This is a genomic window from Vibrio sp. 1288 (assembly GCF_033344475.1).
Genome location: NZ_JAWPOX010000003.1, coordinates 1 through 57,671, shown reverse-complemented (window position 1 = coordinate 57,671; position 57,671 = coordinate 1). Strand labels below are relative to the sequence as shown.

Sequence of the window (57,671 nt, the reverse complement as noted above, 5' to 3'; positions counted from 1 at the left end):
ATTCTAGTGCGATTGAACAGCTTAAACATCAAGTCAGTGAAATAAGCGACAAGCTGGATTTGTTGGTCAACTGTGCGGGGATGACGAAATTCGTCGCGCACTCTGATTTGCAAAGTTTAGATGACCAGCTGTTTGACCAAATTTTCCAAGTGAACGTCCGTGCGCCTTTTGCCATGGTTCGAGCGTTTGAGCCTTGGCTCAAGCAAGCCAATGGTTGTGTGGTGAACATTACTTCTATCGCGGCACAGACTGCGATGGGCAGTAACATTGCTTATTGCGCGAGTAAATCTGCCGCAGAAAACATGACCCGTTCTTTAGCTCGCGCTCTGTCTCCCGAGGTTCGAGTTCTGGCTGTTGCTCCAGGGCTTGTCGACACTGAGTTTGTCAAAGGCTTGGATGACGCATGGCGTAATCAACAAGAACAATCCACACCGCTTAAGCGTTTAGCCAATGATGAAGAAGTCGCTCAAGCCGTGTACGCCGCGGCAGATCTTCTGACCTTCTCGACAGGCAATACCATCGCGGTTGATGGTGGGCGACCTTTAGGTCTGTAACACACTTTCGGTTTGTAACTAACAATTCAAAGGCTAGGTCCAAACAAGGACAACAAGGATTTACAATGACTCTACAATCTAAAATGAATAATAATCTGGTCCGCTACATGGAACTGATTCCGGGTACGAGTGCGTTTATTGATGCGCGCACGCCAGGCAGTGATCTGAAAGATAACTTCTGCATTATCGGTGCTGGGGTGGCAGAAAGCAGTCGTCAACATGTTCATATTCGCGATACGGCGGGCTTTAACATTGGTGCCGCAGGCCAACCGCCGGGCATCAAAAATTCGTTGCACTCTCATCGTACCGCCGAGCTTTTCTTGGTGTTCAAAGGTCAGTTCCGTTTTTATTGGGGGAACGATGGAGAGCATGAGGCGGTGTTGTCTCACGGTGACGTCATCTCGATTCCAACCAATCTCTTCCGTGGATTTGAAGTGGTTGGCCGCGATTACGGCTTTATGTTCTCGGTACTTGGCGGCGACGATTCAGGTGGCGGCGTTATTTGGCATCCAAACGTTATTAAAGACAGTCAAGGTTATGGTTTATACCTCAAAGCCGATGGCACACTCGTGGACACCATTAATGGCGACCCGGTGCCACAAGAATCAGAATTGATGCCGCTGCTTACCGAAGAAGAGCTCGCGACCTTCGATACCTACACCGCAGAAGAGATGATGCCATTTGTCGCTCTGCAAAAAGATTATCGTGAAATCAAAGGCGATTTCGGCGGAAGCAACGTGAAACAATACGCCTTAACGGGTCATCCTTTGGCGAGTTATGACTTCCAAGTAAAGAGTGAAGATGAAGTGAGCATCATGGCTTATGAGCTTTCTGAAGGTGGCTCGATTCCTCAACACTGCCGAGAAGAAAAACAAGTGCTTATCAACTTTGATGGCGATACTGAAGTGGTCCTCACGCATCAAGGCGAACAAGCGAGTGTTGTTTTAACGCGCGGTGATGTGCTGAATGTTCCAGAAGGTGCGTCTTATTCACTGACGAACTTGCGTGGTAATAGTTTGACGTATTGCATTCTTGGGTCTGATCAACCAAAGCCGCTTGCAGGAGAATAAAATGACACAACCCACCTCGTTAGTTTGGCTACCCGGACTACTTTGTGATGGCACATTGTTTGAGGAAGTCAACCGAGCGTTGCCAAGTTGGGTTGAGCCTACATGCCCGACGCTGGCTTCATTGCCGTCAATGGAACAGCTGGCGCAGAAAGTGTTGCAAGACGCACCGCAGGAGTTTGTCTTGGGTGGCTTATCAATGGGTGGGATTCTTGTCTTTGAGGTGTACCGTCAAGCGCCAAACAGAGTCAAAGGCTTGATCCTCATGGATACCAATGCAGCAGATGAAAAGCCAGAGGTGACACAAAAGCGTGATGCACTGGTTAATCAGGCATTAAATGGTGAGTTTGAACGCATTACGCCTGACACTCTGATGCCTGTGCTGATTCATCCAAGCCGTTTGCAAGACAAAGCGTTAACTGAGCGTATAGAAGGCATGGCGGTCAATGTAGGTTTGGAGGCATTTGAAGCACATGCTAAAGCGTTAGCAACTCGCCCGGATGCTCGACCTTTATTGGCGGACATTCAAGTTCCTACGTTGGTGATAACAGGTAAAGAAGATAAGCTTTGTCCGCTAGACAATCATCTGCTCATGGAGAGATGCATCCCAAACGTCACGCTTCATGTTATCCCTGAGTGTGGGCATCTATCTACGCTTGAGCAGCCTTTAATTGTTAGTGAAGTGATGACTACTTGGCTTCAAGATAACTTTGCTTAGTGTTGATAAGAACTTCATCACTCACCACCTTAAGGTTACTTGGGTATAGGTGGTGAGCGATGAGTATTATCAGAAGTAGTAGCGAATACCTGCCGCGAATTGATCATCACGGTTTTCGAATTTGCTGCCATCGTACTGATCTTTACCTAGGTCGAACTGGTATTCAGTCCAAACTAGGAATTTGTTCTTCTGGAAGTGGTATTCAAGACCAGGAATCAGCAAGTTACGCTCGTAGCCTTGTGTCTCGTCACCGCGATCTTCCATGTAGTTGTAGTTCAACGTTGGGCGTAGGCCGTTATCGAAGTGGTAGTAAGTGTAGATTTCGCCACCTAGGGTATCGAACATTACGTCCGTACCGCCTTGGCTCACTGCTTCCCAGTTTTCGCCAACGTGGAAAGTCGCACCTGCGTAGAAGCCACCGTTGCTGTAGTTTGCGCCCAATAGCATGATGCGCATGTTGTCGCCGTTTTCTACGCCAACCACGCTTGCGTCTAAATCAGCAACTTCATTTTGATGGTAAGCCGCACCAAGTGTTACGCCATCAACCGGTTTGTAAGTGATAGACGCACCCATGCCGTTTTTCAATGAGGCTGTCGCATTGCTTGCTAGAGCAACATCTTCACGCGTGGTTTGGTAAGTAAAGCCGTAGCTCACTTTTTCATTGATTGAATTACGGTACGTGATTGAGTTTTCTGCACGACCAGCACCGGATGCGATACCCCAGTCAGCTAGGTTGTAAACACCTGAGCCACGAGTACCGAATACACGACCTAAATCGGTGTACCATGCTACGTCGTAGAAGGTAGACCACTGCTTAGTACCCGCAGCAATCTTGCCATATTTTTCGTGATCAACACCTGCGTATAGCAAGCGGTCGTAAATGTTGTCGCCGTTCGCGCCAGAGTTGTAGCCCCATTCCGCGTGACCGAAACCAGTCCAGCCGTTATCCAGACCCATTTGGCCTTTCAAACCGAAACGTGAGCTGCCGCTGTTCCATTCGCCGTTGTCATCACCGCCACGGTCTTGGTAGCGAAGATCGAAACGGCCATCGATGGTTAGGCTGTCGCCAGCGTCATTAACAAAAGTGTGTGCAGCAAAGGCTGAGCTAGAAGTAAGCGCTGCTAAAATCACTGCAGAAAGGGTCGACTTTTTCATCATCAATCTCATTATTCAGGGCGCAGAAAGCCACCGTGCGTTCATGCCCGTTTTGAATAAGGGTTCTATCTTGAGGTTGTGCCCCATCCTTGAGGCACGAGTTGGGAGCATGTCGCCTGAACCGAGAGGGGACTCAGGCAGCATAAAGGCGGGTTGACAATCCGCCCCTAGGACTTCTTATAGAGAAGGGTTTAGGATCTGTTGAGTACGCTCGAACACGTCTAGACCTTGCTGTTTTAGCCAGTAAGGTAGGTCGATCAGTACCCAGTTCTCAGATAGCTTGTCGCCATCACGGTAGTAAACGTCAACCACTTGCATGTCTGCACGTACTTCACCACCTGTCATACCTAGGAAACCACCGATTGGCGTGTTAGATAGGTTTGGCCAGCCGAAGAAACAAGAGAAGTTACCTTCTGCGAAACGACATACGTGGCCGTTAAACTTCTTGTCTTTCAGGTTGTTACGGAATGGCAATTGGTGCTGCTGTTGGTAACGAGGGATTGTGTAAGACGCACCGATACCACATGGACCGTACCAGATCATGTCTTTAGACCAGCTCTTCTCAAGAACTTCTGGTGGGCAACCCATAGCGCCACTGTCGTTTAGTGCAGATAGGTCATCAACCATCTTGTTCACTAGTGCTAGTGTTGCTACGCCTTCTTCTGGTGCTGCGTCTTCGAACAGTAGACCATCGTGGTTACGAGGACCAGGGTATACGAAGTGCTTACCTGTTGATGGTGGTAGTGGGTAACAACCCGCTTGGTCCATTGCACCTAGAAGGTCTAGGAATAGGCCAGTCTTAGTGATCTTGCCGTTTTCAACACAGTTAAATTCTGCGTAGCGGATGTTCATGATTTTGCCAGTTGGGCGCATGCCTAGGTATTCAGCGTCGAATAGACCCATGAAGTGACCCATGCTCATTACCCAGATTTCACCTGATGTTACTTCGTTCTCACCACCGATGAAGATGTCTTGACGACGCTGCATGCGAGTCATTGATTTCATCAAAGGAGCCCAGAAAACGTCAGCCGCTGCTTGAGCGCCTTGTTGCTCACGGAATGGGTAAACACCACGCCATAGGTAATCTTCTGAAGTGTGTGCTTTTAGTACTTCTGCCACGTTCTCGTGAGTTGCGTTTTCCATTGCGCTGAAGTATTCACGTACAACGCGTTTCGCTTCTTGATATTTAGACATAATAAACTCTCTTATTTGCTGTCGAGTCGGCTTTGGGAACAGGACTCGAAATTAAGTTTTTTCATCCGGCCGGGGAGCCAGCCGGAGTTTTTGAAATTCAGTTACGCTTTTGCTGCTTCGGCTTTTTTGCTCTTATCGAACACGCCGCCTTTTAGTGTCTCTGGCAGTGATAGCCATAGAAGACCAGCAAGGATCCATACGATTGGTGAACCCCACATTGCGGTTTGTAGGTCGGTACGTTCTTGGATGAAGATAAGTACCATTGGTGCCCACATACCGAGGATACGACCGCCGTGGAATAGCGCCGCGCCGTAGCTACGTAGGTGTGCTGGGAACAGTTCTGAGAAGTAACCACCCCATACCGCAGAAGAAGACAGACCGAAGTTGTAAATCAGACCAAGTAGAGCCAGCATGTTTAGGCCGCCAATCACCATGTCGCCAGGTGCAACAAAGAAGATTGAAACCATGATGCCCGCTAGGATGAAGCCAAACGCGTTCACCTTACGACCGAATTTGTCAGCTACCCAACCCCAGAACCACGCACCAAACAGTGAACCAAATGCTGAGATAGAGAAGATGAGACCGATGGTTGCACCGTCGAACATACGTACATCACGTAGGTATGTGGTTACGAAGCCACCAAAGAATTGGAAACCGTAGAAGTTAAGGCCAGCCAGTAATAGACACGTTAGTGTGATCTTACGGTAAGGCTTGCTTAGCATTTCGCCCCAAGAGCCTTTTTTCGCTGGTGCATTTGATTCTTCTACTTTTGCTTGCTCTTCTTCACCGTAAGCGATCACTTTGCTGTCGCTAGGTAGTACAAAGATCATGACAACAGCCGCTGCCAATGGTGGGATACCACCGACAAGCATTAGGCTTTCCCATGGTGCATCAATACTTGCAATAAATGCTGCATACGCACCCATTACCATCAGTGCTACAGAGAACATAGAAGACGCGAATGCCGTCAACTTACCACGTACCGTTGGCGTAAATAGGCCGATCATCAAGCTTACTGCCACGGTGAAGTAACCACCCAGTGACAAACCAATGATGAAACGCATTGCTGCCCATGTTGTGTAGTCGGTGAACATCATATTGATGATCGTTGCGCCACCGTTTAGGGCTGTGATGGTAATAAGAGTGGATTTCTTACCAAATTTTGTTGCGAACCAAGCACAGCTCAATGCACCGATAAGTGCACCAACCGACTGCCATGTATAGAACTGGGCAGTGTCTGACAGGCTAATACCATCATACGCTTCAACGATGTATGGGCGTACGAAGTCAATAATTACAAAGTTATAACAATAGAAAAAGTAACCAACCAGTATCGCTAGATAGGCAGCTACCCTTTGAATCATAGGAACTTCGCTCATGTGTCTTTTGGCATTCATGACCGATAAACCTCTATTTCACTCAGGATTTGTTGCTATTCAAACTTAAAGAACACGATCTTATTGGGATCATCTTCGATTTCGTGTCGTGGTGAATCATAGTTTTTTTAAGGTCATTAGATCCGTGATCAATATCAATTTTAAAATGAATGCGTACCCAATTAGTGGTTTTTAGTGATGGGAGTCTCATTAAATCGGTCTTTTTGGCATTTTTGAATATATAACCGTCTATATTGGTGATTATAGTCACAGTTATGGCGGGATTATCGTTTAGATATGCTTTTTTAAAGTAATATCCAAGCACAAATAATTAGCACCCAGAATTATGGAAACCCTGAAATGGTTACGTACTCAAGTTTTGTGGTGATTGCGTTATACGTGTTAATCACCATATTAATCAGCTATTTAGTGAACAAGCGCTACAGCAATGGTGGCGACTTTTCTACGGGTGGAAAGCAATTTGGCTGGTTTACGGCGGGTGTTTCGATACTTGCGACTTACATTAGTGCGATGACGTTTGTAGGGATGCCTGGTTGGGTTTATAGCTCTGGCATGGAAGCGATGAGTATTCACCTTAACTATCCCATCGTTATCTTTTTCACCGTCATTTTCTTTGTGCCTGTCTTCTATAAGCTGGGTCTGACTTCGATTTATGAATACCTTGAGCACCGCTTTGGGGTGTATGCAAGAACCATCAACTCGATTGTGTTCATTGTGGTTCAATGTATCTCTGCGGGTGTGATTTTGTATGCCGTGGCGCTGATCTTAGTGCAAGTTCTGCCTATCAGTATTTCTGAAGCCATTATCTACATTAGTATTTTCACCGCTTGCTATACCTATGCGGGCGGAATTTCCACGGTTATCTGGACCGATATGTTGCAATCTGCAGTATTGGTAGCAGGCAGCATCGCTATCTTTGCCATTCTAATGACAGAGATTAATGCGGCAGATTACCTTTCTCGTAATCACCTGAATATCATCAACTTAGACTTTGATTTAGGCGTAGATACCACACTCTGGGCTGGCGTGGTTGCCGTGAGCTTTTTGCATTTGAGTGTGTACGGCACCAACCAATTGATCATCCAACGCACGTTAGCGACGAGATGTGAAAAGACGGCGCAGAAGTCGATGCTGTTGTGTGGTTACGGTGCATTTTTTGTGTACTTATTCTTCGCGGTACTCGGTGTTCTTTTGAGTGTTTTCTATCAAGATCAATCGTTTGAAAACAGCAACGAAGTGATTTTGGATTTCGTCTTCAACCACACTAACCCAATCGTCGTTGGTTTGATCATTTCCGCATTGGCAGCGGCCGCAATGTCGACCTTGGACTCGACCTACAACTCGATGGCGACCGTCGCGACGTTCGATATCTACAAGCGTTTCGTTCGCAAGAGTGCCGATGATGAGCACTATGAAAAAGTCGCAAGAAAGATGAGTTTGCTTGCTGCGGCCATGGTGGTAGTGCCAGCTCTTCTCGCGGTATCGAATGAATCGGTACTCAAAACCATCGCTAGCCTGACTTCCATCTTTGTTGGTATCCGTTTGGGTTCATTCGTGCTTGGTTTATTCTGGGCGAAAGCCAATGAGAAAGGCGTGATCGTTGGCAGTATCATGAGTGTGATTGCGGTGTTTACTGCCATGTATCTCGACGTGGCTTGGCCGTGGTTCGCGCCAATTGGTACGTTTGTCTTCCTTTTGTTTGGTGTGTTAGTAAGCCGTCGTTGGGGCGCTGTGACTGCCGAGCAACAAATTTTTATCAATAATCAAAAACATCTTTTTGCAAAGCCAACCGCAAGCCATTACGGGCTATTGGTGTTCGCTGTGGCGACCATCGCCGCTTGTATGGTTCTCCCTGATTGGCTTTATGCTGCATTGTCGTAATAGGTAAGTTTATGCTGTCCATCTTTGATATTTACAAGATTGGTGTGGGCCCTTCTAGCTCTCACACCAATGGTCCAATGATCGCGGGTTACCACTTCACTCGTTTGATTGAATCGAACTTGGCAAAAGTGGTTCGTATTCAAGTCGATTTATACGGCTCACTCTCGTTAACGGGGATTGGTCACCATACTGACCGCGCAACGATTTTGGGTCTGTTGGGTAACAAACCAGATACCATCAAAATCGCTTCTGCGAATAAAGCGATGCGCAAGGCGATTGAAGAGGGCATGATGTCTGTCGATGGCCGTCATGAAATCGAATTTAACTACAAAACGGACATGTTGTTCCACGAAGAGAACCTTCCTCTGCATGAGAATGGCATGACGATTACTGCGTTAGATGCGCACGGCAATCAGGTTGGGTTTGAAACTTACTACTCTATCGGTGGTGGTTTCATCGCAACGGCGGATGAATTGCAAAATGGCAGTGCGACTGCACCCGTAGAAGTTGAGTTCCCATTCTCCAGCGCGGACGAAATGTTGGCACAGGCTGAGAAGAACGGCATGAGCCTCGGCGGCATGATTCTGAAAAACGAACAAGCGTTTCAGGATATGGAAGCCATCAATCAACGTGCAGAACAGATCTGGCGTGTGATGACGCGTTGCATGGAACGCGGTTTCGAGACAGAAGGTATCTTGGATGGCGGCTTGAACGTGACCCGCCGTGCGCCAAACTTGCTGAAGAAGCTTGAAGCAAATGCAGCAATCGAAAACGATCCAATGGAAATCATGGATTGGATTAACCTGTTTGCTTTTGCGGTGAGTGAAGAAAACGCGGCTGGTGGACAAGTCGTAACGTCGCCAACTAATGGTGCGGCGGGTGTGATTCCGGCGGTATTGATGTACTACCATCGCTTCATCAAAGAGTTTGATACTAAACAGCTTAAAGACTTCCTTGCTGTATCCGGTGCGATTGGCATTTTGTACAAAACCAATGCGTCTATCTCGGGTGCCGAAGTGGGTTGTCAGGGCGAAGTTGGCGTGTCTTCTTCCATGGCGGCAGCTGGCTTGACGGCGCTACGTGGCGGTAGCAATGAACAAATTTGTATTGCGGCCGAGATTGCCATGGAGCACTCACTAGGCATGACTTGTGACCCAATTGGTGGCTTAGTGCAAGTACCGTGTATTGAGCGTAATGCAATGGGCGCAATGAAAGCGATCAATGCATCTCGCATGGCATTAAAACGTAACAGTAAATGTTTGATCTCGTTGGATAAGGTGATTGAAACCATGTATCAAACGGGCAAAGACATGAACAAGAAATACCGCGAGACGTCACTGGGTGGATTGGCTTTGATCCACCTAGCGCCGCCTTGCGAATAATGAGTTAGGCACATCTAACCAACAAAAAAGCCGAAGCACTGAGATGCATCGGCTTTCCTTTTTTGGAGCGTTTATAACTTAGCTATGCGTTTGCTCACCTTTTGGTGTGCTTTGGTTTGGTTGATAGTGCAAAATCACCATCGAGGTGGGTGACAGCAAGACTTCGCCTTCAGCATGTCCTGGGTTGAGATTACGTACGTTTGTATCACAGATCGTCACCCATTCTTGCTTTCGCTCATTGGGGAGCTTAAAGCGAGCTGTGGCGTTAGTTTGGTTGATGAGGTAGACCAGCTCTTGCCCTTCTTTACCGATACCAAGGTGAAGTGCGACAGAGCTTAAACGGTTCCAATCATCGTGCTCCATTAAGCGACCGTCTGTACGGCGCCAGAAAATACGGTTGTTATTGCGGTTTTCGCCACTGAAAGCTCGGATAAATGGCACCATGTATTGATTTCGGTTGGCGACCATTTGTGACATCCATGCTTTGAAATGTTGCTTGCGTTCTGTCTCTTCCCAGTTCAGCCAACTGGTTTCGTTATCTTGGCAATAGGCATTATTGTTACCGCCTTGGGTGTGAGACAGAACATCAGCAGTGAGAATGTGTGGGATACCGAAGGCAAACAGCAAGCTAGCAATAAGGTTGCGTTTTTGCTTCTCACGCGTGGCGATGATCATCAGATTTTCGGTCTCGCCTTCAACACCGTAGTTTTCTGAACGATTGTCACCGTGACCGTCGCGATTTTCTTCGCCATTGGCTTCGTTATGTTTGTGCTTGTAAGACACTAAATCTTGCAGTGTGAAGCCATCGTGATACGTGATGTAATTTACGGTGAGTTTGTATGGCCAGTTCGCTGCACTGTAAATGTCACGAGAGCCCATTAATCGAGTGGCAAACTCTTTTAAATAGCCTTGATCACCGCGCCAAAAACTGCGGGAAATATCACGCAGTTTGTCATTACATTCGTTCCAACCAAATGGAAAGTTACCCACTTGGTAGCCATTTGGACCAATATCCCAAGGTTCGGCAATCAATTTGGTTTCACGCAAAATTGGGTCTTGCGCAACGGCTTTAAAGAAAGCTGCTTCTGGGTTGTAATCATCGCCCTGTCGACCTAACGTTGCAGCCAAGTCAAAACGGAAGCCATCGACTTTAAATTCGCTAACCCAGTAGCGCAATGTATCCATCACAAGGTTTAAGGCTGGTTGGTAGGTGAGATCCACTGTATTTCCGCAGCCAGTGTAATTGGCGAAGTGGTTGCCATGTTTGATGTAAAAACAGGAGTCGAGGGCTTTCAGGTTGAAAATTGTAGGCCCTTCACCACCTTCAGCAGTGTGGTTGTAAACCACGTCGAGAATCACTTCGATGCCGTTTTTATGCAATTCGCGAATTGTTGTTTTTAATTCCGTAACGGCGTCTTGTTCTGCGTAGCGCGGATCGGGCACCATAAAGAGATAAGGGTTGTATCCCCAATAATTGACCTTTTCCAACTCTAGTAGGTGAGGCTCATGCATGCATGCTGCGACAGGTAGCAATTGCAGCGTGTTGATGTTTTGTTGTTCGTAAAAGGCCAGCATTTCAGGTGATGCAAGACCTAAATAGCGCCCCCTCAGCTTGTCCTCAACCTCTGGGTGGCGTTGGGTAATCCCTTTGACGTGCGTCTCAAACAACACCATCTCTTCTCTGGGTATACGCGGGTGATCCGTGTTTTGCCAGTCAAAATCATCTTCGATAACGACGCACTTCGGCATATCGAAACTTTTGGCTGGAGAGTAGGGAGGGTGATAGTGGAGGGCTTTATCTATTGATTTTGCGTACGGATCAGAAATTAACAGTGGCTCGTCCTTGTGGGAGACAAGGTAACCGTATTTTTGCCCCGGCTTAATATCTGGAATAAAAGTATGACGTATGCCAGCGTATTCATTCGGTAAACCGTGAAGCTCGTAGCTGCCATCGTTTGCAAACAATGCCAGTTGAATGTCTTTTACGCCCGGAGCATGAATAGAGAAGTTACAGCCTTCTTTATTCAATGTTGCGCCCAGGGGGTAGGGGCGAGAGAGAAGTCGTGTCATCGGAGATACTTTATTTAATATTTATTGCTACCTTTAGGAAACTATAAGTTAAAAACTTTGTCTTACTAAGGTCAACCACCCTAAATATAAAAATGTTCGTGTAATTTAATTACTTTATGTGACGGCTTAGAGTCAAAAATATGAAATGGCTATCACTTTGTAGCGGCTCAAAACCGAACAAACTTACTAATTCCTCCCTAGATTGGTGATCTGACTCGAAAAAACACCATTCGGTAAATTTTCTACTCCCTTCTCATCCCCCTTAAATTAGTTTGGGGCGGAGGAAGTCATCCTTGTACGCCTCGGGTAATCTCACAACTGTTGAAACAAACGGGGATTCGTTCCCATCTTACCTCTCTTTCTTTAGGTGTGTTTTTACTGCCTATATTCACCTAAAAGAGTGAGCAGGGAAGACAGAATTATAAATACCCTTAATGGAGTTAAGAATGAAAAAAGTAAGTGCAATTGCTGCTGCTGTAGCTGCAACTTTAGCTGCTGGTTCTGCATTCGCAGTGGATTTCCACGGTTACATGCGTGCTGGCGTTGGCGTGAACGCTGACGGTGGTCAACAATTAACATTCGAAAAGAACAAGATCGGTCGTCTAGGTAATGAAAGCGATATCTACGGCGAGATTCAACTAGGTAAAGAAGTTTACAACAACAACGGCAAAACGTTCTACGTAGACTCTATGGTTGCAATGACTTCTAACGGTTCAAACGACTGGGAAAGCACTTCTGCTAACTGTGGTTTGGATAACGGCGAAGTGAAATGTGTAGACGATGCACAATTCGCACTACGTCAGTTCAACGTTCAAGCTAAAGGCCTACTAAACTTTGCTCCTGAAGCAACGCTTTGGGCAGGTAAACGCTACTACCAACGTCACGACATTCATATCTCTGACTTCTACTACTGGAACATCTCTGGCGCGGGCGCTGGTGTTGAAGGTATCGAAGCTGGTCCTGGTAAAGTTTCTTTCGCTTGGGTTCGTAACGACCGCGGCGATATCGCAGACCCAGGCAACGATGGCGGCGCAACAAACGTAAACACTCTAGACGTACGTTACGCAGGTCTTCCTCTATGGGACAATGGCTCTCTAGAAATGGGCTTGAACTACGCAATTCTTAACGAAACTGACGCTGCGCCAAACGGCACTAAAGATGCGAAAAACGGCGTAATGTTCACAGCAGAATTGACTCAAGGTCTAGACGCTGGTTTCAACAAAACAGTGCTTCAGTACGGTACTGAAGGTTACTCTAAAACAATGGCATTCTACGGCGACGGCAGCTGGTACGGCGCAGAAGCTGACAACGGTGCATCTGGTTACCGCCTAATCAACTGGGGTGTAATCGGCATGGGCGACAGCTGGGAAATGGGTCACCAGTTAGTGTACGGTGTTGGTGAAGACATGTGGGCTGGCCAAGACAAGTGGGAAACAATGTCTGTTGTTGTTCGTCCAATGTACAAATGGGATGACAACCACAAAACTATTTTCGAAGCTGGTTACGCTATCGACGATAACGACGGCGAAGAAAACAAATACGGTAAGCTAACTGTTGCTCAAGCATGGTCTGCTGGTTCTAGCTTCTGGGCTCGTCCTGAAATCCGTGTTTACGCTTCTTACCTAACGGCTGACAAAGAAGACAACACTAACACATTTGACAACGGTCGTTCAGATGATACGTTCCAGTTCGGTGTACAAGCTGAAGCTTGGTGGTAATCATCTAACCACTAAGTCCTAAATTGTCCTAGAATGATACAGCCAGAACTTATCTGGCTGTATTTATTTAAAAAACAATAAAGAGTCGAGGTAGACAGTAATGAAAAAATGGCTTGCTCCCGTACTGCTGGGCATGTTGGCTACTGGTTGTGCGTCTGTAGAACAAGTAGAGATGAGTCCAAAAGGTCAGCAACAAGTGATCACGCAATCGGGTGATATTCAATGGGTACCGCTTAACGTGCCTGTGGTTACTGAATTCGCTTTGACTGATAAAAGCCAAATGTTGTTGGATGGTAACAGTGCTGGCGCTATTGCAGCGTTTGCTCTTCCAGGTAACCGTGGCAGTCTCGATATCAAATTAGAGACATTCGTAAGTAAAGAACTTCAATTTTATGCTCCTAATGTCGCAGTGATGAACTCGGCAGGAGAAACCATTTACCAAGCAGATTTTTCAAAGTTTAAGTACGAACCAGCAAAACTGTTGGACAACGATAAATTCGTACTTGATCTCAATGTGATTCCAGACATGACAGGTAACGATCTGCATGTGTTGGTTTACACGACTTCCGCCGATCTAAAAGGAAGTACACAAGTTTTACACCCTGCAAAAGCCTTCGCCATGGCGCGTCACACTCAGCCGCCAGATATTGCAGACCCTCTAGCGAAACATAGCCCACTCGGTCAGTTCCGCTTTTCGGTATCCGCGAATGATATTGTGAATACTAAGATTGTTGCGAAAAACGACAACATTCCCCAAGGTACGGACCTTACTAGCTACTACTACAGCTCAATTGAAGCGGCAGTCGCAGCGAATGATATTCCGAAAGCGCTCACTTTGCTTGATGAAGCAAAAGAGCTAGGTATTGAAGGTGCACAACAAGTGTTTGTGAAAGCCGTAAATAGAAAATAATCAGATAAAAAAAGGTCAGCGAAATGCTGACCTTTTTCATAGAAAATAAACTAATAAAAATACCCCTACATAGAGTTACCTTATTCACATAATTATTTTTATTACTTTGTTTTTTATATAGGTTGGATCAATAATTAATGGCAGTTCCTAATTTATTTTTTGTACTTAGGAAATAAACAAACTTCTCGAAGTGATTTAAATTCACAATCTGACGATATTTATTTGTCGTTTGATATTTCCATTTTAATAACGATTAATATTTCTTTTAACCGTTGAGTTTATTTTACTTTGGATATACTAAAAAGGAATTACGTGAAATGAACATGATGAAGACCTCTCTTGCTGCTGCTCTACTTGCTGCCTTAGTGGGTTGTCAATCGACTGCAGAACCAGAAGCGGCCGCAGAGCCTGTTGTTAATATGTCTCAAGACGAAGTGGTTGCTTTCATGAAAGCGTGTGACAACCCAGATAGCACAGCGAAAGGACCTATTTCTAAACCACTATTTGTGGTGGGTACGTTTGCGGATTCCGATTGGAAACACGTGCCTCAGCGTCAATACACCTACAAAGGGAATAATTTCTACCAAGCCGTGGTTCAAGAAAAAGTAGGCTCCTACAAAATGCAGTACGCGACCGAGTTGTGGTTCCCACAATTTACCGCAAAAGGTAATAGAATGAACGTTGGTGAATTAACACCATTAACATTTGGTGGTTACGGTACGGATACTTCGGTTGATATTAAAGAAGATGGTAAATATGTATGGAGTCTTCAGTTTGAAGGAAAAGGCAAACCTGTTCATGTCATGGTAAATAAGTGCCAATAATATTCCATTCAGTTATTTAAAATCTATTTTTATTTATTAACCCCTGCATGAAACACATGTCGGGGTTAATTTTATTACTCAAATTTCCGTAGTTTATTTGAGTAAGTTAGGGAGAATAAAATGCGTAATATCCTACGTAACCATCGCCTGTCTCGATCGTTGCTTGCGTTAAGTGTGATTGGTGCTTTATCTGCGTGTAATTCTTCTGGTGGTGGCGACACTAATAGCAGCACTCCGCTACCGGATACCAGTTATGCTTGCCAAGCCAATGTCATGGCGCAAAGTAACCAACTTCGTACTTATCAAATCATGGTAGAGAGTTTTGTGGATGGTGATGCGAGCATTGGTCACGGTACAGGTTATGGCACCAGCCATCATAACGGCGATTTGCAAGGAGTGATTGATTCACTCGATTACATCCAAGATTTAGGGATGAACGCGATTTGGTTGACGCCAGTTTTTGAATCGGAAGCGATAGTGGGCCAAGAACACTGGGCCGATCGTCTGGATGCCACGGGCTACTTTGCAACGGATTACTTCACCATTGATCCACGTTTTGGTGATTTAGAAACGGCGAGAACCTTGGTCGAGGAAGCACACAAACGCGGCTTATACGTGTTTTTTGATGGTGTATTTGGTCATCACAAAGATGGTTTGATCAAACCATCTCCCTCCGGTTTGTTGCCATCGGGATCGAGCAATCCCGTTGATTACCCGGCCAGTCTCGATTTCTACAAAGAAGTGGCAACCTATTGGATCAAAGAACTGAAGATTGACGGCTGGCGTTTAGATCAAGCCTATCAAGTTCCGACAGACGCTTGGACACAACTTCGTAAAGCCGTCGATGAAGCCTCACAAAGTGTGACGTACACCAATAGCAAAGGCGAACAAGTGAATCCGTTGGGCTATATGGTGGCAGAGATTTGGAAAGGGGAGTCTGAAATCGCGAATGAGGCGTATGGATCGAACAGCGATCCAGCATTGTGCTCTGCGTTTGACTTCCCTATGCGATATCGCATCGTTGAAACTTTGGCCGTGAATGAGAGCGGCGTGGGTGGTCGCGGTGCGGATTGGTTAGACAACGGCTACAGCACACACAACCAATATCCAACACATGCGCAGCCGAATTTGATGATCGGCAACCATGATTTAGTGCGCTTTGGTGACTTGTTACAGCGCGGAAACTTGGCGGATGTGAATGATGCAGAATATTGGTTACGCCATAAAGCCGCGTTTGCTTTCCAAGCGGCGTACACCGGGCCAATCACGTTGTACTACGGTGATGAAATCGGGGATCAAGTGGATGGTTTTGCCGCAAAAGAAGACAACAGCACCTGCGCCATTCAAGGTTTGTGCGATGATCACGTTGCGCGCAGTAGTGCGAAAATTGAAGGCGTGACGGCGACGCTTGATGCAAACCAAGCCGATCTCAAATCTTATGTGACATCGCTGATGACAATGCGCGATGCGCATCCTGCACTTTATCAAGGGTCACGCACGAATTTAGTTGCGAGTAACGGCAGTTATGTGGACTTGAAACAATCTGGTTCGGACAAAGTCTTGTTTGCGCTAAATACCTTAGAGAGCGCTAGAAGCGTCACTCTTACTCAGGAGAGTGTTGGTACTGGTGAGTTGGTGGATTTGCTCACGAATGAAAAAATTACTCCGAGTAATGGTCAATATCAGATTCTGATGTCGCCACTACAAGGACGATTCTTTGCGGTAAAACCTTAAGGAATTACCCAGAATTGATGCTCACCAGTTGAGCTGACCACAAGCTTTCTTATAAACAAGCCAAGTGTTGTTGCTGACCCCCATAGGCGCACACTTGGCTTTTTTCTGTCTGTTTTACTTTTCCCTTAATGGTTTTACGACGATGTAGCCAACAAGTTGTTTCGCTTTTTGTATTGGCATTTGTTTTCAGCAGATGGATATTTGTGAGATAAGCTGCACATTAAAAAGTAAATTAACATTTGTGCAACGTAAAAATGTGACTGAAGGATTACTTATGCCCCACTAATATGTTTATCGTGTTTGGGATTTATATAACTAATGGAAAAGTATAATGAAATCCATAACGAACTCCCTCTGTCTCCTTGTTGCTGTTAGCTCTCCGTTTGCATATAGCCAAATTATCAACGGTGACTTTGAACAGTGGAATGGCAATGTACCTACGCAGTGGTCAGAGATTGACGCGGGCATTACAGTGTCGCCAAGCAGCGAGCAAATCAAATCGGGTGGTCTGGCTGCCCAGGTCGTCGTGAATACAGGTACCCAAAGCAACACCGACTTTTTGCAAACCATTAATGTGGAGCAAGGGAAAACCTATCCGTTTTCTGTCTCGGTTTATCATACCGAAGGAAATGTAAAAGCACGTCTGGTGGTTGATGGTTATCACAATTACTCGAACCCACAACAGATAAACCAGTGGCAAGAGCTTGCGCACAACTACACAGCGAGCTCGAACAAGACCATCAACGTCGGTTTGCGTTTTTACGATGAAGCCAGTTTTGATGGCTCAGAAGTTGTCTACGTCGATAATTTTCAACCGACCGAGACAAGTACACAACCTCCTGTAGAAAATTGTAGTGATCATGAGGTGGTTCTTACACTCACGACGGACAACTATGGCTCAGAAACTAGCTGGGAGTTGAAAAATAGCCAAGCGCAAGTGCTTTTCTCTGGTCAGGGGTATGAGTCGTCAACCTCTGTTGAAAAGACTATGTGTTTGGCCGATGGTAACTACCAATTTACGATTCAAGACAGCTATGGCGACGGCATTTGCTGTGGCAATGGTTCGGGGTCTTACGCGTTGAAGGTGGGAGATAAGACTCTTGCTTCTGGCGCTGAATTCTCGAAAAGTGAAACCACCGATTTTAACTTAGGTGACACAACGACGACCCCACCAGTGGTTGATGGTTACTATCAAGCGGCATCTGGTAAGACGGGATACGCTCTAAAAACAGCGTTGTTTAACATTATCAATAATCACTCCAGCCGAGGCTATTCTGCGGTCTGGACCTTGGTAAAAGATGCCGATATTGATCGTTATTATGAAAATGATGGCTCTATTCTCGATATGTACTCTGAAAAGCCATCTGCTAGCGATACAGTAAGCTTTACCAAAGTCACAGACCAATGTGGCCAATACAAAACGGAAGGGGATTGCTACAACCGTGAGCACTCTTTTCCGAAAAGCTGGTTTGGCGGTAAGGTTGAGCCGATGAACTCAGACGGTCATCACTTGTTTGCAACTGATGGTTATGTAAACGCGAAGCGCAGTAATTGGCCATTTGGTGAAGTGGGCACCGCGACCTACGTGTCTAGTAATGGCTCTAAACTTGGCCAAGCAAGCACTAGTCTGAGCTACTCCGGCACGGTGTTTGAGCCGATCGATGAGTTTAAAGGCGATTTTGCTCGTGCCTATTTCTACATGGCAACCCGCTATGAAAATATTGTAGGTAACTGGGAAGGCAATTCAAGCAATGCGGATGCTGTCCTTGATGGTTCAAGTTCAACGGTTTTTGAACCTTGGATGTTAAACATGCTGAAACGTTGGCACAAAAATGATCCCGTTAGTGAAAAAGAACGAAACCGCAATCAACAAGTGTTTGATTTTCAGGGCAATCGTAATCCATTCATTGATCATCCTGAGTTTGTTGAACAGATTTGGGGAAACTAACACCTTTTTGATTTTGGTATCCACCATTTAGTGACGCCAACAAAACAAAGGGGAAGCGTGATGCTTCCCCTTTTTCATTACGGATGTTTTTAAATGAAATTAGTTTTTCGTTACCGTCACGATTGGCGCCGACTTGTCAGCCGCGTTGAAGTGGAAGTTGTAATTTCCTGCTTCTGCAATCGCAATTTTCAGGTTTGCACTACCGCCACCGACTTCCATCGTTAGCGCTTTACCAAGCTCAACACTGCCTTCGCCACCGAAGTTGGTGTCTGCTGCCCAGTCTGCGCTCGCAACTTTCATTTCGTAGTTGCCCGCCGCTAGGTCAATGTCTAGCGAATAAACGTCATTTGCAACATAGCTGAACTTCGCTGTTGAGTCTTGTGCTGGAGCATCCCATGTAGTGATAGTGCCACGTAAGTAAAGTGCTGTTTCACCGAATGTTGGTGCATCTGCTGATTTGGTCACTGACACGACCGGTTTTTCTACGCTTTCATCTTGAACATGCAGCGCGTTCAGAGTGAAGTTGTACTTACCTGTTTCAGCAACAGACAGCTTACAGTTACCTTCTGAACCTAAGTCTAGTGAACCAGAAGCTATATTCGCAATATCACAACCGATGTTTGGATTTGCCCAACCAGAGTCCGCGAATTTGAACTCGTGTTCACCAGCTTCAAGAACGCCAGTTACAGAGTACATACCGTTGCCAATAAAGGTCATCGCCCAATCACTGCTATCAGACCACTCGTTCATCGTGCCTTTCACGTAAACAACGGTTTCGCCGTAAGGAGGAATGCTCGATACGTCTTTGTTATCCGTGTTTACTGGTAGGCCAGCACCTTGTGCGCCGTTTTGTGGCTGCACGAATACCGCTGTTGTCAGTGCTGGTACTGTGAACGTTTCATTGGTGAAGCTTGCACCTTTCACTATGTCATCCGCAGAGTTTTGTTGAACTTCATGTAACTCGAAACCAGTTGCGCCAGCAACCTTGAAAGATTTCTCAGTTGATGTTGAGTTCACAACGGCCACGACAGCATCGTAGTTCGAATCTAAATCGGCACCTGCTGATGTACCATCGTCGATAGACATCACAATCAAGCCTTCCACTTGGTCTTTCCCTACGTTGCGGAAGTCCACACGGTTCATCACTTCTTGCGCGGTATCTAGGCGGAACAGTTCGCTTGTGCTACGGATTTTTAGTAGCTCTAGGAATTGTTGCTTAGTCAGCTCGATGTCGGTTGAATCTGGTTTCGCCGTGCTGTCACCAACGATGGTTTTGATCAGCTCCCAGTTTGCACCGTCTTTGTCTTCACGTGGTAGACCAACGTTCCAGTTATTGTCGCTTCCGTCGAAGAATACACGGTTGAACCAGTCACCAGAATCGTACGAGTCGCGCTGCATGGATTTAGAGCGCAATAGCTCAGAACCCATGTGGATGAATGGAATGCCTTGACCAAGCATCACCGTTGATAGGGACACAGACTGCATACGTGCACGCTCGGCAGATGAAGTGCCTGTCGCAATCTTGTAGGCGTTGTTATCCCACAATGTTTGGTTGTCGTGCTTAGACACGTAAGAGATGTTCTCTGATGGCACTTTTGTGTAGCCTGCAGGCGCACCATTGTAATCAACGTTCTTACCCAGTTTGGTTTCGCCTTTGTAATCAAGAAGGATGTAATCAGCCAAGTTACCAGCCATACCTAGACGAACCAGATCTTGGTTGTGTAAACGACCATTCACCGACTCTGCGTCAGTTTTGGTTTCTTCGTTAGGATAAGCGGCGTTACCAAAGCCTTGGTTAAAGCGAAGTGGGTGCTTACCTTCAGAATCTACACCGCCATCAAACGGGCTTCCGCCACGAACTGCGTCACGCAGACGATCAGAGAAAGTACCGATTTCTGTCCCCGCCATGTTGACTTGTGTCGCCTGATCGAAGCGAGCGTTTTGCGCGACTTCACCGAAGTCCCAACCTTCGCCGTAGAACAGAGTATTCGGATCAATTTCACGGACTTTTTCAAGTGCGTAAACCATCACATCTTTCGGCTGGTGGCCCATAAGGTCAAAACGGAAACCATCGACTTTATAGTCATCCGCCCATACCATCAATGAGTCAACCATTAGTTTACCCATCATCAAGTTCTCGGTTGCGGTGTTATCACAACAGGTTGAGTTTTCGACTCCGCCAGTGTTGACGTTTAGGCGGTGGTAGTACCCAGGGACAATCTTATCCAGTACTGATTTTTCGTTCACACCAGATGCATTTGTGTGGTTGTACACGACGTCCATGACCAGTTTCAGATCCATTTTATGCGTCGCTTGAACCATTTCGCGGAACTCAAGAATACGCTTAGATCCGTTAGGATCGGTCGCATAACTGCCTTCTGGCACGGTGTAGTGGTAAGGGTCATAACCCCAGTTGAAGCTGTCTAGCATGCGAAGATCGTTCATCAACGCTTGTGCTTTGCCCGTTGTTGGGTCGTAGCTATTTAATACCTCTTCAATCACTTTGCCGTCATCTTCGGTCTCACAAATGGAGGCTTCTGGCTTGATGCCACAAAGTTTACCCACGGTGTCGGTGATATCGACTCGCTTGTCAGCGTCTTCATCCACGGTTGCAATATCAAATGCTGGCAGGATATGTAGCGTTGTTAGGCCAGCATCTTTCAGGGCTTTTAAGTGAGAAACAGACTCACGCTCAGGTTCTGTAAGCGCCAGATATTTGCCATCAAGACTTGGTGTGCCTTTACTGTCGTTAAAACTGAAATCACGAATGTGTGACTCGTAAAGGACGTGGTCTTCGTCTTTTTTAACCGTTGGGCGTGCGTAGTTTTTCCAATCTTGAGGCATTAAGCTTGGATCATCTAAATCAACCACTTGCGAGTATCGCGAGTTTTTAGACAAGCTCATTGAATATGGGTCTGTTACCAAACGCGTTTCAACGACCCCTGTTGTAGGGTGGTACACCTTAACTTGGTAGCGATAGTATTTGTTGACAACGTTGCTTTGTGCCTCAGAAACCCAGATACCTGTTGCTGGGTCTTCCGTCATGGCAACGGTCGCTTCTTCTGCTAAGTTTTCATCGTAGATTATCAGATCAACATCTTGGGCAGTTGGTGCCCATAGTTTGAAGGTTGCGGCACCGCCTTCCACAATCGCACCGAGTTCTTGACCGATCGCGTTACCTGCCTTGGAATCGGCAAACACCGCATCCAAAACGCCCGGTTTTTGCACTTCAGTTGCAGAAATGACGTCACCATTTGCGTTGTAAGCCACCATAACGATTTGTGACTTCAGGATCGTACGCAAGGTTGCGTCATCGACATCGATACCCGCAGCTTGAAGGCTAGCAAGGTGACGGAAGCGTGATTTTAGTCCATCAGATAACTCACCAGCTTTTGTCAGCTCAACCGCAGTACCGCCAGAGATTTGCTTGTCTTCATCCATTTTGATGTCATTGCTAAGGCTGTAGAACAGCTTCATGGAATCCGCACTGGTCGCCGCTTCCCATGCAATGGTGTTGGCGTCTAACCAATGGGCTTTTTGACCATCAATATCAACAGGGCGCTCTTCTATTGGCTCGTAGTAAAGTTCACTGCTGCCGTGGAAGCCAAACAAACCTTTCGATTCGCCGATTTTCGTCAACTCTACTTTTGAGTTTGCGCTGCCGAACGCTTTCTCATCACCTTTGTGCAGAATGAAGTTCATGCATTCGTGTGGGTCAGAGGCGTCTGGGTTTATTTTCAGTACGTAGTAAGCACCGTAGGTGTCGTTGATGCCATCGAATGGGTGTGGCGCAGACCAATCCGTTCCTGTTCCCGGAATGCCCATTGCGTCTAAATCTGTGCTGGTACAGCCCTCACCGTTCCATAGGTGCAAGCCCCAACCTTCGTAGTCGCTTGCTGTTGAAGCTGATGCTACGTCACGTTTGTAATAAATGACGACTTCGTTCTCTCCCGCAGGGTACAAGCCTGAGCCAGGGTTCGTCGTATCTTCGTTCGTGCTATCACTACCACAACCGCTGATTACCGCGACGGAAATCAAAGGCAGTACGGTTTTGGCAATTGTTGATAATTTAAATGTCTTATTGTCCACGTTTACAAATCCATTGTTATTGAATTGATATTGAGCTGCGCGCTGCCTTCGCTGACTCAATCATCAAGAAGGTTTTGCACACGCTAGAAAGGCAGATGCCAAAAAGGAAATGTTCAATTAGATGCTAATACACTGAATCATCAGCAAAATGTGAGAGCAGGCTGTTAAGTTTTTTACAGGTGCAAATTTTCTGTCACAGTCGATTTTGTTCACAAATTAAATAATAAAACAGGCGCATAGTGAGAGATTCTGCACATCATTAAAATGTGAATTTTTATGGGAGGAGTAAGGGGGGATGATAGGGGATGAGAATGTCTCAGCCCCAAAACCGTGATTAAGTTCTATAAAAATGAGGGCTATATTTTTCTTTTAAAAATAAGTTGCAGTGATGTTGAATAAAATACCGCCATTAAGTCTTCGCAAGCTTCAGATTTTCGCTAAGTGGTCGTTATATAATGAAGGTAGTCGGCGTTATGTCGGCGCGTAATCATAAGATTTCCCTGAAAGGGAGTTGAATTGGGCCCTGAAACCAAAAGAGGCTATTTATGAGTAGTATGGGCATTGCCATTGCGGCAACTGGCCTTTCACTCGTCCTGATATTTGTGTGGATGATCTCGTTGTCGATGCGGAAACAGAGACTCGAGGCAGAGAGGAAAGCTCGCGAAGCCGCTTATCGAAAGGCGATGCATAAAGCGCGAGAGCAAGAGCGTAAAGAGCGAGAGTTCAAAGCAGAAACCGGGCATATCCCCACCATTTTATTTCTAGCGAAAGAAGCCGAAAAGGACAACATTCGTCAAGCGCTGTATTGGTATGATAAAGCCGCTAAACTGGACAATGTGACGGGGATGTACGGCATTGTTCGCTTAAGTGAACGCATGCGCGAAGATGTGATTTTAAAAGAGCAGGCAAACTTCTGGCGTACCGCAATTGCGGGAATGGAAGGGGATACCGAAGCGAAATTTTCGACAGGCAAAGCGTTGGTTTTTGGTCGCGGAACGGAAAAAAATATTCCCAAAGGTAACCAACTGATTGAAACCGCAGCCGAGGAAGGCTGCATTGATGCCATGCTTTACATGGGTGAGTGGCAGCTTTCACCAGACAATAGTGCAGGACGCAGTGCAGATGCGCTTTACTGGTTTATGAAAGCGGCGGAAAAAGACAGTGCGGATGGCAAGATCCAAGTCGGCTTATGTTACCTAAATGGCATTGGTACAGAAAAAAGCATGGTTAAAGGTTGCTACTGGCTGGAACGGGCCGCGGAAGGTGGCAGTGCTAAAGCGATGTATCATGCTGGCGAAGCGTGGAAGGATAAAGGTAAAACGGGTAATGCAATTGCTTACGTTTGGCTGTTTCTTGCTGCCAATATGGGCTACCAACCTGCGCGTACGTTACGTGATGAAGTGGCAACCAATATTGGTGTTGATGTTGTCGTTGGATTGCAGTCCATAGCGAAGCCGTTGCAAAGAAAACTGGCCTCAGGAATGGTGAGAAAGCACTCTATTATTCGAGCCCTTAACAAAGTGTACAAACGCGAAGCGTATTTTCCTGCGGAAGAGGAGCTCAATGCGGTGTTGAATGATGAGAATAAAGACGCCTCCGAGGCTTGGGAGGAGGCATCAACACTAGATTTTCAGCCTAACATGACAACGGTAACAGCAGAAGGTCAGGCAAGCACATCGCCCAACGAAAAAAAACTTTCTAAAGAGGCGCTCGATTTCACTCAAAACTTCCTTCAACCATAACCTATCTTATCCAGAAGCCTCAAGATTGAGGCTTTTCTTTTGTCTTTAAAATGTTACGCCAAATCCAAGTCAGCTCGATGTATTTGAGGCTAGACATCCAATGACGTGAAAACTCATTTTCGACATTTGGAGGACGAAAGATGATAAGTCAACCTGTTAAAATCGGTGACGACACCGCCGTAGTCATTCCAATCGTAATCCTAGCTCAGCTCGGGATAAGGGAAGGAGATACCCTAGAAATCGCACTGAATAAAGACAAAATGGAAATTAAGAAGATGGTGTTGAAAACCAGCGCTCCAACTTACTCTGAAGATATTGAGGAGAATTGAGTTAGAGAATCTTGGTTTGTCGGATACACTACTGGTTTCGCAAAACTGGCGCTTGCCGCTGTCTTTGAACTATCGATAACTACAATAAGAGGTAAGGTACTATGCAAGGTATCCTCTCTATACAATCTCATGTTTCTTTTGGTCATGCTGGTAACTGCAGTGCTGTTTTCCCAATGCAACGCATGGGTTTCGAAGTATGGCCGATTCATACCGTTCAATTTTCTAACCACACGCAGTATCAAGAAGGCTGGACTGGGCGAGCGTTTGCGGCTGAAGACATCAGCGAGTTAGTTCGTGGACTTGGTAACATCGGCGCGCTGGAAAAGTGCCAAGCGGTATTGACGGGCTACCAAGGTAGCGCAGAGCAGTGCCTTGCTGTTGAAGATACCGTGACGAAAGTGAAGCAAGCGAACCCGAACGCACTTTACGTTTGCGACCCTGTGATGGGCGCGCCAGACAAAGGCTGCATTGTGGCTCCGGGCATTGCTGAAAATCTTCTAACGCGTTTGATGCCAATGGCGGACGTGATCGTTCCGAACCAATTCGAGCTAAGTCAATTTGCTGAGATGGAAATCCACTCACTAGACGATGCGATCACCGCATGCCAACGTGCGCTAGAGAAAGGTCCAAAAGTGGTGCTAGTTAAGCACCTTTACTGCCTAGAAAATGGCAGCTTTAACATGCTATTGGCTACGCAAGAAGGTATTTACCTTGCGAAGCGTCCTCAATTTGAGTTTGCTAAACAACCTGTTGGCGTGGGCGATCTTATTTCAGCTATTTTTACCGCGGGACTCTTAAAAGGCTGGTCTCCCAAGCAAGCTTTCCAACATTGTCATGACGCATGCTACGGGGTGTTAAGTGCAACGTACCATGCAGGCGAATGGGAGCTGCAAACTATTGCTGCGCAGCAAGAGTTTGTTGAGCCAAGTAAGCATTTCTCAATTGAAGAGGTGGCTTTGGTCACCGCGTAATTGAGCGCAATTAAACAAAAAAGGGGAGCCATCATCGGCTCCCCTTTCTCTTTGTTCTGTCAGTCTTACTGAGCTTTTTGCTGCTCTGATTTACAAACTGCTGCCGTAAAGACAACGTCTGTTGAGCTGTTTAGCGCAGTTTCTGCAGAGTCTTGAATCACACCGATAATGAAGCCAACCGCTACAACCTGCATTGCTACGTCGTTTGAGATACCAAACAGGCCACACGCAAGTGGGATAAGTAGTAGAGAGCCACCTGCAACACCTGATGCGCCGCATGCAGAAACCGCAGCTACAATACTTAGAAGTAGCGCAGTCAGTAGATCAACTTCGATACCCATAGTGTGCACAGCTGCAAGCGTTAGTGTTGTGATAGTGATTGCAGCACCAGCCATGTTGATGGTCGCACCTAGAGGGATAGATACTGAGTATGTATCCTCGTCCAGTTTTAGCTTCTCACATAGTGCCATGTTTACTGGAATATTCGCCGCACTTGAACGAGTGAAGAACGCAGTTACACCACTTTCACGTAGACAACGGAATACAAGTGGGTAAGGGTTTTGTTTGGTTTTAACGAACACGATCGCTGGGTTTACAACGAGTGCGATGATCATCATTGCGCCAAGAAGAACCGCCAGAAGGTGTGCGTAGCTTGCTAGTGCGCTAAAGCCCGTTGTCGCAAACGTTGAAGCAACCAAGCCAAAGATACCAAATGGTGCAAGACGAATGATAAAGCGCACAATGTGAGACACGCTGTGGCTTAGATCTTCAAATACGGCCTTCGTTGTTGCCGATGCGTGGTGTAGTGCAAGACCCAGACCCACACCCCAAGCAAGAATGCCGATGTAGTTTGCTTCTACTAGTGCATTTACTGGGTTGTCGACCAGTTTAAACAACAATGTGCGTAGAATTTCAGCAATACCTTGAGGAGGCGTTGCACCTTCAGCGCCGGTGACAAGCGTTAAATTGGTCGGGAAAAGGAAGCTTAGAACCACTGCTGATAGCGCCGCGAAGAATGTACCCATCAGGTACAGTACAACGATTGGGCGCATGTAAGTGTGTTGGTTTTTCTTTTGGTTTGCAATTGAAGCGGCAACCAAAATAAACACAAGAATTGGCGCGATCGCTTTAAGCGCACCGACAAAAAGGCTACCAATTAATCCCGCGCTTTCGGCATGGCTTGGAGAAATTGTCGCGAGCAAAATACCAAAGACGATACCGACAAGGATCTGGACGACGAGGTTACCACGAGCATATCGGGCAACGAGGCTGTTGTGTTGCATACATCATTCCTGCAATTTTATGCCAGAGTGGCAGGGCAATAGTCCATCATTACACGGCGATAATGCCCTTGTATTGCAAGGGGTGAGCATTGCTTCTGGTCACTAAGACACATGATTATCAATTATCCTGTTTTTATAAATTCAGCCATTTTCTTGCTGAATATCACATATCTTAGCTTGGTAATATTTTGTGTCTAGTTTTAGTTTGTTTTTGGATTAAATGTTTGCTCAATGTTATTTAAATAAGATTTTTATGTTGAAAATTATCATTAGTTATGAGTAATGGTTTTTAATAAAGTTGTTAAAAAGGAGACTTTCGTCTCCTTTGATTTTATTGACAACTCAAACGCAACAAATTAATAACTTTGTTGGCGCCTGCGCTTATCACTCATGGCATTGCGAGCAAGTTTACCGAATCGTCGACTTTGTGCTCGTTGCTCTGCCAAAGTCGCGCCGTTAAAGGCTTGTTCTCGCAATAGTTTTTGATAGTTATTGAAACGACGAACCTCAAGTGTGCCATTTGCAATCGCAGTTTGAACTGCGCAGCCTGGCTCAGTTTGGTGCTTACAATTGCCAAAGCGACAACGCTGAGCGAGCGCCTCAATGTCAGAAAATGCCTCACTGACCCCCGATTCACAATCTGCTAGTTGAAGCTCGCGCATTCCCGGAGTATCAATCAAGATGCCGCCATCAGGTAATAGATGGATAGAGCGCGATGTAGTTGTATGTCGCCCTTTGCTATCGTCTTCACGAATATGCCCAGTTGCCTGTTCTTGTTGCCCGAGTAATGCATTAACAAGAGTTGATTTGCCAACGCCTGAAGAACCGATAAAAGCGAGGGTTTGTCCTTCTTTGCACCAGGTCATGAGTTTAGAAGCACTCTCTATTTCTAAGCCGTTGACTGTCTCTATAGCTAATAGAGGGTCGAGCTTCTGTACTTGGCTTTTTAGTTCATCAGTATTGTCACACAAATCGGCTTTGGAAAGCACGATGACGGGTTCGACTTCGGCTTCATGAGCCAAGGCAAGATAGCGTTCAATACGACTTAAATTGAAGTCGTCGTTAAGGGAACAGACGATAAACACTGTATCCACATTGGCTGCGATAAGTTGCTCTACCACTTTGCTGCCAGCGGCTTTGCGGCTAAAGAGGCTCAAGCGATCCAGTAAGCGAACAAATTGCTGATCTTCATTTAAGATTACCCAGTCTCCGACGGTCATATTGGGTAAAGAATGGTGGGCATTAAGATGAACTTGCCCAGTTTCTGTTGCCAATAAATAACCACTTCGGTGATGCGCAATTACACGAGCAAAGATAGTGTTGTCGTAATCGTCTAATGTCAGTTGTTGCTGAAAAAATGGTTTCCAACCCAATTGTTTTAGAGGGTTTGAAGTTGAAACTAATGTGTCACAAAAAGTATGTGTTTGATTCATTATTGAATTATCCCAGACGCAACAAAGCGCCTTAATACAAATCGCATTAGGGTCTAATTCGGATAGAGTTGACCCCGGTGAAGACCGGGCAGAGAAGGGGAGTTGTGGCTATGCCACAGAGTTGGTGCTGTTAGGGTTACCCTTGCGATGCCCAGTTAGTGTTATTCAATACAATCATCTTGTGTCCTCTTCGTTGGTTAATAAATAAGTGAGTTAATTAAGCCAAAAGAGTATAGCCGCCCTTTTTTAAAGAGGGTAGCTATACTGCAAAAATATTAACTTTGTTTTGTGATGCGCTCTTCCATAATCTGCGAATACGTGTTGGCTTTTAAGCCGTATATGATTTGGACATGACGATCATCCAATATCACGACGCCATGCGCGCCATGATTCTTGAGTGCGTTCTTATCGATGACGGACGTCGCTCTGAGGGTAAGACGCAGCCGAGTCGCACATGCACCAGTTTCTAGCAGGTTCTCTATGCCCCCAATGGCGTCAATGATCGTATCGACGTCTTGTTCGACATTGGGGTTGGTATGAGTTAGGAAATTGAAAAATTGCTTCAGCACTGACTTAACCGTCATTTGAAGAGCCTTCGGTCGTTAGTTTTGAAATGGCTTCAACAATCGGTGCCGGCGAGAGCGTATGCGGTACTTTAGTGATTAACGTGCCATCCGGCTTCAAGAAGTAAAAGTAAGAGCTATGATCCAGCGTGTACTTTAGTTCCGAGCCTTCCAATTCTGTCTTACGGAAAATGACACCATAGTTGTGTGCCAAAGGTGTCGTTACATCAAGTGGTGCCGATAGGCCTTCAATCATTGGATGGAAGTAATGGGCATATTTTGCTGATGCATCGGCCTCATCACGCTCTGGGTCTAAAGAAATGAACATCGGGCGTAGTTGTGCTTTTTGCGCGTCGTCAATTTGATTCAGTGCTCCTGCCAGCATTGCAAGAGAAGTTGGGCAAACGTCTGGGCAGCGAGTAAAGCCAAAATAGACGACTCGGATGCGAGGGTCATTCACATCGAAGATATTGACGGCTTGGTTATTTTCCCCAAACAATACCGTTTGTTGAGAGGTGGAACTGTCCACTTGCTCTGGCTTCGTTTTCTGATTATCTAAATAGCTCTTTACGCCAAATCCGAGTGCGAAAGCAGCTACGAGAAATAGGGACCAATTGCGGCTCATAACGATTCCTTATCTTTGCATTTTTATAGCAGGGTAAACGGTATTCTCTCCATCACTGAGTTCACCAACCCAAGTCATTGCATCCTCCGTGCAAACCGGGAGAATGATGTCACCTTGATATTGGCCAGGAGCGATTTGCTTCAGTAAAAACTTAGGCTCACCCATCTCCATTTCTCTTCCTGAAAGACTTAGGATGAGTTGCTTAGCATCGCTTGTATGCCACTCAACATTTAGAGTGGTAGGAACCAAGGGTTGAGCAGTTTCTGAGTTTAGCGTCATCGTAACATTTTCTTGGACGCAAGAGGTTGTAGAGAGAAAGCAGTATTCATCTATTGACTTGCTTTGAGTGGAAGAAGAAAAGCTTTTTATTAGAGTCGGGGCATAAAATCCCGCAACTAATGCGGCTGAAACAGCGGCGATTTGTAACAGTTTCATTAAGGTTCAGCATTTATCACTTAACATTACGAGCATCGTAGCACAGATGCGCCGCTCGCCAACTCGTGACCTCAGTAAATTGTGCGTTATACCTCGGTGACCAGCTTCCTAGTAACGCGACGGACTTTATTGCATCAAATACAGCAGAGTTTTCAATTGAGATGTTTTGCCCTTAGCCAATAGATAAAACGGAGCCAATTGACTCCGTTTTTATTTGGTTCAGTATGTGTTTGATACCAAAGTTATTTATCTGAATCTGCGAATTTCTCTAGACCCAAAACCAGAGCAATGGCTGCAAGCATCATCACGACAGCAAGTACTAACTGAGAAGGTTGTGATGTCACGTGTTCAAATTCAAATGGTGATAGGTTGTGCTGTAGCAATGGCACTTGTTCGCCCTTCGAATTGGTGCGCCAAGTGATGGTTTCTTTCCATGGCCAAATCTTTGGCAACGTACCAATCATTAATCCAGTCAAAAACATCAGGGTGAAATCACGGAACTTGCGTAGTAACCACGACAATAAGTGAGAGAAGGACAGTAAACCGATCACGCAGCCAGACAAAAATAGCGCTAATGTATCGACTTGAAAACCTTTCACTGCGGCTAATACAGGAGCATACATGCCAATCAGCAGCAAAATAAAACTGCCAGAGATACCCGGCAAGATCATCGCACAAATCGCGATAGCTCCAGCGAATAAGGTGTTAATGGCCGTTGGTTCCATGTGTAAAGGTTTGAGCACAGTAATACTATAAGCAAACCCGACACCAACGAGCAGAATGACAAAGCGGACAAGATCGCGTTGCTCAACCTGACGAATAATGTGATACACAGAGACCAAAATCAGACCAAAGAAAAATGACCAAAGTGGGATCGGGTGTGTGTCAAGAAGCCAAGTAATCAACTTTGCTAGCGTTGCAATACTGGTGAAAATGCCGGCAAACAGAGCGATAAGGAAGAATCCGTTGATGTGATTAAACGCGGCTTTAACCCCTTCTTTTCGCCAGATAGAGAAAAGTGAGGGGTTAATGCGTCGAATGCTTTCAAGCAGCGTATCGTAAATACCAGTGATAAACGCGATGGTGCCGCCAGATACACCAGGTACAACATCTGCTGCACCCATGGCGATTCCCTTGAAGAAAGTAATTAAGTAGTTCATTGCTCTAATGCTAAGTCGTTTCGATGGCAGAGAGTATACAAACATTGCGATGAAAAAAGTATGAAATAGTGCTGTAACTACTTGGTTTTATATCCAATCTATTGCCTATCTTTATTACCCGCCAAAAGACAATGCCGCCGTAACGAGCTTTTAATGCTTGGTTTACATTTTTGAGATGATTAACTCTACTATCAATTATCAATCTTGGTTGCATTATGCAATTGCAATTTGCATTATCAAATTGCATTTTGATAATTTGCGCGTGAATAAATCCAGCTTATATGAGATCTTGTGCCCAAAAATAAGTCTTTGCATTTTGGCATGATTAATGCATAATACTGCTCGACCCTTCTTAAGCCGAGGGTCACCTAGCCAACTGACGTTGTTAGTGAATACAATTTGTTCACACTAAATATAAGCCAATCGCGATTATTGCGGTTGGCTATTTTTTTATATGAACAACGTTACTTACGTGCTTTGCAAATTGCACTTCTCTTCCTGTCAGTCATAAAAAAGGGCTGACGTGTTACGCCAACCCTTGTGTTTTACTTTACGTTTTAACCCGTTTATCTAGCAGTTCAGTACCCCATTAACTGTAGCAAATTTTCAGCTGTCACAATGGCTTCTTTACGATTAGCAATATTAAGCTTTTGGTACAGGTTGCGAATGTGGGTTTTAATTGTCGTACCTGCCACATCCAGCTCTTGTGCGATTTGCTCGTTACTAAAGCCTGAATAAATCAGTCCCAGAACCTGCCATTCGCGTTGTGTTAATGGGCTGGTACGTACTAGCTCTGGCACATTAGGGTGATTCACCAACTTTTCAATAAAGTCTTCATCAAAGTGAATCGACCGGCTACGTTGATTCGATGAAATGTCCTTCATTAACTGTTGAGCACGGTGACGCTCAAGATCGCCCAGTTCATGGCGGAGGCTCAACTTCTCCAGCAGACCGCCAATGGTTGCACCATCAATCAGGAAGTTTCCGACCATGCCAGTTTGGTTCGTCATTACTAATGCTTCTTTTAACAGAGCCTTGGCTTGCTCCTCATCTTTTTGGCGAGCAGAAAGGACCGCTTCAACCACTAAGTTGCGATTAGTATCTGTGATTAGGTTAGTGCGACGAGCTTCACCTTGGAGGAAATCTAACGCAGCACGAGCGTCGGTATATTGGCCTAAGTTAATGTGGGCGCGGGCAATGTTACGCCATTGCAATTGAGAAAAGTGGTTGCATGCCGATTCAGGACGAACCGCAGTGTTGAGCCATTCTTGCATTGCATCGGTATTCCCGCGCGCTTGCCAAAATAGAATCAACGATAGTGAAGCGTTTGCAGTCCAATCTACATGGTAAGTCGACTGTTTCATCAAGTGTTGGATGTGCTCAATGAATTTACCGGCTTTGTCTAATTCACCGCGTCCAATCGCAATACGCGCCAACATCGAATAGCTATGTAAGTGCTTGCTTGGTGAATGGTTTTCGAGAATTTGCAGACCTTTGTACGCGCATTCTTCCGCTTCATCAAGTCGGTTCCAGCACCAAAGTACTTGCGCGCGAATACGCAGCAAAAATTCATGAAGAGGAACATGCTGAAGCTGCTGATCTTCAATCAGACGGAATGCGGAATCTTGTAGTTCAAAGGCAGCTTGCACGTAACCTTGTGCAATTAAAATCTCGCTTTGCTGCAATATTGCCCATAACGCTTGGTGATATACCTGATACTGACGAGCTAGCTTTTCAGTTTGTTGCATCATCGGCAAAGCACGGTCTAGTTTACCTAGCACGTGGTTAACTTCACCAACAACCGAAGTCGCCACAATTCGGCTACGGTAAATTGTGTTATCAAGTTGGCTAAGCGCTAACTCCGCTAATTCGAGAGCTTTTTCTGGTTGGTTACTGTTGATAGCCACTTGAGCAAGCAACGCGTTTGCTTGACCTTGATAATGAATATCTAACGCAATGTTACGCTTTTTGTGTTCCTCTTCCGCTTCTTCAAGCAGGTGGCCCACTTGGTTATAACGATGCTGACTTTGAGCCAACCATGCTCGGAGCATCGTAAGTTTTGGGTGGCTGAACAACAGATCATCGTCCAACTTGTTAATTGAGCTTTCCAGTGTGCTGAGTTCGCCTTGGTTAAACATCTTCCAGCCGAATTCGTTTAGGATCTCTACCACTAAGTCCTTATCATTCGATTTTTGTGCATGATGAATCGCTTGGTGTGGTGCTTTTTGTTGTAACCAAGCGATAGCAGCATTGCGGTGGAGATCTTTTTCTTGCTGAGGAATACGAGCTTGGCGCTCATGAGACAAAAACTCGCCAAATAAGTTATGGAATCGGAACCAGTTCTGTTCCCCTTCGAGTGGGTAAATGAATAAGCCGTAACGGTTAAGCGATTCAATCATTCCCAGTGCATCTTCGCGTTGGGTAAGGGCAAACACTAGCTCATCATTGAAGTGGTCAAGCACGGATACTTGCATTAAAAAGTGACGAGTTTCGTGATCGAGTAGGTCAAACACTTCTTCGACCAAGTAATCCCACAAGTGCGCGTGATTGAACTGCGATACCGACTCTACAGTTTGTGCCAATGTGCGGTTTTGATGTTGGGCTTGTAATGCGATCAACTGCATCGCCGATGGCCAACCTTCAACATAGGTTCTTAGGCTGTTCGCCATGTCTTCATCAATACCATCGGCGATACGCTGGTTAAAGAAGCGAGTGGTTTCTTCGGTATCAAACGCCAACATCTCGTTGCCGATTTCGATCATTAAATCACGAACACGTAAGTTTGCAGTGCCCAGAGGCGGCGCTGCACGACTGGTTACCACAACGGTGAGGTTGTCTGGCATGTGCTTTAAGAAGAAACGCATGGATTCATGGATTTCATCATTCGTGATTAAATGGTAGTCATCAAGCACCACGTAGCATTCTTGATGAAAGTCAGCCATTTCAGCGAATACTTCGCTAAATAGGGAGCGTAAAGACGAGATCTGACGTTTTTCCGCCAGTTTTTGTGCGTTAGCGCAACTGAAGTTGGTGGCTTTGTTTAATGCTTGAAGCAGATAGTTTACAAAGCGAAAGCCGTCGTTATCGCTGTCATCAATGCTGTACCAACCGACGTTTGGCTTATCGGATAGCCACTGCGCTGCCATTGTTGTTTTTCCGTAACCTGCTGGGGATCGGAATAAAACCAATTTGTAGTAAGGCGCTTGCTGTAGTAAGTCCAACACTCGTGGGCGCACGATGGCATTGTGCAGGCGTCCTGGTCGAGTAAGCTTAGATGGAATCCACATTAGTAGTTATGTCCTTATTTATGTATACCCAAATGACAGCAACGTGATCATTCTAGTAAAGCCCCCTTGAAAGCCGTCTTACTGAATGATGTCATCAGCATCAAAAACACTGTTTGAATACCGGATAATGTCGCTACTATTGGGGCTTGCGTCCGTCTGAAAAACCATTCCATACGGTCACTTAGATATAAAAGCTAGCGAAAACTAGAAATAACTCACATCGCCTAATTCTAGCTTGTATAAAAAGCGTACAATCCTGTGAGCTGAGAGGGATGTTACGACATCAGAAATGTTCGTTACTTTGATCCACTTCCTAATTCTCAAGGGTTGATGGATTTACCATCAACTACGCCCTTTATTTGTGATTGTCGTCACTTAAATGTCGTTTGTTTCGTTAGCGTTAAGATCGCGTTGCACATAGATTACGAAAAGTTCTTCTACGCTGACCGAGTTAATGTGACCGATATTACAATTTTCACATCATCAGATGAGTGGACTATAAAAAGCGTCATGAACGGGTTTTAACCTTTCTCACATTCCATTGTGATCAAAATCACTAAGAACTGGTGCAAAGTTCACTTTGTTGAGATTTGGATCACTAACCTAGCAATGGTACCCCCTCTACGCCCTCAGCCCTCCTCCTTCAAAGGATGAGAATTAGGAGGATGTTTATTCACAGAGGTAAATGCACGATGTATGGCAGATGAATTACCAAAAGACGTGAGAATTTCGTAATGAAACCTACTCAACAAAAACAATTTGACAAGAAGTCGTTCCAAGAAAGCGTAAAGAAACACTTATCTGTAACTTACGCTCATACGATTGAAAACGCAGACAGCCGCGCATGGTACCTAGCAATGGGGCATGCTCTGGCTGAATTTACTACTCTAGATTTGCTTGCGACAGAAGAAGATCCACGCATTAAAAGTGCGAAGAGCGTTAACTACCTTTCGCTAGAATTCCTTATCGGTCGTTTGACGGGTAACAACCTAATCAGCATGGGTCTGTATGGACAAGTAACAGAAGCAATGGCTGAACTGGGTTACAACCTAACTGATCTGCTAGAAGAAGAGCGCGACCCATCATTGGGTAACGGTGGCCTTGGTCGTCTGGCTGCGTGTTTCATGGATTCATGTGCGGCACAAGAATTCCCAACTGTCGGCTATGGTTTACATTACGAATACGGTCTATTTAAACAGTCATTCAAAGATGGTCGCCAGCAAGAAGCACCTGACGCTTGGCGCGGTGTAGAAGGCTACCCTTGGGAAATTGCGCGTCCAGAACTTGCGCAAGAGATCGGTTTCTACGGTCACGTTGAAGTGATTAACGAGAACGGTAAAGAAGTTCGCAAATGGGTACCAGGCATGACAGTAAGAGCAATGCCTTGGGATCTTCCAATTGTGGGTTACGAATCAGACACGGTTTACCCGCTACGTCTTTGGGAATGTCAGGCGATTGCACCATTCTCACTAGCAAGCTTTAACAATGGTGATTACTTCGAAGCTCAGCACGCACTGATCGACGCAGGTAACATCACTAAAGTGCTTTACCCGAACGACAACCACGAGAAAGGTAAAACACTGCGTCTAATGCAGCAGTACTTCCACTCAGCAGCGTCTGTACGTGACATCCTACGTCGCCACGAAGCTGCGGGCTACTCGCTAGCGGATCTACCTAAGCAAGAGACTATCCAGCTTAACGATACACACCCAACGATTGCGATTCCTGAACTAATGCGCATCCTGATGGATGAAAAAGGTTTAACTTGGGAAGCGGCTTGGGAAATCAGCTCTAAGACATTTGCGTACACCAACCACACGCTACTTCCAGAAGCACTAGAGACATGGCCAGAGTCGCTAATCCAGCACCTGCTACCACGTCACATGGAGATCATTTACGAGATCAACCACCGCTTCCTACAAGACGTACGTGCAATGTGGCCGGGTGATGTCGCGAAGCAACAGAAGCTTTCTATCATCGAAGAAGGTTTCCACCGCATGGTTCGCATGGCAAACCTATGTGTAATCGGCTCTTACGCAGTAAACGGTGTAGCAGCACTTCACTCTGAATTGGTTAAGAAAGACCTATTCCCAGAGTTCCACGAAATGTACCCGACACGTCTACACAACGTAACGAACGGTATTACGCCACGTCGCTGGTTGAAGTTCTGTAACCCAGGTCTGTCTCAGCTTATCACTGAGAAAGTCGGCCCAGAATGGCCAGCGAAACTAGAGCAACTTGAAGGTATTGCGAAGTACGCTACTGACGCGACATTCCAAAAAGAATTCATGGCAGTGAAGAAAGAGAACAAAGAACGCCTAGCAACTTGGGTGAAAGAGAACATGGGTATCGAGCTCGATACTAATGCAATCTTCGATGTTCAAATCAAGCGTCTGCACGAGTACAAACGTCAGCATCTAGACTTGCTACACGTACTGTCTCTGTACCATCGCATTATTAACGAACCAGGCTTCGAATGTGTGCCTCGCGTTGTGTTCTTCGCTGCGAAAGCAGCACCGGGTTACCACCTAGCGAAAGAAATCATCTTCGCAATCAACAAGATTGCAGACAAGGTGAACAACGACCCTCGCATCGGTAACAAGCTGAAAGTGGTATTCATCCCTGACTACCGCGTGAGCATGGCTGAAATCATTATCCCTGCGGCTGACGTTTCTCAACAAATCTCGCTAGCGGGTAAAGAAGCATCAGGTACAGGTAACATGAAGATGGCGCTAAACGGTGCGCTAACTATCGGTACAATGGATGGTGCAAACGTTGAGATTCGTGAGGAAGTAGGCGATGAGAACATCTACATCTTCGGTCTAGATGTTGAAGGTGTGAAAGCGCTGAAAGCTCAAGGTTACAACCCATTTGATTACTACAATGCGGATCACTTACTCAAAGCGTCAATGGACTTGCTATTGGGTGAAGAGTTCACACCAGGCCAACCAGGCTTACTGCGTGCCACATACGACAGCCTACTAGACGGTGGTGACCCATACTTATGTCTCGCGGATTTCGCCTCTTACGTGAAAGCACACGAAGACATGAGCGAACAATATAAAGATCAAGCTGGCTGGGCGAAGAAGGCCATTCTTAATACCGCCCTTGTTGGCAAGTTCACGTCAGACCGCTCAATCCGCGACTACGTGAACAATATCTGGAAACTTGAAGCGGTGAAACGCTAATAGAACCTAGTTAAGACCAAGGTAGCCAAGCGCTACCTTTGGTCATTTTCCAAAAGAAGTTATTGATAACAATAAAACCCTACATGGAAGGTGTTGGTATTACCTTCGGAGAAAGCGATGAAAGAACAAACAGCATTAAAGAAAGTCGCGGAAATGGCGAGATTGGCTGATAGCTATGTCAGTGCTTGGGGAGATGAGGCTAAAGTGTCTGAGGAGACGCTACGCCGCTTGCTCGCTTCGCTTGGCTACGATACTAGCAGTGATGAAAAACTACTGGCTTCTGCTGAAAAGAAACATAAAAAAGACGTACTAGCCCCTGTTCTTGTTTTACGCGACGGCGAACCAGTCGAAGTGGAACTAAACCTAGGTACGAGTGCTCGTGAGAGTGAATTCAGCTGGCGTTTAGAAACAGAACAAGGAGAGGTACTTGAAGGCTATCTTCAGTCCCAAATCGTTCGTGATGAGCGTGCTGAGGGTGGCCCTCTAGTGTTTGCATTGCCAAAGAACTTGGCTTGGGGTTATCACAAACTGATCATCAGTCGTAAGCGTCGTAAAACACCTTACGAGATGTCATTGATCATTACGCCGAAAGCGTGTTTCAAACAAGACGATCTAAACCAACACAAAAAGCTATGGGGTCCTAGTATCCAGCTTTACACACTGCGTACTCAGCATAACTGGGGCATCGGTGATTTTGGTGACCTAAAACAACTGGTGAGTGATATTGCCTCTCGTGGCGGTGACTTCATTGGCTTGAACCCTATTCACTCGCTGTTCCCTGCGAATCCAGAAGGGGCAAGCCCATACAGCCCGTCTTCTCGTCGTTGGTTGAACATCATGTACATCGACGTAAGCTCTGTACCTGAGTTCGCGCTAAGTGCAGAAGCACAACAACGTGTCGGTAGTGCAGAGTTCCAACAACGTTTACAAAAAGCGCGAGACTCTCATTGGGTGAATTACACCGAAGTTTCGCAACTAAAAATGAGCGTTCTTCCGTTGCTATTCAGTGAGTTTAAAGCTCGCCATTTAGACAAGAACACTGATCGCGCTCGTGCCTTCTTGGACTTTGTTGAAAAAGGCGGCGACAGCTTGCTACACCAAGCTGCATTCGATGCACTTCATGCTGATTTACATGCAGAAGATGCAAACATGTGGGGCTGGCCAGTATTCCCTGAGAAATACCGCACATTCGACGCAGCTGGTACTCAGAAGTACATTAAGGACAACCAAGATCGTGTTCACTTGTACATGTACCTGCAATGGATCGCAGACGATCAAATCAAAGAAGCGCAAGCGCTAGCCGAAGAAAAAGGCATGGCTGTGGGTTTGTACCGCGACCTTGCGGTTGGTGTTGCAGATTCAGGCAGCGAAACATGGGCTGACGAAGGCGCGCTAGTATTGGATGCAAGCATCGGTGCGCCACCAGATGTACTTGGTCCACTAGGCCAAAACTGGGGTCTGCCTCCGCTTAACCCTCAGGTTTTAGAAGCGACTGGCTACGACGCTTACATCAAATTGCTACGTGCTAATATGAAGCATTGTGGTGCATTGCGTATCGACCACGTACTTGGCCTGCTTCGCCTTTGGTGGATTCCAAAAGGCGAGAAAGCGACAGAAGGTGCATACCTGTACTACCCAGTGGAAGACATGCTAGCAATCCTAGCGTTGGAATCTCACCGTCATCAGTGTTCTGTAATCGGTGAAGACTTGGGTACTGTACCTGATGAAATCGTTGATATCCTTCGTGATGCGGGTGTGCATTCGTACAAAGTCTTCTTCTTCGAAACATCAAAAGACGACGGTGGCTTTATTTCTCCGAAGCACTACGCTGAGCAGTCTATGGCTGCACTGTGTACGCACGATATGCCAACACTACGCGGTTTCTGGCACTGTGATGACTTGAAGATGGGGCGTGAGATTGGTCTGTACCCTGATGAACAGCAGTTGGAAGGCCTATTCGCTGATCGCTTGAAGTGCAAACAAGGCATTCTAGACAGCGTTCGCTGGCATGGCTATTTGCCAGAAGGCATTGGTCATGATGCTCAGTATGTGCCAATGGATTCATACCTAAGCGAAGCGCTGCAACTGCACGTAGCCGCGGGTGACTCTGCACTGCTTAGTGTTCAGCTTGAAGACTGGCTAGAAATGGATCAACCGGTCAATATTCCTGGTACGGTGGATGAGTATCCAAACTGGCGTCGTAAATTGTCGATGAACCTAGATGAAATCTTCAGCCGTGAAGATGTGAATCGTATTTCTAAACGCCTTACTGAAGTTCGTGCACAGGCGAGTAAGTAAGATGCCTAGAGTGGTGTAGATGGACGAGCTGATTACCAATTTTGTTAGCTCAGAGGTACGAAAGTTCCGTCTAGGTCACTCATTCCTAAAACACAATCCGTTAGGATGAAGTACCGTTATTATGCCCGCGACAATAGCGGGCATTTTTGTATTTTGACGCCGTTTACGCAACGAACGTGAGAAGCGGAGTCTTTTTGTGAGTTCACAACGTTGGCTGTGGAGAAACCGATGTTTGATTCAGATCTCTGGTCTTGAAAAGGATGTTGGCTCTAGGGAGAAAGATTTGAAAACCACCAAAACCAAGAAAATAAAGAAACAACACGAACGCGCATACGAACTGCTTGCTGAGGCGGCTTACTCAGATCCATTTGCGGCGCTGGGTCCATTCATTGACGACGAAGCTTCGCTGAGAGTTTGGATGCCGGGCGCAAACAAGGTTGAACTGCTTGTTAATGGTGAGCCTCGCGTGGCGCTTGAGCGTGATGGCGACAGCGGCTTCATCTTAAAAGAGCAACGCGATTTACACCTGACTCACTACCGTTTGGCAGTTGATTGGAATGGTGTTGAACAAATTATTGATGATCCGTATCAGTACCACAATATTTACCAAGAATACGAGCATCTGCATACGCCAAAAGATATGTATCACTACATGGGCGCGCACTTTGTCACGCTAGAACGTGGCGGTGAAAACATCTCTGGTGTGCGTTTCCTTGTTTATGCACCACATGCATCTGCTGTTAGCCTTGTGGGTTGCTTCAACCAATGGGATGGCCGTCGTCATCCAATGCAACGCCTAGACTACGGTATCTGGGGCCTATTCATTCCTGGCTTAGAAGAAGGCGTTCAGTACAAATTTGAGCTCAAAGGGCCAAATGGGGAAGGGCTGCCACACAAACAAGACCCTTGGGGTTTCTACTCTGAGCAATACCCATCGTTCGCATCCATTACTTACGATCACAAGCGTTACCAATGGCAAGATGCGAAATGGCAAAATCGCGCAGTGACACAAAAGCGTGATGAAGCGTTATCGTTTTACGAGCTGCATGCTGGATCATGGAAGCGCGACGAGAAAGGTGATTTCCTGAACTACCGCGAACTCGCGGAGCAGTTGGTGCCATACCTTGTGGATATGGGCTACACCCACGTTGAACTGATGCCTGTGTCTGAGCATCCATTCTATGGTTCATGGGGCTATCAACCTGTTGGCTTGTTTGCACCAACTAGCCGCTTTGGCTCCCCTGATGATTTCAAATTCTTCGTGGATGCGTGTCACCAAGCTGGTATCGGTGTGGTGCTGGATTGGGTTCCGGCGCATTTCCCATCGGATGACCACGGTTTAGCAAACTTTGACGGCACACCGCTGTTCCACGACCCGGACCCACGTCGCGGTTGGCACCAAGACTGGAACTCCTACATTTACGATTTAGGCCGTGAGCATGTGCGTCGCTTCCTTGTCTCGAATGCGCTGTACTGGTTTGAACAATTCCATATTGATGGTATTCGCGTGGACGCCGTCGCGTCGATGCTCTATCTCGATTATTCACGTAGCCACGATCAGTGGGTCCCGAACGTTGACGGTGGCAACGAAAACTACGACGCAATCGCAACCTTAAAATGGATGAACGAAGAAGTGTACAAGCACTTCCCGAATGCGATGACGATTGCGGAGGAGTCAACGGCGTTTCCGGGTGTGTCTGCGCCAACCTTTATGGGTGGTTTAGGCTTTGGCTTCAAGTGGAATATGGGGTGGATGCACGACAGTCTTTCATACATCAAAGAAGATCCTGTTCACCGCAAATACCACCACAATACCATCACATTCCCGCTAGTTTATGCGCACAGCGAGAACTACGTCTTGTCTCTCTCTCACGACGAGGTGGTGTACGGCAAAGGCTCTATTCACAACAAGATGCCAGGCGATGAATGGCAGCAAACCGCAAACCTACGAGCATACTACGGTTATATGTATGGTCAACCGGGCAAAAAGCTGAACTTTATGGGCGCGGAAATTGGCCAAACGGCGGAGTGGAACCACGATGATCAGTTGCAATGGTTCTTACTGGAATATGAGCGTCATCAAGGTGTCCAAAAGCTGATGCGAGATTTGAACCACTTGTACCGAAATGAAGCGGCGATGCACGATCAAGATTGTGTTCCTGCTGGTTTTGAGTGGCGTCTACAAGACGAAGCGGATGCGAGCATCCTAGCGCACGAGCGTATTAGTAAAGAAGGTGAGCGTATTCTCATCATCACCAACTTTACGCCCGTACCACACGAGCGTTTCCGTTTAGGTGTTCCAAATGCAGGTCAATACGAACTGCTGCTGAACACGGACGACAGCAAATACGGCGGAAGCGATTTTAAAGTGCTGACCAGTGTGAAAACGGAACAAGTCGAAAGTGAATCACTGCCTCAATCACTTGAGCTTCGTTTGCCTCCACTTTCAACCGTGTTCTACAAGCTGCACAAATAATTTAGTCTAATCAAATTCTAAGCCCGTTTTACATTGTAAATCGGGCTTTTTTTAACCAAGTTTTCACTAACGATAAACAGACTGCATACTCTATACTTGCATCATATTGTTTTATGAAATCAGGCTAGGTCGGACTTTGAGAAAGATTAAATCCCTTCTGTTCAATATCTTATTGGTGCTTTTGCTTTTACCAGTGATGCTCGTTGGCATAGTGAAATACATCGATCCACCAATTTGGGGATGGAAGATCAGCCGCATAATTTCTCCTCCTGAAGGATTTCCTGAAGAGAGTCAAAATGAATGGGTGCCTTTGAGTGATATTTCTAAACACATTCAACTGGCCGTGATTGCGACAGAAGATCAAAAGTTCCCGACCCATTACGGAGTGGATTTTGATTCCTTGTTTAAAGTGATCTCAGAGTCTGGCGAGAACGGTCCCTCTCGCGGTGCGAGCACGATTACTCAGCAAACTGCAAAGAACGTGTTTCTGTTTCCTTCACACTCTTATGTGCGCAAAGCGTATGAACTTTATTTTGCTCTGCTGATGGAAGCAATGTGGAGTAAAGAACGCATTCTCGAAGTGTATTTGAATGTGGTGGAGTTTGGGCCGGGTATTTATGGGGCGGAAGCCGCTGCACAAAACTACTTTGGTATTCCAGCTAAACAACTTTCAACACGCCAAGCAGCAAGGCTTGCGGTGGTGCTGCCAAATCCGTATCGCATCAAAGTCTACCCTCAGACTTCTTACACCATCAGCCGCGTCAATTGGGCGATGAGACAAATGCGCAACCTAGGCAGCGTGCAGCTTTAAACTCCCTTTTATCCTGCTCGTAAATAGAACTACGCCCCAATAAAAGCAAAATGTGAAGCGTCACAAGCTTTAGGGCGTAGCCTTTCAGAATGATGTGCTCAGTTTTTCATCCATTTACTATTAGTGTGAATAAAACTACAACACGAATACTGCGCCTATGCGCAACCAATGGACTGAACGATGAAACTGAATCTGATTACGACGACCTTATTGCTTGCATCGGCAAGTGCCATCGCCGAGCCAAACATCACCATTTCAACCACGACCAACAGCCGTGACTTTCCTTTAAGTGCAGAGCAACCTTTGGTTGTGCCCTTAACCAAAGACGGATACACGCTCAAAATCACGGGTGTTGAAGGCGACTGTGTCGCGCCTGATGGTCAGAAGGTCAAATTCAACAAACCTATCGCGCTGAACTGCGGAAAACCAACAGAACTGCCGTTAAAAATCCGTTTTACTGGCGATTACTCTTTTGCTTTTGATGCGGAAGCCAAAACTCTACGCTTCAAGCGTGAACCTAAGAAAGCTGCCAAGACAGAATTCAAACGCCCAATCCCACAAGTGCAATGTGAGGTTTACCAAGGCGGCGAAGTCACCATCGCGCTGGGTGACAGTTTCCCCGATGGCACCAAGTTGCGTGATGCCTATTCTGGTCAAATGGTCGAAGTAAAAGATCAGCAAGTATCGCTGACACCAAGCAAAGATTCCGGCGGTTTGGTGCTACTAGAGCCAGTGAAGAAAACCAAAGAAGCAGTACCGTTTGATTACCGTAATGCCAACATTTACTTCGTGATGGTTGACCGTTTCAACAACGCCGATACCAGCAATGACAACAGCTATGGGCGTAAGAAAGACGGCAAAGAAGAGATCGGCACCTTCCACGGCGGTGACCTAAAAGGCGTGATCGAAAAGCTAGATTACATCAATAGCCTAGGTACCGATGCGATTTGGTTATCGCCAATCGTTGAGCAAGTACACGGTTTTGTGGGTGGCGGCGATAGCGGCTCATTCCCATTCTACGCTTACCACGGTTACTGGACGCGTGATTTCACCAAGATTGATGAGAACTTCGGTAACGAAGATGACCTGAAAAAGCTGGTGGAAGAGGCACACAAACGTGGCCTTAAAGTCTTGATGGACGCAGTAATCAACCACACCGGTTACTCAACGTTAGCCGATTTGCAATTTGACGGTATTGAGGTGTTAAAACCAAACGCTGATTTACCGAATAAGTGGGGTGACTGGCAACCAAAAGCGGGTGAAAATTGGCATAGCTATCACCAGAATATTGATTACCAGAGTCCAAACTGGTCGAAATGGTGGGGCGGTGACTGGGTAAGAACAGGTCTACCGGGATACCCAGCTCCGGGCAGCAGTGATATCACTATGTCATTGGCGGGTTTACCTGACTTTATCACCGAATCAGACAAAGCCGTGAAGCCCGCGCAGTGGCTATTGGATAACCCTGGTACTCGCGTAGAGGCGCGCGACAATTACACCGTCTCGGACTACCTAATTGAGTGGCAAACTGATTGGGTGAAACGCTTTGGCATTGATGGTTACCGTGTCGATACGGTGAAGCACGTTGAAGGCGATGTGTGGAAACGCTTGAAAGAAGAGGCTTCAAGCAGTCTTGAGCAGTGGCGCAAAGAGAATGGTAAGTCAGGTCAGCCATTCTGGATGATGGGTGAAGTATGGGGACATACCGCATATCGCAGTCCTTACTTTGACGATGGCTTTGATGCGTTGATTAACTTCGACATGCAGAAGAAGTTAGACAAAGGCGCGGCGTGTTTCAGCCAAATGGCAGACACCTACCAAAGTTACGCAGATACTATCGCCAATGAAAAAGACTTCAACCCAGTGAGCTACATGTCTTCTCACGATACCGAGCTGTTCTTCTCTCGCTTCAAAGATTACGGCATGCAGCGTAACGCCGCGAATGCACTGCTTCTGAGCCCTGGTGCTGTTCAGGTTTACTATGGTGATGAAGTTGGTCGTAACATTGGTCCTTACGCGGACGATTTCCACCAAGGCACTCGTTCTGACATGGTATGGAAGCTATCTGATGAGAAGCAAGCGCTGCTCAAACACTGGCAAACTCTTGGTCAGTTCCGTAAAGCGCACCCAGCGATTGGTGCGGGTCAGCATCAAGTAATTGAACAAGAAGGCGCGTACGTGTTCTCTCGCTCGCTTGGCAATGACAAAGTCGTTGTGGCGTTTGTAGGACGTGATAAGTAACTAAACGCTCTTTATGTCGATAAATAAAAAGCCCTTCCTTGAGTTATCAGGGAAGGGCTTTGTTGTTTTAGTTCGCCAGTTCTTGGTCGATGACTTTTTCTAGCTCGTCAAACGGCACATAGCCAGGAATGACTTGATCATTAATGATCAACGCAGGCGTGCCGCGTAAACCAAGTTGCGTGAAATACTGATAGTTTTTATCAAGCAACGCCTTGGTCTCTTTGTCGTCGACAAGCTGCGCTTCTGTCCCCGTTTTTTTCGCGATTTGATTTAAGGAACGTGCGTCATGTGCGCCCGGTTTTTTCACCAATAACTCATGCACTTGTTCGTACTTATCTCGCTGGTTTTGCCAAACATTTAATGCGTAACTTGCCGAGTTGTAGCCGTTTTTCTCGTATTGTTCTTTAAAAGAGATATTGAGGTTAAGCACTTTTACCTGCGGATATTCCTTACCAACTTTGACCAGCTCTCCTTCTAAACGTTTACAAAAAGGGCAGCTGTAGTCTGTTACGTTAATAATGGTTAACTCAGGGTTTTCAGCACCAAAAGAGGAATGTTTGCCATCACTTAGATATTGACGAACCTCCTTCAAGGTGTCGCCAAATGACTGTTGATACGCAATGTACTCTTGAAGGTTTTGGTGCAATGAATCAAGAATTTGAGGGTTATCTTTTAGTATCTGATTAACTTCCTCTAGCTTTTGTTCTGCGGTCTTTTCTGATGCGAAAGATACGGCAGATACGATAGCCATCGTTAACGCCAAAAGTGTACGAGTGAATGTCATAATATTTCCTAAAACTTTTAAATTTCGTTGTTTGTTATGTGAAGTGAATAAAATATGTACAAAAGTCAGGCAGAAAGGTCTCTCGCCTTGCTGGCTTTATTCTCTAAACACGCAAAGTTTTAGGTGAACCCGATACTTTTCCGGTATCGGTTCTGTGTATTCCAGATAACGAATTGCTGTGGTTGTCATCGGCAGCGCCACAATCAAAGCAAACAGAAAAAATGGAATAAGAATATGATCAAACTGATGTTGGTACGCTTGAACCAGCTTTTCTGAAAGGTCGCAAGATGGTGATAAATTCACACTCTCATCTTGCTGACTCTGTATTTGGTGAGCCTTCGGGCAGCTTTTCGAGAAACCAGAATTTTGGCTTAAGCATATCATCACCACCCAAAGCACGAGGGCGAGTGTCCATTTGGCTATTTTATATTGTGAGCGTAACAATGGGTCGTATAGTCCTGTTAATTCTGGTTTATGCCGTTTACATATGACCGGGCCATCCTAACCTAAATTTCGTGGCTGAATGTTACTTTCGAGTTAATCGATATTGCCTCAATGCCAAAGTATGAAGTACGTCATGAATGTTGTAGAAAGCAATATTCGTCAGAATCATTTGTTGAGTTGATGAAGAAGTCGTGAGCTATCGACATAGATTAATATACCTAATTGTTAGCACAAATTTTTATTATCTTTCAATTGTGATTGGAATCATAAAACAAAACTTCATAACTGAGTCGCGATAATGTTCGGCAGGCGGATTGATTTTGATCATCTCTCTAGCACACTATTCAGGTGAACATATGTGTTAAGTTCCACATGTGTAGGTAATGTTATGAAAATTCCTGTTCAAACTGAGCGTAAAGTTACACTGGGGTGCTACGTTGCTCTGGCGTTTGCGGTTGTGTTCTTTTCTGGCCTGATGCAATCTAGCGAATGGTACGGTGTATTCGATTTTACAACGCTCAATGGCTCTTTCGGCAAGGTGGCGTATGGTGTCACCGAAACGGCTGACGGTGTGCAAGTTGCAACAACGTCGCTTCGCGGTACTGGTGGTAGCGGTGCTCGCGACGGTTTCATTTTCGCTCTTACTTTGATTCCAACTGTTATGTTCGCCTTAGGTATGATCAACGTACTTGAGCACTACGGTGCACTTGAAGCAGCTCGTAAGCTTCTTACTCCTCTTCTGCGTCCTCTAATGGGCATCCCTGGTAACTCTGGTCTGGCTTTAATTGCTTCTCTACAAAGTACCGATGCAGGTGCGGCAATGACGCGTCAGCTAAAAGATGAAGGTCACCTAACTAAGCGTGAAACGGACGTATTTACCATGTTCCAGTTCACTGCAGGTGCAACCATCGTGAACTTCTTCTCATCGGGTGCTGTGCTGTTCACACTGACGATAGCTGACGGCTCTCTAGCAGTAACGTCTTCTATTGGTTTAGCAGTTGTGGTGATGTTCGCATTTAAGATCATCGGCGCGAACCTGTTCCGTATCTACCTGAACATGACGGAAGGTAAAGAAGACAAGCAAGACCAAAACAAATCAGAGAACCTAAAAGAGGAGACGGCATAATGGGTGACGTTAAAGCGAAAAAACCAATGGTGACGGATATCTTCGTCGAGGGTGCTAAGAAAGGCTGGGTAATTGCGACTACCTCTACAGTGCCTAACGTATTGATGGCGTTCGTTATCATCAAAGCGCTTCAAATCACTGGCGCGTTGGATCTGATGGGCACGGTGTTTTCTCCAATCATGGCAGTGTTTGGTCTTCCGGGTGAAGCAGCAGCGGTATTGATCGGTGCTTGGATGTCGATGGGCGGTGCGGTTGGCGTAGTGATTACGCTGTTTGACCAAGGTATCCTGAACGGTACGCACATTGCGATTCTTGCGCCTGCTATCTACCTAATGGGCTCTCAAGTTCAGTACATGGGTCGTATCATGGGTCCAATTGGTACTGAAGGTCGTTACATCCCAGTTATGATTGCAATCTCAGTATTGAACGCGTTTGGCGCAATGCTGGTGATGAATCTGTTTGTCTAGGAGTGAGTCATGCAATTCTCTCTAAATGAATATCTAGAAGAGCTACGTCCGCTGATTAATGTGGATTGTGGCACTTACACGACTGATGGTATCGAGTTTATCGCTTCTCAATTTGAAGAGAAGTACCAAGCGATGTCAGGTTGGAGCGTAAAACGCATCGACTGTGGCAGAGCGGGCATCGGTCTTGAAGTTCGAAACAAGCCGGAAGCTGAGCAAATCGACGTAATGCTGATTGGTCACATGGATACCGTGTTCCCTGTGGGTACTGCTGAGCTTCGTCCAATGTCTCAAGATGCAGAGAAAGCCTACGGTCCGGGCGTCTCGGACATGAAATCTGGCTTGCTGAACATCGTATACGCGATGCGCAATCTAGACCAAGCGGTGTTGGATAAGTTGTCTATCGCTATCTGCATGAACCCAGATGAAGAGACGGGCTCTCTGGACTCTGTGGATTGGATTCAATCAGTTGCGAAAAACGCTAAGAATGTGCTGGTTGCAGAAGCAGCACGTGCAGACGGTGGTTTAGTGAAAGCGCGCAAAGGCATGGCTCGCTACAAAATGACCTTTAATGGCGTTGCTGCTCACGCAGGTAACGAGCCAGAAAACGGCCGCAGCGCAATCACTGAGATGGCGAATTGGATTCTGGCTGTCAATGCAATGACCAACTTTGAATCTGGTACTACGCTGAACGTCGGCATTGTTTCTGGCGGCAACGGTGCGAACATCGTCCCTGAGCACGCGGAAGCGATCGTGGATGTGCGTTTCTGGAGCAACGAAGAATACGATGATGTCGATAGCAAGCTAAATGGCATGCTGGAAACACCATTCGTTGGTGGCGTGAGAATTGAGTTGGTTCGTGAAGCTTATAAGCCTTCTATGGTGCCAAGCCCACAAACAGAAAGCCTGATGATGCTAGTTGAAGAAGCCGCAAGTGAACTGGCGATCGACATCAACTGGAAAGAAGTAGGTGGTGGCTCTGATGCAAACAACACGGCGATTCTTGGTGTTCCAACTTTGGATGGTCTAGGACCTATCGGTGCGGGCTTCCACAGCGATCAAGAGTACTTGTTGCTTGAGTCTATTGAACCACGTATCAAAATGTTGATACGTGTACTGGAGAAGATTGTTCAATAAGGCATTCTGCTTCTAAAGCTTGGCTCCCAAAGCTGTTGGTTTCAAAACCATTTGGTTTCCAAAGCAATAATCCCTGGACTTCGGTTTGGGGATTTTTTTATCTAGCCATTTTGTTTCCTTTCTTCATTATCATTACGCGCTATTAATCCTACGTTCAGGTTCATCGCCTTAATATCTATGCCACAGTCATAAATTTAGGAGGCACGATGACCACAAGCATGTCTGTAAATTCGGCGTCCGATGACGTCTTAGACCAAACGATGCAAGCACCAGATGAGAAAACCTTCTGGCGTAAAATGAAAGCGTCGGTTAGGAAAGCGGGTGAAGAAATTGCCGTAATGGGCATAAAATCATGGCTCGCGATGACAGATTCTAACACCTCTGTTCGCCATAAGGCGATTTTAGGTGGAGCATTGGCTTACTTCGTATTACCAACCGATATGGTGCCAGACGTACTCGCTGGCGTCGGTTTTACCGATGACATGGCAGCACTTACCTTAGCCGCGAACTCAGTCGGTAATGCCATCACTAAAGAACACGAAGCACAAGCCAGAGAAAAACTGAATTCGATGGTGGAGTAGGTATGGCCCATCAAACATGTTCTATGTTTGGTTTAGCGCAAACAAGAAATTGTTATTTTTAACATTTACTCAAAGCACACGAGCTCGTAACAATACGTTTTTCCGTAGTAGATTTGCTCGATTTGAAAGGGTACTTTCAGATTCAAGTTTTTATCTAAGAGAAACCTTTCATGTACAGGTATACGCCAGATATTATTGGTATGCTAACTTTGAACGTAAAACCGTTGTCATCTCAATTAGTGGTCCTCCGAGTCGGTGTGCGTGGAACCATTCATGAGTTTCAAACTATTACTGATGCTAACGGATCGTTTGCCTTCCCTGCATTTGAAGAGCATGAGTCTCAAGACTTATTGAACTTAGATCAGAAATACGTGCTCGTTTTCCTGAAGACTCATCTAGCAAATGGAGAAGAGGTGACGATATGGGAGTCTTCAATTGATGGTTATGAGACTTATGAGTTTGCTAGAGAAAATATGGGAAATTTGAATTGTGAAGTAACCAATGAAGTTTACTACTTCGCTTTTTCTTATTTTGGAAATGGTGAAGATGATACTTATGTGTACAGTCAGTGCAAACTAACTGGTTATGTAGAATCAGGAGTATACGAAAGTTAAGTAGTGAATTACTTTAGAGAAATATTCTGCGAATTAGCACTTTGATTGATATGTTTAAACTTGATTGAGGCGTGCAGGTATAGCTTTTTCTTTTAAAGAACTTTGAGTTTAATAATCATCACAATCATAAACTCTATGAAAAATGTCTTTTATATAAAAATCCATTTAAATTGCAGTTGCTAATAACCATTAGATCTCCAGCATTTTCTAGATTGATATTCTTGAAAAAGTATCGAAACTCGGTACCTTCAAGCTCACAGTAAAGATTACTTAAGTTGTCCTTTATAAATATAGGTGGTGAAACGTAGTTTAACTGAGACTCCCAAATATATTTCTTTTCTTCATTTATATAGGTATATATTCCGATATATGAATATGTTTGATTCAAAGCTGATTCTTTGAACCTTTGAGCATGTATGACTGGTTTAAAGTGAAATTCACCTAACTCATTAGTACTTGAACTCCTTTTGTAATTATTTTTTAAAAAATTAGCTTCTAAGTAAACCGTTACATTTTCTAGAGGTCTTTGATCAAGAACTAAAGTACCTTTTACCTCTGGGCTTAATGTATATTTAAATTTCTTAAAAAAATCGAACATACTTTCGTTGAAACCTAATGCAAGTATTGGAAATGAGAAAATGAATAAAAAAGACTATTTTTAAACATGAAATTATGATGTATGTATCTTAGTACCAACTTAATTATCAGACTACTATCTATCGCGATTTGGTTTTGAACTTTAATTTGATAATGGAATTTGTATCTCTATATGATGAAAATGTTCCTTATATCATTTTCAAAGTAATAAACATAGGCGAGTTATCTTAACCCTCTAGATGAACTAATATAGAATCGAACTACTTACCGATTAGTAATTGAAACAACCTCGGGGGACGAGAAATTTATCTAAACCTTTTTGACTTCGGGTTAATTGGAAATAAAAAACCACCTTAGAGTAAGGTGGTTTTTGCTTAGACAGGATAATTTAACTTGGAAGGGTTTAAGCTTCCGCGCGTTTCAGGTGCACTTCTTCTTCGGCTACGCCTGCCATTGGGTCGTTGAAGCGAGCTTCATCCAATGCACCCTCTGATTTTGCAACGATGACGGTTACAGCACTGTCACCAGTGATATTTACCGCGGTACGAATCATATCAAGAAGACGGTCAACACCCATGATGAGCGCGATACCTTCAAGCGGCAGACCAACTTGGTTCAATACCATAGCAAGCATGACAAGACCCACACCAGGAACACCTGCGGTACCGATAGACGCCAGAGTTGCCGTCATGATAACCATTAGGTAATCGCCCATAGTTAAATCAATATTGAAAGCTTGAGCAATAAACGCAGTTGCTACGCCCTGCATGATCGCCGTACCGTCCATGTTCACGGTTGCACCAAGTGGTACTGTGAACGATGATACACGGTTCTCAACACCCATGCGGTGCTTTGCTGTTTCCATTGTCACTGGAATCGTCGCGTTTGATGATGCGGTCGAGAAAGCAAACATGATCGCGTCTTCCATCTTACGCAGGAACGTAATTGGATTTAGACCAGTGAAACCTTTTAACATTAAGCTGTAAGTGACTAGGCCGTGCAGGACAAGCGTCCCCGCCAGTACTAAGAAGTACTCTGCCAGATTGACGATTGCGCCCAGACCAAGACCAGTAAATAGCTTCGCCATTAAGAAGAACACACCATAAGGCGCCAAGTTCATCAAAATCGCAACCAGTTTCATGATCACTTCATTCAGATCAGCGAAGAACGCTGCAATACGTTCACCAGGTTTGCCTGCTGCGCTGATCGCGATACCAAATAGTACCGCGAACACAATAACTTGCAGGGTTTTACCTTCAGCCATCGCACTGATAGGGTTGGTTGGGAACATATCGATGATCACCTGACCCAAAGATGGTGCTTCTGCTGATTTGAATGAACTTGCTGCGGTTAGGTCAGCGCCAGCACCTGGCTGGAACAGAGTACCCATAGTTAGAGCAAGCGTAATCGCGATAGCCGTTGTTGTAACGTAGAAAGCGAGGGTTTTACCGCCCATGCGACCCAGTGTAGAAAGGTCTTTGAGAGAGCTAGTACCACAAACTAACGAAACAAATACTAGCGGTACAACAAGCATTTTTAAGCTGGCAACGAAGATCTGTCCACCAACTTCGAATAATCCATTAACAATGTATGCGTCGACAAATCCGTTGTCGGCAAAAAGTGTGCGAATTGCAAATCCTGTCAAGATACCCGCAACCATACCTAAAATTACGCGGCTGGTAAGCGACATCGGTTTCTTGGTATTCATGAGAACACTCCTTATAGTTATGCACCTTGAGTTCACTTCAAAGCGGCGAGCAGATTAGCAGCGGAGTGAGAAAATACGAAAGAATAATCCTCTAAATGGTTAATAGATGTGAACTTTATCACTAATAAAATGGGATTTTAACCAAATATTAACGAATTGGCCGGATTAAAAGTTTGTATTTTAACACTTTTATCGAATATACAACCGATAACAAAGAGGATTTACAATAAATTTTAATAAGAGATAGAGTGCATACTCTCTTTGAGTGGATGCATTTCTGCATAACTATTTAAGTTGTATTCAGACTAGCGGTCGCTTCTTTAGCGATACTTTAGTATTGAGTGTTCATCAGAGCCAACGAACCTTTTATGCTTTCATATTTGTCAACTCAATGATGGTTGGCAAGTGTAGTTAGTTGGAGGTGATCCCAGCTCCAATAACTTTGACTGGTATTTTTAATCCCTCCAACCCAATAGCATTGTTTCGCTCGTATTAAACCCTCCAAACACTGCTTGCCAGCCTCAGTGATACGGACGCTTTGTTCCCACCAGTGCCTTTCACGTGACTCAATCGTGATCAAAGGTGTTTGACACTGTGCTAGAGGGAGGAGTAACGCGTAAAACATCACGTCTCCTAGGTAAGGAAGAGGTTCTAGTTGTTGATATTGCTCAAACCAATCTTTGATGGGAATTGAACGATTTTGCGAGTTCAAAACCTTTAGTGCGAGGTGTTGTGTCAAGCTCAATCCAGTTTGTGAATTAGGTAACTCTTGCAAATGGCGTTTAAGCACGTTGAATATATTGGGCAAGCAATCCAGGTTATGCTGCTGAATCAAATTAACTATGGAAATAGGTGTCAGTGATGTAATAGCGTGCCAACACCGTTTAGCCTGACTGAATAATTTTGCTGTCACAGGTTTACGGTATCCCCAACAAGAACGAATAGCTTCTTCAGGCAACTGCCCAAAGCCGATGAATCGTTCAGTGCCCGGGAACTGGTTCAACTCAATGATCTCTATCACTTTATTCTCTACATTCTCTAACTGTGTTAGAGCACGAATTAGCATCAATTGATCATAACTGTCATGTTCGACCCAAAAGACGATTCGTTCAAATACATCACTTTGCAACAGATCGAGGTTTGATTGTTCCAATGTGACTATATCTTGAACCGAGTCTTCACGCTTCATCACGGGCAGCAGAGTCTCTACGACATATTGGGCACGAATGGCAAGGAAGTTCTGCGGTGTTGCTGGTATGGGGCCAATACAAAGCGGATCGATCAGGGCTAAAAATGTCCCTTCAAATCCGCTGGCTTTAAGTTGTTGTTGAATGTCGTGGCCACAACGAACGTGTAGCGTTTTTACTTTTGCATCTAGGGGCGGTTTTTGTTCTTTGATGGCTAGTTTGTGCGCTTCTAGCTCTTCGACATGAGCTTTTAGTTTACTCCAACTGGATAAGCCCAGTTCTCTTGCGAGTGCATGTTGAACGTCAGCCAATTGAATTGTATTGGGAGCCAAAGATTCTGGTTTGGAGTGAAATCGCTTAACTAACTCCAACGTGGCGTCATCGTATAGGCGGATAGCTTTGAGCCTTTTTTTAGCAATGGATTTTTGCTGATTGATATTGATCGAGAAGCTATTTGTAGAGTTCATATTTCACCTTTCTTATTTCTTCCACACTCGCCTAAATAGAAGCTAAAAAGAAGGTAAAAACAGATTGTGCCTGCTAAACCAAGCAGGTGAGGATATTGCCGTGAACCGAGTTCTTTCCGCGAGTGTTGGGGGCTTTAGGCATGAGCAGAGTGATAGTAGGTGGTCGCTATCCTTCGTGCAACCTTTTGTGAGAGTGTAGCGTCACAAAATGGCCGTTTCTCTATGTTTAGGGAGAATCAATAGGCGATAACACTAGCGATTCAACTCAATACCACTGTTGCTAGACTCGAGTTTCTACACTTTTGAGTAAAATACGATAAAGCGCTTGAGTCGCAGGACCACTTTTGGCTCCTTTGGGCAAAGTGAGGTGCAGCGCAACTTGATATTGATGGGAGTGTTCGAGCTCCAATACTTTAATTTTATCGCTCTTTCGGGCTGAGACTAAGTGCGCTGGTAGCCGACAAAACCCAACGCCTTGCTCTACGGCGTGAAAAGCGTGGTCGAAGTTATCGACGGTAATACGCTGACGTGCGCGTAACCAACCCACATCTCTTTTCGTTTTGTCTGAATCACCTAAGTCACGGATGACAATTTGGCTGGTGGTTGCAAAATCGTCGATGGAAACATGCGGCTTTTTAGCGAGTGGATGGTGTGCTGCGATTACAGGCAGCATGGTTGTTACGCCAAATGCTTCGGCAGGGTAGTTGGTTATCGGTAAGTTGATGATTGCGATGTCAGCGAGCTCATTTACGACCATTTCGGTTGTTTTGCTCAGTGACGTTTCAACCACTTGAACGGAGGTCGTGTTGTTGTCCTCCAAAAATTGACTGAGTGGTGCATAAAGCCAACAAGGGTCACAAAGATGATCTACTGCGACCGTGATTTGAGATTCCACCTCACTTTTTAACTGCTCGCTGATGACTTCTAGTTCCCGCGCTTGTTCAAGCATGGATTGTGCACGACGCAGTATGGTTTTGCCGTGCTCTGTCAAACCCGCTTTGCGCCCTCGTACTTCGATAAGTTGAATACCAAGTTGGTCTTCTAACTTCCTCACCGAGTAGATCAATGTGGTATGGCTCTTGTTGAGCAGTAAAGCTGCGGATTGAATGCTGCCTTCTTGATTAATCGCTTGTAGAGTTTGCCATTGTTCTAAGGTCGTTTTTAGTCTCATGAGTCAATTTTTTAGACAGTTAATGGCGAAATTATGAACTTTTCTGTCAGTTTTATAAAGGTAATAATCTTGTCATCGAAAACGAGTCAATAAGAAGAGGAGACTCAAGATGGAGAAATTATTGCAAGTTGATTTTGAATTTCATGGTCCGTTTGGTGACGAGATGTCGAATGCTCTGGTCGACTTAGCTAAGTCGATTAACCAAGAGCCGGGCATGATTTGGAAAATCTGGACGGAAAGCGAAAAAGACAAACTCGGTGGTGGTATCTATCTTTTTGAAGATGAAGCCACGGCGCAAGCTTATCTCGAAATGCATGCCGCACGCTTACGAAAAATGGGCGTAGTCGAAGTACGAGGTCAAATTTTCGATATCAATGTGCCGTTAACGACGCTCAATCAAGGGCCTATTAGAGGATAAGGAGATGATGACCAACCGCACTTTTCTAACCGTTCATGGTGTCGTATATACGGTATTCGCTTTTGCGTTGTTTTTTGTACCAACCATAATGTGGCCGATGTATGGAGTACAAATTAACGACCAGTACGCGCTGTTTTTATCGCAGCATACTTCGATCTTTTTAGGTGGAATCGCTGCGGTGAGTTTGATGTTACGTAATGTGGAATCAGGGCATACTGCGAAACAGCTGTTTAAAGCATTATTGATTACTAATGGCTTAGGGGCAGTAATTACTACCTATGCCGGCATTATCGGAGTATTTGTCGGTTTTGGTTGGAGTGACCCAATATTCTTTGTCTTGCTTAGTTTGATTACGTACAAGCAATTAAGAGTGCAATAGAAAAAGCCCTGCTGTTTCTAGCAGGGCTTTGTCATATTTGGTTTAATTAGCGATCTAAATTCAACTTATGATTCGCTTTTGTACGCGTAGTTATAGTAGCCGTATCCATAGCCGTATGAGTTAGATGCCTTTTTCTCAACTGCATTGAGAATCACACCTTTAACTTCAACGCCTGATTGCTCGAAGCGACCTTGCGCGACTTCAATCTCCTTCAAAGTCGTTTGATCAAAACGAGCGACCATCAGAGTTGTTCCTGCAAGCGCGCCAACAATGCTTGGGTCGGTAACTGCGAGTACAGGCGGTGTATCGATGATGATTAGATCGTATTCTTTTGATACTTGTTCTACAAATTCAACAAATCGTGGATGCATCAAAAGCTCTGATGGATTTGGTGGTACTTGACCACGAGTAACCACATCCAAGTTTTCAACTTGACTTGGCTTGATTGCGGTTGCTCGATCAATTTTTCCACTTAGTAAGTCAGATAACCCTTGCTCTGCTGTGAGGCCAAAACATTGCTGTAAATAACCTTTTCGCATGTCAGCATCCACCAAAAGGACTTTTTGACCCGTTTTAGCCGCAACTGCAGCAAAGTTAGTTGATACAAACGTCTTACCTATGGAAGGCGCTGGGCCTGAAATCATTAAGACATTGTTTTTGGCTTCCAACATTGCGAAGTGTAAGCTGGTTCGAAGTCCACGTAGTGCTTCAATTGATAGATCTGCTGGATTGGCATTTGCTAAAAGAAGTAAGTCTTTGTTGTTTTTACGTTTTAGCTTGTTCGCAACTTCCAATTGTTGTGCTGATTTTGGAACACTTGCATATACAGATATTCCAGTTTGCTCAATTTCATCAGGAGAAGTCACTCCACGATGAAACGCGGTTTTTACCAGAACAAATGCGACAGCTACCATGCCTCCTAGAAGAGTAGCCAAAACCACAATCAAAGGTTTTTTCGGTTTAATAGGAACGGCGTAAGATTGTGCATTGTCAATAATACGCACATTACCCACGGTGCCAGCTTTTATGATATTGGCTATGTTCCCTTTAATTGTTGCTGAAGACTTAACATCCTGTTTTCATTAAGTTCTTCAGTAACTTCCATGTAACG

The 57,671-nt window shown here is 45.4% G+C and carries 43 protein-coding genes and 1 pseudogene (1 of these 44 running past the window's edge); 25 read left to right on the top strand and 19 right to left on the bottom strand.

The window, feature by feature from the left end:
- The 3 genes from R8O11_RS03185 to R8O11_RS03175 form a co-directional block, all read left to right on the top strand.
- A protein-coding gene (locus R8O11_RS03185; protein ID WP_025768659.1) for an SDR family NAD(P)-dependent oxidoreductase crosses the window boundary here: on the top strand, nucleotides 1-554 show its 3' portion. 181 nt of this gene lie to the left of the window's left edge; 554 of the gene's 735 nt are visible here — the last part of the coding sequence; its start codon lies off the left edge, out of view; its stop codon occupies nucleotides 552-554.
- Between the two features lie 65 nt (nucleotides 555-619).
- Nucleotides 620-1,624 (top strand): cupin, encoded by a 1,005-nt coding sequence (locus R8O11_RS03180; protein ID WP_005374765.1) that lies wholly within the window; start codon nucleotides 620-622, stop codon nucleotides 1,622-1,624.
- A gap of 1 nt (nucleotide 1,625) precedes the next feature.
- Nucleotides 1,626-2,339 (top strand): alpha/beta fold hydrolase, encoded by a 714-nt coding sequence (locus R8O11_RS03175; RefSeq protein ID WP_213872666.1) that lies wholly within the window; start codon nucleotides 1,626-1,628, stop codon nucleotides 2,337-2,339.
- A 69-nt stretch (nucleotides 2,340-2,408) separates the two neighbouring features.
- Here R8O11_RS03175 and R8O11_RS03170 read toward each other — a convergent pair whose 3' ends face one another.
- The 3 genes from R8O11_RS03170 to R8O11_RS03160 all read right to left on the bottom strand — a co-directional run bounded on the left by R8O11_RS03170 (nucleotide 2,409) and on the right by R8O11_RS03160 (nucleotide 6,085).
- Nucleotides 2,409-3,494: a porin gene (locus R8O11_RS03170; protein ID WP_017634480.1), complete on the bottom strand. Its 1,086-nt coding sequence runs from the start codon at nucleotides 3,492-3,494 to the stop codon at nucleotides 2,409-2,411.
- A 177-nt stretch (nucleotides 3,495-3,671) separates the two neighbouring features.
- Nucleotides 3,672-4,688, bottom strand: coding sequence for a nuclear transport factor 2 family protein (locus tag R8O11_RS03165; protein WP_005374772.1), 1,017 nt, complete (start codon nucleotides 4,686-4,688; stop codon nucleotides 3,672-3,674).
- A 101-nt stretch (nucleotides 4,689-4,789) separates the two neighbouring features.
- Nucleotides 4,790-6,085, bottom strand: coding sequence for an MFS transporter (locus R8O11_RS03160; protein ID WP_318193908.1), 1,296 nt, complete (start codon nucleotides 6,083-6,085; stop codon nucleotides 4,790-4,792).
- A gap of 339 nt (nucleotides 6,086-6,424) precedes the next feature.
- Here R8O11_RS03160 and R8O11_RS03155 point away from each other — a divergent pair, with 339 nt between their 5' ends.
- Together R8O11_RS03155 and R8O11_RS03150 are read left to right on the top strand one after the other, a co-directional pair.
- On the top strand, nucleotides 6,425-7,966 hold the full coding sequence (locus tag R8O11_RS03155) for a sodium:solute symporter (RefSeq protein WP_017634478.1): 1,542 nt from the start codon (nucleotides 6,425-6,427) through the stop codon (nucleotides 7,964-7,966).
- A gap of 11 nt (nucleotides 7,967-7,977) precedes the next feature.
- Nucleotides 7,978-9,348 carry an L-serine ammonia-lyase gene (locus tag R8O11_RS03150; protein ID WP_318193907.1) on the top strand — a complete coding sequence of 457 codons (1,371 nt, stop codon included), beginning with the start codon at nucleotides 7,978-7,980 and terminating at the stop codon, nucleotides 9,346-9,348.
- A gap of 78 nt (nucleotides 9,349-9,426) precedes the next feature.
- Here R8O11_RS03150 and glgX read toward each other — a convergent pair whose 3' ends face one another.
- The gene (gene glgX / locus R8O11_RS03145) at nucleotides 9,427-11,418 is read right to left on the bottom strand and encodes a glycogen debranching protein GlgX (RefSeq protein WP_205391334.1); all 1,992 of its coding nucleotides are present in this window, start codon (nucleotides 11,416-11,418) and stop codon (nucleotides 9,427-9,429) included.
- A gap of 446 nt (nucleotides 11,419-11,864) precedes the next feature.
- Here glgX and R8O11_RS03140 point away from each other — a divergent pair, with 446 nt between their 5' ends.
- The 5 genes from R8O11_RS03140 (at nucleotide 11,865) to R8O11_RS03120 (ending at nucleotide 18,552) form a co-directional block, all read left to right on the top strand.
- Complete coding sequence (locus R8O11_RS03140) at nucleotides 11,865-13,136, top strand: maltoporin (RefSeq protein WP_205391335.1); 1,272 nt, start codon at nucleotides 11,865-11,867, stop codon at nucleotides 13,134-13,136.
- A gap of 100 nt (nucleotides 13,137-13,236) precedes the next feature.
- On the top strand, nucleotides 13,237-14,046 hold the full coding sequence (locus tag R8O11_RS03135; RefSeq protein ID WP_005374786.1) for a MalM family protein: 810 nt from the start codon (nucleotides 13,237-13,239) through the stop codon (nucleotides 14,044-14,046).
- A gap of 317 nt (nucleotides 14,047-14,363) precedes the next feature.
- Entirely contained in the window at nucleotides 14,364-14,870 is a 507-nt protein-coding gene (locus tag R8O11_RS03130; RefSeq protein ID WP_054578620.1) for a hypothetical protein, read from the top strand.
- Between the two features lie 120 nt (nucleotides 14,871-14,990).
- Nucleotides 14,991-16,604, top strand: a complete 1,614-nt coding sequence (locus R8O11_RS03125; RefSeq protein ID WP_054578621.1) for an alpha-amylase family glycosyl hydrolase — start codon at nucleotides 14,991-14,993, stop codon at nucleotides 16,602-16,604.
- A gap of 331 nt (nucleotides 16,605-16,935) precedes the next feature.
- Entirely contained in the window at nucleotides 16,936-18,552 is a 1,617-nt protein-coding gene (locus tag R8O11_RS03120) for an endonuclease (RefSeq protein WP_318193906.1), read from the top strand.
- A 99-nt stretch (nucleotides 18,553-18,651) separates the two neighbouring features.
- Here R8O11_RS03120 and pulA read toward each other — a convergent pair whose 3' ends face one another.
- Entirely contained in the window at nucleotides 18,652-22,641 is a 3,990-nt protein-coding gene (pulA, locus tag R8O11_RS03115) for a pullulanase-type alpha-1,6-glucosidase (protein ID WP_318193905.1), read from the bottom strand.
- A 545-nt stretch (nucleotides 22,642-23,186) separates the two neighbouring features.
- Between pulA and R8O11_RS03110 the strand changes: the two genes are divergently transcribed.
- From R8O11_RS03110 to pdxY, 3 genes are all read left to right on the top strand, one after another.
- A complete protein-coding gene (locus R8O11_RS03110) occupies nucleotides 23,187-24,383 on the top strand; it encodes a tetratricopeptide repeat protein (protein ID WP_064376884.1) in 1,197 nt (398 codons plus the stop codon).
- A gap of 140 nt (nucleotides 24,384-24,523) precedes the next feature.
- Nucleotides 24,524-24,712, top strand: coding sequence for an AbrB/MazE/SpoVT family DNA-binding domain-containing protein (locus R8O11_RS03105; protein WP_318193904.1), 189 nt, complete (start codon nucleotides 24,524-24,526; stop codon nucleotides 24,710-24,712).
- Nucleotides 24,713-24,813: 101 nt separating this feature from the next.
- A complete protein-coding gene (gene pdxY / locus R8O11_RS03100; RefSeq protein WP_158173267.1) occupies nucleotides 24,814-25,683 on the top strand; it encodes a pyridoxal kinase PdxY in 870 nt (289 codons plus the stop codon).
- Between the two features lie 65 nt (nucleotides 25,684-25,748).
- Here pdxY and sstT read toward each other — a convergent pair whose 3' ends face one another.
- The 7 genes from sstT to malT form a co-directional block, all read right to left on the bottom strand.
- On the bottom strand, nucleotides 25,749-26,966 hold the full coding sequence (gene sstT / locus R8O11_RS03095) for a serine/threonine transporter SstT (RefSeq protein ID WP_005374821.1): 1,218 nt from the start codon (nucleotides 26,964-26,966) through the stop codon (nucleotides 25,749-25,751).
- Between the two features lie 356 nt (nucleotides 26,967-27,322).
- Nucleotides 27,323-28,399, bottom strand: coding sequence for a ribosome small subunit-dependent GTPase A (gene rsgA / locus R8O11_RS03090; RefSeq protein ID WP_158173266.1), 1,077 nt, complete (start codon nucleotides 28,397-28,399; stop codon nucleotides 27,323-27,325).
- Nucleotides 28,400-28,674: 275 nt separating this feature from the next.
- Nucleotides 28,675-28,983 (bottom strand): PTS transporter subunit EIIB, encoded by a 309-nt coding sequence (locus R8O11_RS03085; RefSeq protein WP_005384641.1) that lies wholly within the window; start codon nucleotides 28,981-28,983, stop codon nucleotides 28,675-28,677.
- A complete protein-coding gene (locus R8O11_RS03080) occupies nucleotides 28,973-29,587 on the bottom strand; it encodes an SCO family protein (protein ID WP_042522188.1) in 615 nt (204 codons plus the stop codon). Before R8O11_RS03080 ends, R8O11_RS03085 begins: the two co-directional genes overlap by 11 nt.
- Before the next feature lie 9 nt (nucleotides 29,588-29,596).
- On the bottom strand, nucleotides 29,597-30,022 hold the full coding sequence (locus R8O11_RS03075; protein ID WP_025768641.1) for a hypothetical protein: 426 nt from the start codon (nucleotides 30,020-30,022) through the stop codon (nucleotides 29,597-29,599).
- A 242-nt stretch (nucleotides 30,023-30,264) separates the two neighbouring features.
- Nucleotides 30,265-31,182, bottom strand: coding sequence for a DUF368 domain-containing protein (locus R8O11_RS03070; protein WP_031778872.1), 918 nt, complete (start codon nucleotides 31,180-31,182; stop codon nucleotides 30,265-30,267).
- 578 nt (nucleotides 31,183-31,760) lie between these two features.
- Entirely contained in the window at nucleotides 31,761-34,469 is a 2,709-nt protein-coding gene (gene malT, locus R8O11_RS03065) for an HTH-type transcriptional regulator MalT (RefSeq protein WP_005374834.1), read from the bottom strand.
- Nucleotides 34,470-35,203: 734 nt separating this feature from the next.
- Between malT and R8O11_RS03060 the strand changes: the two genes are divergently transcribed.
- The 5 genes from R8O11_RS03060 (at nucleotide 35,204) to R8O11_RS03040 (ending at nucleotide 45,483) form a co-directional block, all read left to right on the top strand.
- Nucleotides 35,204-37,657: a glycogen/starch/alpha-glucan phosphorylase gene (locus R8O11_RS03060; RefSeq protein WP_318193903.1), complete on the top strand. Its 2,454-nt coding sequence runs from the start codon at nucleotides 35,204-35,206 to the stop codon at nucleotides 37,655-37,657.
- 117 nt (nucleotides 37,658-37,774) lie between these two features.
- The gene (gene malQ / locus R8O11_RS03055; protein WP_005374838.1) at nucleotides 37,775-39,955 is read left to right on the top strand and encodes a 4-alpha-glucanotransferase; all 2,181 of its coding nucleotides are present in this window, start codon (nucleotides 37,775-37,777) and stop codon (nucleotides 39,953-39,955) included.
- Between the two features lie 283 nt (nucleotides 39,956-40,238).
- A complete protein-coding gene (glgB, locus tag R8O11_RS03050; protein WP_249371685.1) occupies nucleotides 40,239-42,431 on the top strand; it encodes a 1,4-alpha-glucan branching protein GlgB in 2,193 nt (730 codons plus the stop codon).
- A 136-nt stretch (nucleotides 42,432-42,567) separates the two neighbouring features.
- A complete protein-coding gene (mtgA, locus tag R8O11_RS03045) occupies nucleotides 42,568-43,242 on the top strand; it encodes a monofunctional biosynthetic peptidoglycan transglycosylase (protein WP_053349995.1) in 675 nt (224 codons plus the stop codon).
- A 180-nt stretch (nucleotides 43,243-43,422) separates the two neighbouring features.
- Nucleotides 43,423-45,483, top strand: a complete 2,061-nt coding sequence (locus R8O11_RS03040; RefSeq protein ID WP_262639556.1) for an alpha-amylase — start codon at nucleotides 43,423-43,425, stop codon at nucleotides 45,481-45,483.
- Between the two features lie 67 nt (nucleotides 45,484-45,550).
- On the opposite strand, the gene R8O11_RS03035 is transcribed toward R8O11_RS03040, so the two are convergent.
- On the bottom strand, nucleotides 45,551-46,267 hold the full coding sequence (locus tag R8O11_RS03035; protein WP_318193902.1) for a DsbA family protein: 717 nt from the start codon (nucleotides 46,265-46,267) through the stop codon (nucleotides 45,551-45,553).
- Nucleotides 46,268-46,363: 96 nt separating this feature from the next.
- Nucleotides 46,364-46,651, bottom strand: coding sequence for a hypothetical protein (locus R8O11_RS03030; RefSeq protein ID WP_049872671.1), 288 nt, complete (start codon nucleotides 46,649-46,651; stop codon nucleotides 46,364-46,366).
- Between the two features lie 448 nt (nucleotides 46,652-47,099).
- On the opposite strand from R8O11_RS03030, the gene R8O11_RS03025 reads away from it, so the two are divergent.
- The 5 genes from R8O11_RS03025 to R8O11_RS03005 all read left to right on the top strand — a co-directional run bounded on the left by R8O11_RS03025 (nucleotide 47,100) and on the right by R8O11_RS03005 (nucleotide 50,633).
- A complete protein-coding gene (locus tag R8O11_RS03025) occupies nucleotides 47,100-47,837 on the top strand; it encodes a nucleoside recognition domain-containing protein (protein ID WP_318193901.1) in 738 nt (245 codons plus the stop codon).
- Nucleotides 47,837-48,304: a YjiG family protein gene (locus R8O11_RS03020; protein WP_005374849.1), complete on the top strand. Its 468-nt coding sequence runs from the start codon at nucleotides 47,837-47,839 to the stop codon at nucleotides 48,302-48,304. Before R8O11_RS03025 ends, R8O11_RS03020 begins: the two co-directional genes overlap by 1 nt.
- A 9-nt stretch (nucleotides 48,305-48,313) precedes the next feature.
- Complete coding sequence (locus R8O11_RS03015) at nucleotides 48,314-49,438, top strand: M20 family metallopeptidase (RefSeq protein ID WP_064376876.1); 1,125 nt, start codon at nucleotides 48,314-48,316, stop codon at nucleotides 49,436-49,438.
- A gap of 206 nt (nucleotides 49,439-49,644) precedes the next feature.
- Entirely contained in the window at nucleotides 49,645-50,019 is a 375-nt protein-coding gene (locus R8O11_RS03010) for a YkvA family protein (protein ID WP_033906664.1), read from the top strand.
- A 170-nt stretch (nucleotides 50,020-50,189) separates the two neighbouring features.
- Nucleotides 50,190-50,633 (top strand): DUF6795 domain-containing protein, encoded by a 444-nt coding sequence (locus tag R8O11_RS03005; protein WP_033906665.1) that lies wholly within the window; start codon nucleotides 50,190-50,192, stop codon nucleotides 50,631-50,633.
- 133 nt (nucleotides 50,634-50,766) lie between these two features.
- On the opposite strand, the gene R8O11_RS03000 is transcribed toward R8O11_RS03005, so the two are convergent.
- The 4 genes from R8O11_RS03000 to R8O11_RS02985 all read right to left on the bottom strand — a co-directional run bounded on the left by R8O11_RS03000 (nucleotide 50,767) and on the right by R8O11_RS02985 (nucleotide 55,763).
- On the bottom strand, nucleotides 50,767-51,231 hold the full coding sequence (locus R8O11_RS03000; protein ID WP_033906666.1) for a DUF6795 domain-containing protein: 465 nt from the start codon (nucleotides 51,229-51,231) through the stop codon (nucleotides 50,767-50,769).
- A 402-nt stretch (nucleotides 51,232-51,633) separates the two neighbouring features.
- Nucleotides 51,634-52,938 (bottom strand): dicarboxylate/amino acid:cation symporter, encoded by a 1,305-nt coding sequence (locus R8O11_RS02995; RefSeq protein WP_025768631.1) that lies wholly within the window; start codon nucleotides 52,936-52,938, stop codon nucleotides 51,634-51,636.
- Between the two features lie 388 nt (nucleotides 52,939-53,326).
- Nucleotides 53,327-54,592 carry a DUF1835 domain-containing protein gene (locus tag R8O11_RS02990; protein ID WP_318193900.1) on the bottom strand — a complete coding sequence of 422 codons (1,266 nt, stop codon included), beginning with the start codon at nucleotides 54,590-54,592 and terminating at the stop codon, nucleotides 53,327-53,329.
- A gap of 280 nt (nucleotides 54,593-54,872) precedes the next feature.
- Nucleotides 54,873-55,763 (bottom strand): LysR family transcriptional regulator, encoded by an 891-nt coding sequence (locus R8O11_RS02985; RefSeq protein WP_318193899.1) that lies wholly within the window; start codon nucleotides 55,761-55,763, stop codon nucleotides 54,873-54,875.
- Between the two features lie 109 nt (nucleotides 55,764-55,872).
- Between R8O11_RS02985 and R8O11_RS02980 the strand changes: the two genes are divergently transcribed.
- On the top strand, nucleotides 55,873-56,181 hold the full coding sequence (locus R8O11_RS02980; RefSeq protein ID WP_203345566.1) for a monooxygenase: 309 nt from the start codon (nucleotides 55,873-55,875) through the stop codon (nucleotides 56,179-56,181).
- Nucleotides 56,182-56,188: 7 nt separating this feature from the next.
- Nucleotides 56,189-56,560 (top strand): hypothetical protein, encoded by a 372-nt coding sequence (locus R8O11_RS02975; RefSeq protein ID WP_017634450.1) that lies wholly within the window; start codon nucleotides 56,189-56,191, stop codon nucleotides 56,558-56,560.
- A gap of 65 nt (nucleotides 56,561-56,625) precedes the next feature.
- Here the strand turns inward: R8O11_RS02975 and R8O11_RS02970 are convergent.
- Nucleotides 56,626-57,594 (bottom strand): annotated as a pseudogene (locus R8O11_RS02970) (polysaccharide biosynthesis tyrosine autokinase); the annotation flags it as partial.
- Nucleotides 57,595-57,671: the final 77 nt, after the last annotated feature.

What these genes read in the sequence shown, in the direction of transcription:
- R8O11_RS02990 (WP_318193900.1), bottom strand. Translation starts at nt 54,592, where the DNA reads ATGAACTCTACAAATAGCTTCTCGATCAATATCAATCAGCAAAAATCC.
- R8O11_RS03155 (WP_017634478.1), top strand. Translation starts at nt 6,425, where the DNA reads ATGGTTACGTACTCAAGTTTTGTGGTGATTGCGTTATACGTGTTAATC.
- R8O11_RS03000 (WP_033906666.1), bottom strand. Translation starts at nt 51,231, where the DNA reads ATGTTCGATTTTTTTAAGAAATTTAAATATACATTAAGCCCAGAGGTA.
- R8O11_RS02980 (WP_203345566.1), top strand. Translation starts at nt 55,873, where the DNA reads ATGGAGAAATTATTGCAAGTTGATTTTGAATTTCATGGTCCGTTTGGT.
- R8O11_RS03120 (WP_318193906.1), top strand. Translation starts at nt 16,936, where the DNA reads ATGAAATCCATAACGAACTCCCTCTGTCTCCTTGTTGCTGTTAGCTCT.
- R8O11_RS02985 (WP_318193899.1), bottom strand. Translation starts at nt 55,763, where the DNA reads ATGAGACTAAAAACGACCTTAGAACAATGGCAAACTCTACAAGCGATT.
- malQ (WP_005374838.1), top strand. Translation starts at nt 37,775, where the DNA reads ATGAAAGAACAAACAGCATTAAAGAAAGTCGCGGAAATGGCGAGATTG.
- R8O11_RS03075 (WP_025768641.1), bottom strand. Translation starts at nt 30,022, where the DNA reads ATGAAACTGTTACAAATCGCCGCTGTTTCAGCCGCATTAGTTGCGGGA.
- R8O11_RS03160 (WP_318193908.1), bottom strand. Translation starts at nt 6,085, where the DNA reads ATGAATGCCAAAAGACACATGAGCGAAGTTCCTATGATTCAAAGGGTA.
- R8O11_RS02995 (WP_025768631.1), bottom strand. Translation starts at nt 52,938, where the DNA reads ATGAATACCAAGAAACCGATGTCGCTTACCAGCCGCGTAATTTTAGGT.
- R8O11_RS03170 (WP_017634480.1), bottom strand. Translation starts at nt 3,494, where the DNA reads ATGAAAAAGTCGACCCTTTCTGCAGTGATTTTAGCAGCGCTTACTTCT.
- R8O11_RS03060 (WP_318193903.1), top strand. Translation starts at nt 35,204, where the DNA reads ATGAAACCTACTCAACAAAAACAATTTGACAAGAAGTCGTTCCAAGAA.
- R8O11_RS03005 (WP_033906665.1), top strand. Translation starts at nt 50,190, where the DNA reads ATGTACAGGTATACGCCAGATATTATTGGTATGCTAACTTTGAACGTA.
- R8O11_RS03040 (WP_262639556.1), top strand. Translation starts at nt 43,423, where the DNA reads ATGAAACTGAATCTGATTACGACGACCTTATTGCTTGCATCGGCAAGT.
- R8O11_RS03080 (WP_042522188.1), bottom strand. Translation starts at nt 29,587, where the DNA reads ATGAGCCGCAATTGGTCCCTATTTCTCGTAGCTGCTTTCGCACTCGGA.
- R8O11_RS03030 (WP_049872671.1), bottom strand. Translation starts at nt 46,651, where the DNA reads ATGATATGCTTAAGCCAAAATTCTGGTTTCTCGAAAAGCTGCCCGAAG.
- R8O11_RS03165 (WP_005374772.1), bottom strand. Translation starts at nt 4,688, where the DNA reads ATGTCTAAATATCAAGAAGCGAAACGCGTTGTACGTGAATACTTCAGC.
- R8O11_RS03025 (WP_318193901.1), top strand. Translation starts at nt 47,100, where the DNA reads ATGAAAATTCCTGTTCAAACTGAGCGTAAAGTTACACTGGGGTGCTAC.
- R8O11_RS03110 (WP_064376884.1), top strand. Translation starts at nt 23,187, where the DNA reads ATGAGTAGTATGGGCATTGCCATTGCGGCAACTGGCCTTTCACTCGTC.
- R8O11_RS03105 (WP_318193904.1), top strand. Translation starts at nt 24,524, where the DNA reads ATGATAAGTCAACCTGTTAAAATCGGTGACGACACCGCCGTAGTCATT.
- R8O11_RS03175 (WP_213872666.1), top strand. Translation starts at nt 1,626, where the DNA reads ATGACACAACCCACCTCGTTAGTTTGGCTACCCGGACTACTTTGTGAT.
- glgX (WP_205391334.1), bottom strand. Translation starts at nt 11,418, where the DNA reads ATGACACGACTTCTCTCTCGCCCCTACCCCCTGGGCGCAACATTGAAT.
- pdxY (WP_158173267.1), top strand. Translation starts at nt 24,814, where the DNA reads ATGCAAGGTATCCTCTCTATACAATCTCATGTTTCTTTTGGTCATGCT.
- malT (WP_005374834.1), bottom strand. Translation starts at nt 34,469, where the DNA reads ATGTGGATTCCATCTAAGCTTACTCGACCAGGACGCCTGCACAATGCC.
- R8O11_RS03130 (WP_054578620.1), top strand. Translation starts at nt 14,364, where the DNA reads ATGAACATGATGAAGACCTCTCTTGCTGCTGCTCTACTTGCTGCCTTA.
- R8O11_RS03070 (WP_031778872.1), bottom strand. Translation starts at nt 31,182, where the DNA reads ATGAACTACTTAATTACTTTCTTCAAGGGAATCGCCATGGGTGCAGCA.
- R8O11_RS02975 (WP_017634450.1), top strand. Translation starts at nt 56,189, where the DNA reads ATGACCAACCGCACTTTTCTAACCGTTCATGGTGTCGTATATACGGTA.
- R8O11_RS03010 (WP_033906664.1), top strand. Translation starts at nt 49,645, where the DNA reads ATGACCACAAGCATGTCTGTAAATTCGGCGTCCGATGACGTCTTAGAC.
- R8O11_RS03035 (WP_318193902.1), bottom strand. Translation starts at nt 46,267, where the DNA reads ATGACATTCACTCGTACACTTTTGGCGTTAACGATGGCTATCGTATCT.
- R8O11_RS03140 (WP_205391335.1), top strand. Translation starts at nt 11,865, where the DNA reads ATGAAAAAAGTAAGTGCAATTGCTGCTGCTGTAGCTGCAACTTTAGCT.
- rsgA (WP_158173266.1), bottom strand. Translation starts at nt 28,399, where the DNA reads ATGAATCAAACACATACTTTTTGTGACACATTAGTTTCAACTTCAAAC.
- R8O11_RS03015 (WP_064376876.1), top strand. Translation starts at nt 48,314, where the DNA reads ATGCAATTCTCTCTAAATGAATATCTAGAAGAGCTACGTCCGCTGATT.
- R8O11_RS03125 (WP_054578621.1), top strand. Translation starts at nt 14,991, where the DNA reads ATGCGTAATATCCTACGTAACCATCGCCTGTCTCGATCGTTGCTTGCG.
- R8O11_RS03150 (WP_318193907.1), top strand. Translation starts at nt 7,978, where the DNA reads ATGCTGTCCATCTTTGATATTTACAAGATTGGTGTGGGCCCTTCTAGC.
- sstT (WP_005374821.1), bottom strand. Translation starts at nt 26,966, where the DNA reads ATGCAACACAACAGCCTCGTTGCCCGATATGCTCGTGGTAACCTCGTC.
- R8O11_RS03020 (WP_005374849.1), top strand. Translation starts at nt 47,837, where the DNA reads ATGGGTGACGTTAAAGCGAAAAAACCAATGGTGACGGATATCTTCGTC.
- R8O11_RS03135 (WP_005374786.1), top strand. Translation starts at nt 13,237, where the DNA reads ATGAAAAAATGGCTTGCTCCCGTACTGCTGGGCATGTTGGCTACTGGT.
- R8O11_RS03085 (WP_005384641.1), bottom strand. Translation starts at nt 28,983, where the DNA reads ATGACGGTTAAGTCAGTGCTGAAGCAATTTTTCAATTTCCTAACTCAT.
- R8O11_RS03180 (WP_005374765.1), top strand. Translation starts at nt 620, where the DNA reads ATGACTCTACAATCTAAAATGAATAATAATCTGGTCCGCTACATGGAA.